47 protein-coding genes and 2 pseudogenes (2 of these 49 running past the window's edge) are annotated in these 57671 nt (G+C 67.3%); 18 read left to right on the top strand and 31 right to left on the bottom strand.

Annotation, left to right across the window (positions count from 1 at the left end; translation table 11 throughout):
• Window positions 1–374, bottom strand: partial view of an NADP-dependent succinic semialdehyde dehydrogenase gene (locus tag ACJH5R_RS15495; protein WP_406758954.1) — the 5' end (the start) only. Its footprint begins 1009 nt before the window's first position; only the first 374 of its 1383 coding nucleotides appear in the window; it begins with the start codon at window positions 372–374; the stop codon falls past the left edge of the window.
• A gap of 112 nt (window positions 375–486) precedes the next feature.
• Between ACJH5R_RS15495 and ACJH5R_RS15490 the strand changes: the two genes are divergently transcribed.
• On the top strand, window positions 487–1413 hold the full coding sequence (locus ACJH5R_RS15490) for a hypothetical protein (protein ID WP_406758955.1): 927 nt from the start codon (window positions 487–489) through the stop codon (window positions 1411–1413).
• 181 nt (window positions 1414–1594) lie between these two features.
• Here ACJH5R_RS15490 and ACJH5R_RS15485 read toward each other — a convergent pair whose 3' ends face one another.
• Together ACJH5R_RS15485 and ACJH5R_RS15480 are read right to left on the bottom strand one after the other, a co-directional pair.
• The gene (locus ACJH5R_RS15485) at window positions 1595–5845 is read right to left on the bottom strand and encodes an alpha-(1->3)-arabinofuranosyltransferase family protein (protein WP_406782316.1); all 4251 of its coding nucleotides are present in this window, start codon (window positions 5843–5845) and stop codon (window positions 1595–1597) included.
• A gap of 49 nt (window positions 5846–5894) precedes the next feature.
• On the bottom strand, window positions 5895–6068 hold the full coding sequence (locus ACJH5R_RS15480; RefSeq protein ID WP_013827163.1) for a DUF2613 domain-containing protein: 174 nt from the start codon (window positions 6066–6068) through the stop codon (window positions 5895–5897).
• 131 nt (window positions 6069–6199) lie between these two features.
• On the opposite strand from ACJH5R_RS15480, the gene ACJH5R_RS15475 reads away from it, so the two are divergent.
• Both ACJH5R_RS15475 and ACJH5R_RS15470 read left to right on the top strand, forming a co-directional pair.
• A complete protein-coding gene (locus ACJH5R_RS15475) occupies window positions 6200–7390 on the top strand; it encodes a glycoside hydrolase family 3 N-terminal domain-containing protein (protein ID WP_406758957.1) in 1191 nt (396 codons plus the stop codon).
• Window positions 7391–7469: 79 nt separating this feature from the next.
• A complete protein-coding gene (locus tag ACJH5R_RS15470) occupies window positions 7470–8096 on the top strand; it encodes a TetR/AcrR family transcriptional regulator (protein ID WP_406758958.1) in 627 nt (208 codons plus the stop codon).
• Window positions 8097–8108: 12 nt separating this feature from the next.
• On the opposite strand, the gene ACJH5R_RS15465 is transcribed toward ACJH5R_RS15470, so the two are convergent.
• Window positions 8109–9602, bottom strand: a complete 1494-nt coding sequence (locus ACJH5R_RS15465) for a PE-PPE domain-containing protein (RefSeq protein WP_406782315.1) — start codon at window positions 9600–9602, stop codon at window positions 8109–8111.
• Window positions 9603–9739: 137 nt separating this feature from the next.
• Here ACJH5R_RS15465 and ACJH5R_RS15460 point away from each other — a divergent pair, with 137 nt between their 5' ends.
• Window positions 9740–10342: a TetR/AcrR family transcriptional regulator gene (locus tag ACJH5R_RS15460; protein ID WP_406782314.1), complete on the top strand. Its 603-nt coding sequence runs from the start codon at window positions 9740–9742 to the stop codon at window positions 10340–10342.
• Between the two features lie 662 nt (window positions 10343–11004).
• Here the strand turns inward: ACJH5R_RS15460 and ACJH5R_RS15455 are convergent.
• The 4 genes and pseudogenes from ACJH5R_RS15455 to ACJH5R_RS15440 form a co-directional block, all read right to left on the bottom strand.
• Window positions 11005–11298: pseudogene (locus ACJH5R_RS15455) on the bottom strand (PE family protein); the annotation flags it as partial.
• 9 nt (window positions 11299–11307) lie between these two features.
• Window positions 11308–12399: a PPE family protein gene (locus ACJH5R_RS15450; protein ID WP_406782313.1), complete on the bottom strand. Its 1092-nt coding sequence runs from the start codon at window positions 12397–12399 to the stop codon at window positions 11308–11310.
• Between the two features lie 117 nt (window positions 12400–12516).
• Complete coding sequence (locus ACJH5R_RS15445) at window positions 12517–13359, bottom strand: MaoC/PaaZ C-terminal domain-containing protein (RefSeq protein WP_406758962.1); 843 nt, start codon at window positions 13357–13359, stop codon at window positions 12517–12519.
• Window positions 13360–13364: 5 nt separating this feature from the next.
• On the bottom strand, window positions 13365–14729 hold the full coding sequence (locus ACJH5R_RS15440; protein WP_406758963.1) for a 3-oxoacyl-ACP reductase: 1365 nt from the start codon (window positions 14727–14729) through the stop codon (window positions 13365–13367).
• A gap of 141 nt (window positions 14730–14870) precedes the next feature.
• Here ACJH5R_RS15440 and ACJH5R_RS15435 point away from each other — a divergent pair, with 141 nt between their 5' ends.
• On the top strand, window positions 14871–16217 hold the full coding sequence (locus ACJH5R_RS15435) for an acetyl-CoA C-acetyltransferase (protein ID WP_406782312.1): 1347 nt from the start codon (window positions 14871–14873) through the stop codon (window positions 16215–16217).
• Between the two features lie 138 nt (window positions 16218–16355).
• Here ACJH5R_RS15435 and ACJH5R_RS15430 read toward each other — a convergent pair whose 3' ends face one another.
• From ACJH5R_RS15430 to ACJH5R_RS15420, 3 genes are all read right to left on the bottom strand, one after another.
• Window positions 16356–17084, bottom strand: a complete 729-nt coding sequence (locus ACJH5R_RS15430; protein WP_406782311.1) for a DJ-1/PfpI family protein — start codon at window positions 17082–17084, stop codon at window positions 16356–16358.
• A gap of 12 nt (window positions 17085–17096) precedes the next feature.
• A complete protein-coding gene (locus ACJH5R_RS15425) occupies window positions 17097–18065 on the bottom strand; it encodes a GlxA family transcriptional regulator (RefSeq protein WP_406782310.1) in 969 nt (322 codons plus the stop codon).
• Between the two features lie 148 nt (window positions 18066–18213).
• Window positions 18214–20049: an acyl-CoA dehydrogenase gene (locus ACJH5R_RS15420; protein ID WP_406758967.1), complete on the bottom strand. Its 1836-nt coding sequence runs from the start codon at window positions 20047–20049 to the stop codon at window positions 18214–18216.
• 278 nt (window positions 20050–20327) lie between these two features.
• Here ACJH5R_RS15420 and ACJH5R_RS15415 point away from each other — a divergent pair, with 278 nt between their 5' ends.
• The 3 genes from ACJH5R_RS15415 (at window position 20328) to ACJH5R_RS15405 (ending at window position 22848) form a co-directional block, all read left to right on the top strand.
• The gene (locus ACJH5R_RS15415) at window positions 20328–20804 is read left to right on the top strand and encodes a flavin reductase family protein (RefSeq protein ID WP_406759030.1); all 477 of its coding nucleotides are present in this window, start codon (window positions 20328–20330) and stop codon (window positions 20802–20804) included.
• A 64-nt stretch (window positions 20805–20868) separates the two neighbouring features.
• Window positions 20869–21738, top strand: a complete 870-nt coding sequence (locus tag ACJH5R_RS15410; protein ID WP_406758968.1) for an inositol monophosphatase family protein — start codon at window positions 20869–20871, stop codon at window positions 21736–21738.
• Window positions 21739–21978: 240 nt separating this feature from the next.
• The gene (locus ACJH5R_RS15405) at window positions 21979–22848 is read left to right on the top strand and encodes an aldo/keto reductase (RefSeq protein WP_406782309.1); all 870 of its coding nucleotides are present in this window, start codon (window positions 21979–21981) and stop codon (window positions 22846–22848) included.
• Between the two features lie 2 nt (window positions 22849–22850).
• Here ACJH5R_RS15405 and ACJH5R_RS15400 read toward each other — a convergent pair whose 3' ends face one another.
• The 5 genes from ACJH5R_RS15400 to ACJH5R_RS15380 form a co-directional block, all read right to left on the bottom strand.
• A complete protein-coding gene (locus tag ACJH5R_RS15400) occupies window positions 22851–23606 on the bottom strand; it encodes a succinate dehydrogenase/fumarate reductase iron-sulfur subunit (protein ID WP_406758970.1) in 756 nt (251 codons plus the stop codon).
• Window positions 23606–25525 carry a fumarate reductase/succinate dehydrogenase flavoprotein subunit gene (locus tag ACJH5R_RS15395; protein ID WP_406782308.1) on the bottom strand — a complete coding sequence of 640 codons (1920 nt, stop codon included), beginning with the start codon at window positions 25523–25525 and terminating at the stop codon, window positions 23606–23608. Before ACJH5R_RS15395 ends, ACJH5R_RS15400 begins: the two co-directional genes overlap by 1 nt.
• Before the next feature lie 34 nt (window positions 25526–25559).
• Entirely contained in the window at window positions 25560–26384 is an 825-nt protein-coding gene (locus ACJH5R_RS15390) for a hypothetical protein (protein WP_406758972.1), read from the bottom strand.
• 70 nt (window positions 26385–26454) lie between these two features.
• Complete coding sequence (locus ACJH5R_RS15385) at window positions 26455–26751, bottom strand: hypothetical protein (protein ID WP_046286628.1); 297 nt, start codon at window positions 26749–26751, stop codon at window positions 26455–26457.
• A gap of 165 nt (window positions 26752–26916) precedes the next feature.
• The gene (locus ACJH5R_RS15380) at window positions 26917–27354 is read right to left on the bottom strand and encodes an Hsp20/alpha crystallin family protein (RefSeq protein ID WP_406758973.1); all 438 of its coding nucleotides are present in this window, start codon (window positions 27352–27354) and stop codon (window positions 26917–26919) included.
• Window positions 27355–27572: 218 nt separating this feature from the next.
• On the opposite strand from ACJH5R_RS15380, the gene nirB reads away from it, so the two are divergent.
• Window positions 27573–30140, top strand: a complete 2568-nt coding sequence (nirB, locus tag ACJH5R_RS15375; RefSeq protein ID WP_406758974.1) for a nitrite reductase large subunit NirB — start codon at window positions 27573–27575, stop codon at window positions 30138–30140.
• Window positions 30137–30505: a nitrite reductase small subunit NirD gene (gene nirD / locus ACJH5R_RS15370; protein ID WP_406758975.1), complete on the top strand. Its 369-nt coding sequence runs from the start codon at window positions 30137–30139 to the stop codon at window positions 30503–30505. Before nirB ends, nirD begins: the two co-directional genes overlap by 4 nt.
• On the opposite strand, the gene ACJH5R_RS15365 is transcribed toward nirD, so the two are convergent.
• The 12 genes and pseudogenes from ACJH5R_RS15365 to ACJH5R_RS15310 all read right to left on the bottom strand — a co-directional run bounded on the left by ACJH5R_RS15365 (window position 30502) and on the right by ACJH5R_RS15310 (window position 45315).
• Window positions 30502–31635, bottom strand: coding sequence for a uroporphyrinogen-III synthase (locus tag ACJH5R_RS15365; RefSeq protein WP_406758976.1), 1134 nt, complete (start codon window positions 31633–31635; stop codon window positions 30502–30504). The genes nirD and ACJH5R_RS15365 overlap by 4 nt on opposite strands.
• 1 nt (window position 31636) lies before the next feature.
• Window positions 31637–33028: a nitrate/nitrite transporter gene (locus ACJH5R_RS15360; RefSeq protein WP_406758977.1), complete on the bottom strand. Its 1392-nt coding sequence runs from the start codon at window positions 33026–33028 to the stop codon at window positions 31637–31639.
• Between the two features lie 223 nt (window positions 33029–33251).
• Window positions 33252–33944: a sirohydrochlorin chelatase gene (locus tag ACJH5R_RS15355; protein ID WP_406758978.1), complete on the bottom strand. Its 693-nt coding sequence runs from the start codon at window positions 33942–33944 to the stop codon at window positions 33252–33254.
• A pseudogene (locus ACJH5R_RS15350) lies at window positions 33941–34231 on the bottom strand (winged helix-turn-helix domain-containing protein); the annotation flags it as partial. The pseudogene ACJH5R_RS15350 and the gene ACJH5R_RS15355, both read right to left, overlap by 4 nt.
• 95 nt (window positions 34232–34326) lie before the next feature.
• Window positions 34327–35730, bottom strand: a complete 1404-nt coding sequence (locus ACJH5R_RS15345) for a nitrate/nitrite transporter (protein WP_406758979.1) — start codon at window positions 35728–35730, stop codon at window positions 34327–34329.
• Window positions 35731–35956: 226 nt separating this feature from the next.
• Window positions 35957–37180, bottom strand: a complete 1224-nt coding sequence (locus tag ACJH5R_RS15340; protein ID WP_406758980.1) for a sodium-dependent bicarbonate transport family permease — start codon at window positions 37178–37180, stop codon at window positions 35957–35959.
• Window positions 37181–37625: 445 nt separating this feature from the next.
• Window positions 37626–38171: a GNAT family N-acetyltransferase gene (locus ACJH5R_RS15335; RefSeq protein WP_406758981.1), complete on the bottom strand. Its 546-nt coding sequence runs from the start codon at window positions 38169–38171 to the stop codon at window positions 37626–37628.
• 9 nt (window positions 38172–38180) lie between these two features.
• Entirely contained in the window at window positions 38181–39077 is an 897-nt protein-coding gene (locus ACJH5R_RS15330; RefSeq protein WP_406758982.1) for a 5-oxoprolinase/urea amidolyase family protein, read from the bottom strand.
• Between the two features lie 5 nt (window positions 39078–39082).
• Complete coding sequence (locus ACJH5R_RS15325) at window positions 39083–39739, bottom strand: allophanate hydrolase subunit 1 (protein WP_406758983.1); 657 nt, start codon at window positions 39737–39739, stop codon at window positions 39083–39085.
• A 96-nt stretch (window positions 39740–39835) separates the two neighbouring features.
• On the bottom strand, window positions 39836–40783 hold the full coding sequence (locus ACJH5R_RS15320; RefSeq protein ID WP_406758984.1) for an ABC transporter substrate-binding protein: 948 nt from the start codon (window positions 40781–40783) through the stop codon (window positions 39836–39838).
• Between the two features lie 20 nt (window positions 40784–40803).
• Window positions 40804–44403 (bottom strand): hydantoinase B/oxoprolinase family protein, encoded by a 3600-nt coding sequence (locus ACJH5R_RS15315; RefSeq protein WP_406758985.1) that lies wholly within the window; start codon window positions 44401–44403, stop codon window positions 40804–40806.
• 3 nt (window positions 44404–44406) lie between these two features.
• Complete coding sequence (locus tag ACJH5R_RS15310) at window positions 44407–45315, bottom strand: TetR family transcriptional regulator (RefSeq protein WP_406758986.1); 909 nt, start codon at window positions 45313–45315, stop codon at window positions 44407–44409.
• A gap of 158 nt (window positions 45316–45473) precedes the next feature.
• Between ACJH5R_RS15310 and ACJH5R_RS15305 the strand changes: the two genes are divergently transcribed.
• The 7 genes from ACJH5R_RS15305 to ACJH5R_RS15275 all read left to right on the top strand — a co-directional run bounded on the left by ACJH5R_RS15305 (window position 45474) and on the right by ACJH5R_RS15275 (window position 53060).
• On the top strand, window positions 45474–46685 hold the full coding sequence (locus ACJH5R_RS15305) for an acyl-CoA dehydrogenase family protein (protein WP_406758987.1): 1212 nt from the start codon (window positions 45474–45476) through the stop codon (window positions 46683–46685).
• Window positions 46682–47707 carry a phosphotransferase family protein gene (locus ACJH5R_RS15300; RefSeq protein ID WP_406758988.1) on the top strand — a complete coding sequence of 342 codons (1026 nt, stop codon included), beginning with the start codon at window positions 46682–46684 and terminating at the stop codon, window positions 47705–47707. Before ACJH5R_RS15305 ends, ACJH5R_RS15300 begins: the two co-directional genes overlap by 4 nt.
• 28 nt (window positions 47708–47735) lie before the next feature.
• Window positions 47736–48497 (top strand): SDR family NAD(P)-dependent oxidoreductase, encoded by a 762-nt coding sequence (locus ACJH5R_RS15295; protein WP_406758989.1) that lies wholly within the window; start codon window positions 47736–47738, stop codon window positions 48495–48497.
• A gap of 40 nt (window positions 48498–48537) precedes the next feature.
• On the top strand, window positions 48538–49623 hold the full coding sequence (locus tag ACJH5R_RS15290) for a PucR family transcriptional regulator (protein WP_406782307.1): 1086 nt from the start codon (window positions 48538–48540) through the stop codon (window positions 49621–49623).
• Window positions 49624–49703: 80 nt separating this feature from the next.
• Window positions 49704–50270 (top strand): nuclear transport factor 2 family protein, encoded by a 567-nt coding sequence (locus ACJH5R_RS15285; protein ID WP_406758991.1) that lies wholly within the window; start codon window positions 49704–49706, stop codon window positions 50268–50270.
• A complete protein-coding gene (locus ACJH5R_RS15280; RefSeq protein ID WP_406782306.1) occupies window positions 50260–51921 on the top strand; it encodes an AMP-binding protein in 1662 nt (553 codons plus the stop codon). Before ACJH5R_RS15285 ends, ACJH5R_RS15280 begins: the two co-directional genes overlap by 11 nt.
• A gap of 5 nt (window positions 51922–51926) precedes the next feature.
• Window positions 51927–53060 (top strand): Rieske 2Fe-2S domain-containing protein, encoded by a 1134-nt coding sequence (locus ACJH5R_RS15275; RefSeq protein WP_406782305.1) that lies wholly within the window; start codon window positions 51927–51929, stop codon window positions 53058–53060.
• 8 nt (window positions 53061–53068) lie between these two features.
• Here ACJH5R_RS15275 and ACJH5R_RS15270 read toward each other — a convergent pair whose 3' ends face one another.
• The gene (locus ACJH5R_RS15270) at window positions 53069–54304 is read right to left on the bottom strand and encodes a DNA polymerase domain-containing protein (protein ID WP_406782304.1); all 1236 of its coding nucleotides are present in this window, start codon (window positions 54302–54304) and stop codon (window positions 53069–53071) included.
• Window positions 54305–54371: 67 nt separating this feature from the next.
• Here ACJH5R_RS15270 and fadD2 point away from each other — a divergent pair, with 67 nt between their 5' ends.
• Window positions 54372–56042 (top strand): long-chain-fatty-acid--CoA ligase FadD2, encoded by a 1671-nt coding sequence (gene fadD2, locus ACJH5R_RS15265; protein WP_406758995.1) that lies wholly within the window; start codon window positions 54372–54374, stop codon window positions 56040–56042.
• 7 nt (window positions 56043–56049) lie between these two features.
• On the opposite strand, the gene ACJH5R_RS15260 is transcribed toward fadD2, so the two are convergent.
• A complete protein-coding gene (locus ACJH5R_RS15260; protein ID WP_406782303.1) occupies window positions 56050–57087 on the bottom strand; it encodes a TQO small subunit DoxD in 1038 nt (345 codons plus the stop codon).
• Window positions 57088–57279: 192 nt separating this feature from the next.
• Window positions 57280–57671: the final stretch of an acyl-CoA dehydrogenase gene (locus ACJH5R_RS15255; RefSeq protein WP_406782302.1), read on the bottom strand. Its footprint extends 1807 nt past the window's final position; the window shows 392 of its 2199 coding nt (coding positions 1808–2199); the start codon falls outside the window, past its right edge — the gene reads right to left on this strand; the stop codon is at window positions 57280–57282.

Here is a 57671-nt window from a genome sequence, read left to right as displayed (position 1 = left end):
TGATAGCGTGCGAACGCCTTGGACGCGTTGACCTTCGACGCGTCGGCGACCTCGTCGGCCAGCAACTCCGCGCTGTGGTCGGCGTAGTAGCGGAACCCCTTGACGCACTTGAGTGCTTCGGCCTTGGCCGAAGTCAAGGTCTTGCCCATCTCCAGGGTCATCATCGCGGCGACCTCGTCGGCTTCGCCCTCCAGCAGATCAGCGGCGGCGTGCATCCATCTGGCGCGTTGAGCGAAATCGGTGCGACGGTATTCGACGAAGCGATTCGCCGCGCGGGTGATCGCGGCATCGACTTCCGCGTCGCTGGCGGCGGTGAACGTCTTGACCGTTTCGCCGGTCGCCGGGTTGGTCGTGGCTATCGGTGTTGCGGGCACGCGGGCCTCCTTTGGAGCGCTGCGGTGTGAGAGTGCATGTCCAGCCTGCCACCATCGAACCGCGTAGGCTCGCCACGAGCCAGCGTCAGTACATCGATACGGGAGTTGCCCGATGCGTTTCAACCCACCGCCCACCTGGCCGCCTGCGCCGCCCGGCTGGGCACCGGACGCCAATTGGGCGCCTGATCCGACGTGGCCGCCGCTGCCTCCGGGCTGGCCGCTGTGGGTGGAGGACGACGCTGCCGGTGTGGCCCCCGGGGGCTACCCGCCCTATGGTGCGCCGTGGCCCGTGCCGGCGCCTGAGCCCAGGTCACGCAAGGTGTTGTGGCTGTCGCTGGCGGCGGCTGCAGTGGTGGTTGTGGTGGTCGCCGGTCTGGTTCTGAGCCTGGGCGGCCGACTCACGGCGGAGGACAAGCCGTCTGGCAAGCCGGACATCAAGGACCTCACGTCGGAGATGCTCGTGGAGCGGTCCTCCTTCCCGGACCCGTCCGGCGGGAAGTGGATCAGCGGGGTGAACAGCGCCGGCGACGCGCCCTCGGATATGCCGAATCTGACGGTCGACCCGCCCGAATGCGCCGACTTCTACTCCAGCCCCTCCTCGGCCACCCAGACGGCGACGGCGACGCTGGCGAAGCTGCAGCCCGGCGGCCTGCACACGATGCGGGTGCGACTGGCCCTGACGCCGGATCACCCGAACCTCAAGCGGTACGTGGAGAAGTGCCAGACGTTCAAGCAGACCTTCGAGCAGGGTGGGCGTTCGGTGACCACCGACATCCAGATGAATCCGCTGGACGCCGATGGGGTGCCACCGTGGGCGGTCGCGACCGTCATCACGAGCGCGAGCAAGGCCGCCATCCGGTTGCCGATCTCGATCACCGCCTCCACCATCTCCGGTTACTACCGCGGGGTGCTCGTGGTTGCGACCAGCAACGACATCGGTTTGCGTATGGAGAGCGACGGATCCGAGGACTCCTCGCACGCCGATGATCTGGTGAAGCTGTTCAACACGCAGATCGAGAAGCTCGAAGCCGCGCAGTAGTCCCGGGCGCCGCAGGGGACTCACCGGCCTCGTGATGGAACCACGTAGTGCTGTTCGGATCGGCTAGCGCATGCGCTATCGCCTGCCGGTTGTTTCGTCGGTGATAGCGCCGTCGATATCCGATTCGAACAACACACAATGGCGGGCCGACGGTACGCGCGGTGCGGATGTGGCGCGCGGTTTAGGGGCGCTGGTCTGCTTCGCCCGACTCCGTCGGCCTCGCAACCACCGCTGTGGCCGCGAGGACCGCCACCGAGACCAGGGCCGCCAATTGCACTCCCGCGGAATGGCCGGCATAGCCGTCCACCGACCGCCAGGGATGCCGGCACAGCATCGCACCCGCCGTGATCAGTCCGCCGGCGCTCAACCCGAGCCGGGCCACATCAAAGGCGCGCTGCCGATGCCGCAACGCGATCAGCAGCACCATCGCGGCCCCGAACACCGCCGCGCCGGTGATCCCGGCGATCAAGAATCCGACCGTCAGCGCACCGGTCGCCGCCACGCGGCGGCTCGGCCCCCAGGGCTGCACCGGCGGCCCGGGATCGCGGGTCCGCCGCGCCGGCCACCAGGCCAGCAACGCCAGCAGCGGTAGCAGAGCCAGTCCGCCGGCCATCCCGAGTCGGTACATCCGATTGGGCCCGAATGTCAGGGTGATCGCGCCGTCGGTGCCCCCGGGCAGCACAAAGCCCTGCTGCCATCCATTGACCGCCACCGGAGCCAAGCGGGCGCCGTCCGACGTGCGGGCCACCCACCCGCCGTTGATGCTCTCCGGAACGACCAGCACTCGAGCGGTCGCCGCGGCAGGCACCGTCACCTCACGCCGGTCCGAGCCCCACGTGCCGAGGACCGCGGGTGTCGTCGCGGACGCTCCGGTGGCTGCTGACGGTCCGGACAGCGTCGCGCCATCGACGACGAAAGCCGGACCCGGGCTGATCATCAATTCCTGCGCGCCGGGCGGCAACGCGATCGGACGCTGGTCGCACGCCTGCGCCGCCACCGGCTTGTCGTCGAGCAGCGCGCCGACCGTGGTGCTGATCGAGGTGTGCACGAACCGGCCGGCGATCGCGATGATCGGGCCGTGGTCGCAGTCGACGTGGACCGGACGCGAGCGGTTGCGGGCGGGATCGGCGGGAGCAACCGGGCGTCCGTCGGCGCCGAGCACACTGACCTCGGCCAGCCCCGGCGGCTTGAGCTGGTCGAAGCCGATCGCGGTGCGGTCGATCACGTCCTCCCAACCCAGCAGGCTGATCGTGACGGTGTCGGTGACCCGCGGCAGCAAGCGCACCCGCTCATCGTCGGATTCCGCCAGGTCCCGGACTTGGGGACCGGAGCCCAGGTCGATGGCCACCAGCGTGGGATGCGCCGGCAGCGGGGACTGACTGGGAGTGAACCGCACTCCGGTCACCTTGACCGGTCGCGGCAGGGTGATGGTCAGGGTCGGCGGTGATCGGTGCGCGACCACTCGCTGCGACGCGGTCCATGCCGTGCCCGGGTCACCGTCGGCGGCGGCATACGCCGACCCGAGCACGTCGAGCACGTCGGCGTCACCGCGGGCCCGCAGGGCGCCCGGCTCGGCGATCAGGTCGACCAGGTTCGGGCCCTGACGCGGCCGCACCCAAACGGTCGGGGTCACCGACATGGGCCGCGGCACGTTCAGGGTGCGGCTGAAGCTGGCGGGCTCCTCGGGCTCCAACATCATCGACGCCGCGCAGCGCACCGCGCCGTCGGCCGTTGCGCAACCGGTCCGGCCCGGCAAGCCCGCCCCCAAGTCCCACTGCGCCACCTGGGCGCCCGCCGGCGGCGCGGGCACCAGCGCCGTGTGGCGCAGGTCGACCGGATGCGCGAAGCCCGAGGCGTCGTACTGGGTGATCGCCAAATCGGTGATGCCGAACTGGACGCCCGGGGAGCCGTCGTCGGTGCCCGATGCGGTGATCCGCACCCAAGGTGTTTCGCCGTAGGGCAGCGCTGCGATCAGGGGCTCGCCGGCGCGGTCGAACCGCAGCGTGGTGGTGCCGTTGACCGTGGAGATCTGGATCCGGCGCACCTGCGCGCCGACGGCCGTGGCGCTGGGCGTCAAGGTGATGGTGCCGTTGGTCAGCGGGTGATCGAAGTCCACCTGCAGCCATTGCCCGACCGCCGACTGCAGGGCGTTGGACACCCAGGCGGTGCCCGAGTCGCTGTCGATGGCGGCCGCCGGTGAGGTCGACGGCGCGACGTCGGGCAGCGTGGTGGCGTCCGAAGACGAGCTGGAGGCGGTGAGCCGGCCTCCGAGCCAGCCGCCGAACACCGTGCTGGCGCCGGGCGTCGGATAGTCCGGCACCCGGCTCAGCGTGTGCCGGGCGTCGCCGGCCGCCCGGATCGTCGACGAGTGGTCATCGACCCGGCCGTAGTCGGTCTCGCGGGCCAGGGGTGTGTCGGTGACGGTGACTACCGGTGTGCCCAAGTCCGCGCGCCGCGCGTCAGCGGTCATCAGCACCGGACCCAACACCGGCTCACCGCGCAACCGTCGGTGTTCGTCGAGCCGCAGCAACACCTCGGGGCCCCCGTCGACCCGCGGCATCGCGTCAAGGTCAGCCAGGTACGGCGCGCCCGGGTTTGCGACGGCCCCCGGGTCACCGACCCGGTAGATCTCGATCGCCGGATAGGCCGGCCGCAGACCGCTGTCGGAGACGAATCCCGGGACCGTGCCCGACCCGACCGGATCGCCGAACTGGGCCACCCGCTGCAACCCCGGGGAGCCGTCGACAGCGCGATGCACCAGCAATGGCCGGGCCGACCGCGACGTGTCGGGGTCCAGATCGTTGCGCACCACCAGATAGGAGATGCCTTGTCTGATCAGGGTGTCGGCCAGCCCGGCCGACGGGCGGCCGGCGGCGAACAGGCGCTGCACCGAGTCGAGTGCCCGGATGGTCTGCGGCGGGGTCAGCGGGATCGAGTCGCGCACTCCCCACGGTCCGACGTCGAGGACCTGTAGGGGTTCGTCGTGGCTGGTTCCCCAGGTCTGGGTGGCGAACGGCGCACCCGGCGCCACCAGCACCCGGCCCGGCGTGGGGCCGCCACCGTTGTGTTCGGCGAGCCAGGTGGCGGCGTCGCGCCAGTACTGCGGCAGCGCGCTGAATGTCCCCGACGGCGCGAGCCGGCCGGTCCAGGCCAGAGACGTGGAGACCATCAGCGCCGTCAGGACCACCAGCCCGACCGCGGCCGACTTGTGGTGCTCGGGGTGGACGAACGCGCGCCGCCACACCAGCGCCGGCGCGCTGCCCGGCAGCGGGATGCGGCCCAGCAGATGGGTGAGCCCCAGGACCAGCGGGATCCGAATCACCGACTCGAGCTTGTGCAGATTGCGCAGCGGCGCTCCGGCTCCGTCCAGGAAGGCCTGCACCGAGTGGGCCAGCGGCGAGCCCAGCCCACCGGCATAGCCGATGGCCAGCAGCGTCACCCCGATCAGCAGCATGGTGACCAGCCGTCCGGCGCCGGGCGTCCGCCGAGCCAGCAGGCCGGTCAGTCCGGCCAGACCTGCGGCCGCGACCAGGCAGGTGCCCAGGATCAACACCGGGCGAGTGACCAGTGGCGCCCCGGCGGTGGCATTCGGCGCGACGAACGGGGTCCAGCTGTGGGTGCCGCGCAGCATCTCGGTCAGCGACGTCCAGCGGGTGGTGACGCCGGCCGATTCGATGAAGTCCAGGAACGGCGGGCTGACCCGGCCGAGCAGCAGCAGGGCCACCACCCACCAGGTCACCGCCAGTGCCAGCGCCAGCAGCCACCAGCCGGTGAACCGCCACCAGCGCCGGTTCGGGCGATGACACAGCCACCAGATCATCGCCGGCAGGCACCCCGCCAGCGTCGCGACCGCGTTCACGGCGCCCATCAAGGCCACCGCGACCCCAGCCTGGCCGGCCAGCACCCGAGCGGGCCGTTCCGGGGCGTCCTGGTTCGGATCACGCGGCGCGCCGAGCGCCCGGATGACCGGCAGCAGCACCCAGGGGGCCAGCATCATCGGCAGCGTCTCCGACGAGATCGACCCCAGGGTGGTGAGCACTCGCGGCGACAGGGCGAACGCGGCGGCGCCGATCACCCGCGCCGTGGGCGTCCCGATCCGCAACGTCTCGGCGACTCGCAGCAGGCCCCAGAACCCCACCGTGAGCAGCACCGCCCACCAGAGCCGCTGAACGATCCAGCTGGGGAGCCCCAGCAGGTCACCGGCCAGGAAGAAGGTGCCGTGCGGGAACAGGTAACCGTACGCCTGGTTCTGCACCTGACCGAACGGCAGTTCGCTGCTCCACAGATTGGCGGCACGAGCCAGGAAGCGCAGCGGAGCGATGGTCAGATCGAGCTTGGTGTCCGGAGAGATCCGGCCGGGAGCCTGCAGCAGGCTGAAAGTCAGAGAGACGGCGCCTACCAGCCACAACCAGCGCCGGGACAACGGTGTCACAGCCTGCGGCCTTTCCGGCGGACGCTCGGGCGTTGCCGGCGTCCGCAGGTCAGCCGCGGTTGCCGTATTCCACCCTGTTCAGCACCGAGGACTGCGGGTCGCCTCCGGCGATCTGCGGCTTGGTGTCTTGTTGCACCATCAGCGTGACCCCGAAGACGGCCGCCGCACCCAGCAACACCCCCACGACGATGCTTATTGCGGCCGGCACCACGAACCGAGGCATGGTCAGGCTCCTTCTGCACTCTCGTGACGTAGATCAGGGGCCGTCAATATCAGCCCCCGCTGGCCCCTGACCGCCAACGTAGCATGTGGGCCTTGCGCGCCCGGCTGTTCCGGCCGTGACAGCATGGTGCGATGCCTGGATCACTGACTCGACAACTGCCCGGTCTGCTACTCGCCGCCGCGCTGCTGCCAGCCCTCGTGACCTCGTGCTCCCACCGTGACGACGCGCCCTTGTCCGAGGCGTCCTCATCGACGCCGTCGGACACCGCGACGGCTGCGCCGCCGGTGGATCCGGTGTGTGAGCAGGTGTCGGCCCTGTCGGTCCGCGACAAGCTGGCACAGCTGGTGATGGTGGGGGTCCGCGATGCGGCCGACGCCCGCGCAGTGGTCACCGACCACCACGTCGGCGGCATCTTCATCGGCAGCTGGACCGAGCTGTCTATGCTCACCGACGGCTCATTGAAGGAGATCAAGGAAAGCCAGGCCCCCACCGGTCCGCTGCCGCTGGCGGTCAGCGTGGACGAGGAGGGCGGCCGGGTGTCTCGGCTGTCGTCGCTGATCGGGAAGTCACCGTCGGCGAAGGAGCTGGCGCAGACCAGCAGCGCCGCGCAGGTACGTGAGCTGGCCGCCGAACGGGGCCGCAAGATGGCGGAGCTGGGCATCACCGTCGACTTCGCGCCCGTCGTGGACGTGGTGGACTCCGACACCGACGACGACACCGTGATCGGTGACCGTTCGTTCGGCTCGGACCCCGCCAAGGTCACCGAGTACGCCGGCGCTTACGCGCAGGGTCTGCGGGACGCCGGGCTGCTGCCCGTGCTCAAGCACTTCCCCGGCCACGGTCACGGGTCCGGTGACTCCCACACCGCTGGCGCGGTCGTCACGCCGCCCCTGGCGCAGCTGCAGGACAACGACCTGGTGCCCTACCGCACGCTGGTCACCCAGGCACCGGTGGCAGTGATGATGGGCCACCTGGAGGTACCCGGACTCACCGAAGACCCCGCCAGCCTGAGCCCGGCGGCGGTCAATCTGCTGCGCACCGGCACCGACTACCGCGGGCCGGCATTCGACGGTCCGGTGTTCAGCGACGACCTGTCGTCGATGGCGGCCATCACCGAGCACTACGGGGTCGCCGAAGCGGTGCTGCGCAGCCTGCAGGCAGGAGTCGACATCGCACTGTGGGTCACCACCGACGAGGTGCCGGCGGTGCTGGACAGGCTGGAGCAGGCGGTGTCGGCCGGTGAGCTGAAGCAGGAGGCCGTCGAGGCCTCGCTGGCTCGGGTGGCTGCGGTCAAGAAGCCCGGTACGCACTGCCACGGGTAATTCCGGCGGCGCGGGCAAGCACACAAGTTACTCTTCGGTAAGATCGTGCCGAGGGGGAGCGCGGAAGGACCTCGAGGCGATGGCAGCTGGTAGCAAACGGTTACCGCGGGCCGTGCGCGAACAGCAGATGCTCGACGCCGCGGTGCAGATGTTCTCGATCAACGGTTACCACGAGACGTCGATGGATTCGATCGCCGCGGCCGCGCAGATCTCCAAGCCGATGCTCTATCTGTACTACGGCTCCAAGGAAGAATTGTTCGGGGCATGTCTGGACCGCGAACTGCGCCGCTTCGTCGAGACGGTGCGCACCGGAATCGACTTTCAGCAGCCCCCGAAAGACATGTTGCGCAATACCATTCGGGCATTCTTGCGCTACATCGACGCCAACCGGGCGTCGTGGATCGTGATGTACACCCAGGCCACCAGTTCGCAGGCGTTCGCCCATACCGTGCGCGAAGGCCGCGAGCGAATCATCGAGTTGGTCGGCCGCCTGCTGCGGGCCGGTACGCGTAAACCCGAACCGGGCGTCGACTTCGACTTGATGGCGGTCGCGCTGGTGGGCGCCGGCGAGGCGATCGCCAGCCGGGTCAGCACCGGTGACACCGGCGTCGACGAAGCCGGCGAGCTGATGATCGACCTGTTCTGGCGCGGCCTCAAAGAAGCCCCCGGCGGCCGCGACGGCGCCGACACCGTCGCGGCCGGGTAGCCCGGCGCGGCCTCAGGCCGTGAAGAGGCTCTGGAGGTCGGCGGTGATGTCCCGGATCGCGCCGTTGAGTGCGAGGAATTCGAAACCGGCGCCCAGCGTGCCCAACCCGATGATGCCGGCGATCGGCAGACCGACGGCGTTGAGGATGTCTCCTTCGGCGAGTTCCTGGGCGAACACGTCGAACGCGTACGCCGGTGCGGTGGTGAGTAGCGCGTTGAGGATGTCGGCGGTCGGAAGCAGCGCGGCGTACGCCGTCGAGGCGATACTGCTGAACGTGTTGACGATTTCGGTCAGGCTGGGCAGCGCGAACGAGGTGAGGTCGCCCGCCGAGCCGCCGAGGAAATCGGCTGCACTGGGGAAGGTCAGATTCGACAGATCGTCGACGAAGTTGGTCCAGCCCTCCTGCGCCCCGTTGGCCAGAGCCGTCAGAACCTCACCCCAGTCGAGGTCTGTCGGGAACAACTCGAACGTGGAGGCGACATCGGCCGGGCCGGAGGACCAGCCATCGGTGATGCTGCCGTAGCCAAGGTTCACCAGGACGCGCATGGCCGGTTCCAGTAGGTCGTAGAGCGGCATGCCGACGACCGGGATCGACTGCAGGGGCATCAACAGCGGCAGGATCTCGCTGGGAATCATGAAGTACTGGGTGTTTCCGTCGTAGCCCTCGCTCATCGGCAGTTCGATGGCCGTCCCCAGCTGCTCGGCGGTCAGGTTCGGGTAGATCGTGTGCTCGTAGATGATGCCCAGGACAGCGTTGAGGTCGGCGAGGAAATTGATCGGGTATTTCGGGAAGTCGGCGTAGCCGTCGTATTCCAGGGTGTAGACGCTGGTAGCCCACGGGGCGTCCTCCGGGATTGCACCGTTGAACGTGATGCCCAGGCTCGGGATGGTCGGGTAGCTGCCGTCGTCTAAGACGTTGAAACGTTCGAACAAGCCGCCGTTGGGATTGTTAGGGGCACCGAGCAGCACGAAGGACAGCTGGTCGGCGGTCGGCTGTTGGTCGGCGGGCAGCGCCAACAGATCGCGCATCACGACGGTGGAAATGGTGCTGCTCTGCGAGTAGCCCAATATGACGAGCTTGTTCCCTTCCGCGATCTGTTTGTTGATCGTGTCGTGCAGGATGGTGACGCCCTGGGCGAGCGACGGATCCAGTTCCAGGCTCTTGACGCCACTGTTGGGGTAGAGGCCTTCCGGTGTGACCAGGCCGTTCACCGCATCCACCGGGTAGCGGGGCTGGCCGTCGAAGAACGGCGTGGTGGGGTCGATGTAGCGGGCAAAGAGCGCGTCCATGTAGCTCTGCGGCGGGATCGGCAGGCCGCTGCCGCCCATGATCCACGCCTCGGTGTCCAACAGCTTCACTTGGGCCGCAACCGCTTTCGCCCCGGCCGTGACTGCGGGGTTCAGGGCGGGAATCGCACCCATGGCGACGGCGGAGGTGATGGCCAGCGGTACGGCGAGCGCATGGAGCGGCCGGCTGGTGTTGTCGAGACGAAACGCGAAGGTCATCGGAGTGTCCTTACAATTGCCTCATGGCAAGGTCTTCAGGCCTGAACAGCGGAAATGACGACCGAGCCCTAGTTGACTGTTCATCTGATCAGTCAGATTAGCTGTGACAGAGATGTCAACGCAATAGGGGAATCCCAATGAAAATTGGTACGCGGGCCGAGCAGCGTGCCGCGACGCGTCAGGCACTGGTGGGCGCCGCGGTCGAACTGCTGCGGGCCGAAGGGGTCGTCGCGGTGACCACGCGCCGGGTCGCCGGCGCCGCGAACGTCTCGCAAAGCACGGTGATGTATCACTTCCCGACCCGCGATGATCTGGTGACAGCGGCGGTCGCCCAGCTCGCTTTCGAGTTGGCGAATCAGGCCCGCATCCACTTCGAGGAGACGGCCGCGGCCGCCACTCTTGACGTGGAGGGCTACCTCGACCTGATCTGGCGCGAATTCACTACCCCGCACGCGCTTTCGGTGGCTCACCTGTGGGCTGCGTGTTGGACGGATTCACAGGTTGCCGAGACGGTGAAGTCGTTGGAGCAGCACATCTATGGCCTGGCGGTGGCGTCCGCCGAAGCGTTACCCGGTGCTGCCCCGGGCTTCTCCGCGCCGGCCTATATGGACACGGTGATGGTGGTGGTCCGCGGCCTGGTGATGTCGATCCCGGTCTGGGGTATCGAGGTGGTCAGTACTCGCTGGGAGGCCAGCAAGGCGAACTTATTGAGGGCGGCCGGCCTTCCGGTTGCTGACTGACGGCCCGATCAGACGTCGCCGGCGGACAGATGCACGGCGTGGACGCCCGGTGCTGTCGACAGCTCGTCCAACAGATTTTCCAGGTGCGCCTTGTCGGTGTGCCAGTGCTGCACCGATTCCGGCCTTTCGGCGGCCGCGCCCAGGGCCTGCCGGAGCGGGTCGGGCGCCTCGCGGTCGGTGGTGACGGCGGTGGCCGGGACCGTCGCTGAGCGGGGGACGCGACCGGCCCCGGCGGTGCCGGCCATGCCTCCCGCGGCGGCCTGCCCGACCAGGGATCCGGCTCCTGGCTCGACCGACGGCGCCGCGCTGGCGGCCGCCGTTACCGTTGCAGGTCCGGCGCCTGGTGCGGCGATTGCCCAGCCCGCCGACGCCGCTCGCACGGCGGTCAGCCGCGCGGGCGCGCCGGCGGCGGTCGTGTCGGTGCGGACCGGCCCCGAACCGGTGGCAGTCGATACCGGCGTCTGCGCCGACATCATTTCCGCCGCCGGACTCGATACCGCCGCCGCGTCAGCCGTCTTCAACACGCCGTCCAAATGCTGGGCGCCGGAGGACAGGCCGGAGATGACGCTGACCACGGCGCTGGCCTGGCCCGGTCCGGCGACGAAACCACCGATGGACTGCATCGCGCCGGCTACCGTCGTGAGGGTTGACGGGTCGAGCGCAGCCCCCGCGGCATTGGCGGCCTCGGCCGTGGCGTACGAGTCGGCGCTGCCTCGCAGCGTTTCGATGAACAGTTGCTGCAACGCGGCGGCCCGAGCGCTGATCGCCTGATACTGCTGGGCGTGCGCGGCGAAGCGCGCTGCGGTCATCGCCGAGACCTCATCGGCGGCCGGGGGCGGCGCCCCCAGGGTCGGGGCCGCCGCGACCGAGTTCTCCTCGCGCATCGCCGTGTCGAGGCCGGCCCACTGGGTGGCGGCCGTCGTCAGCAGGTCGGGTTGGGTGATCACAAAGGACATGTCCGCTCCTCAGGCTTTTCGTTCGTTGGGCCAGTCGGGGGCCTGGATGACGAAGATCGTGGAACCGGCCGCCGCCCCGGCCCGGCTGCCGCCGTGGGAAGCGACGACGCGGCTGGTGGCGCCGTTGGCGGCTAATGCACCGCCCGCCGCGCCGGCCAGGGCCATATCACCCGCCAGAACTCCGCGACCGGCGATCGGCGTCACTGCAGCGGGTTTCGCCACCGCCGCGGCGGGGCTCACCGCCGGGGCGGCGGCGATCCAGCTCGGCGGAACCGCCAGCCGCCCAACGGTTCCGGCGCGGCCGACGGAAGCCGCAGTCGATACGGTCACCGGCCGAATCTCCGATCGGACCGCGCCGTCAAACAACTCCGCGCCGGATGCGGGTGACGGCAGGGCCGCCACTTTCTGGGCCAACTCGGCGACGTTGGCCGAGACGGAGGGCAGGCCGTACATCTCGGTGCTGAAGAGGTAGCCGCCGAGGGCGGGGTTCAGCAACGACAGTGGCGAGAACGGTCCGGTGAGGCCGCCCAGGATGGACAGGCCCGGCATCGGGTCCGCCGCGGTGGAGGCCGGGCCGGCGGTGGTCTGCGGTGGGTCGCTGAACGGCGCCAGTTGCGAGGCGCTCGCCGCGGATGCGGCGTAGCTGAGCATTGCGGCGGCGTCCTGCTCCCACATCTGTAGGTACTCGGCCTCCAACGCCGCGATGGCAGCGCTGTTCTGGCCCAGGAAGTTGGTGGCGATCAGCGAAGCCTGCAGGCTGCGGTTGGTTGCGATCGCCGGTGGGGGCACCGTCGCGGCGAACGCGGTCTCGTACGCGACGGCGGCGGCTCGTTGCTGCGCGGCGGTCTGTTCGGCTTCGGTCGCGCTGAGGTGGATCCAGGCGAGGGTTCGTTGGGCGGCCGCCATCATCTGCGCCGACGACGGGCCGCTCCAGCCCGCGGCCAATGCTGCGACCACCGCGGCGCCCGAGGTCGCGGTGGCCGACATCTGCGAGGCAAGTCCGTCCCAGGCGGCCGCGGCCGCCAGCATTGGTCCGGCCCCCGGTCCGGCGTACATCCGCGCGGAGTTGACCTCCGGCGGCAGCAGCGCGAAGTCCGTCATCTCCAACAGCCTCCCCAGCTAGTTGACTCAGCAACTAACTCCAAGGATAGTGCCGATAGTTGCTTTGTCAACTAGTTGGGGGGCCGGGAATTGCCGGGTGCGTGCCCGGCGAATCGCTTACAGCGCCCGTACCGACCCGGTCAAGTAGGGATAGCCCTTGGCGACGTTGCGCAGTGCCAGGTCCCAGCCGCCATCGACCTTGTCGATGTAGAGGCCGGGGCTGGCCGGCAGCAACATCGGCTTGCCGAACCGCACCGTGTAGTCCACCGCGTCCGGAAGCGCGCCTTCGATGTTGGCCAGAACCGTTGCCGCGGAGAACATCCCGTGCGCGATCGCGGTGGGGAAGCCGAACAGCTTGGCGCCGATCGAGCTGGTGTGGATCGGGTTGTGATCGCCGCCGGCCGACGCGTAGCGCCGAATCTGTCCCGGGGTGACCCGCAGCACGGCACTGGGCGGGCCCAGTTTGGGTTGCTTGGCCGGCGGCGGCTTCGGCTCGTCGGACAGGCTGGTGCGCTGCTGATGAAGGAATGTCGTCACCTGATGCCAGGCAGGGTCGTTGCCCACATTGATGTCGGTGACGATGTCGACCAGCAGGCCCTTGCGGTGCTCCCGCAGGTTCTCGGCCCGCACCGTCACTGCGACGGTGTCGGTGACGGCGATCGGGCGGTGGCGGACGATTCGGTTCTCGGTGTGCACCGAGCCCATCGCGGCGAACGGGAAGTCGAACCCGGTCGCCAGCTCCATCACCGTCGGGAACGTCAGCGCGAAGGGATAGGTCAGCGGGACCTGATCGGCGAAGCGCAGCCCGGTGACGGCGGCGTATGCGGCGACGTGGCCGGGGTCGATGGTCAGCTCGTCGACCCGCAGCGTCCGGTTCGGCAGGGATTGGGTGCGCGGAACGAAGGGCAGCGCCCCGGCGACCGCGCGCAGCATGTTCCTCATGCCACTGGGTTGGGACATGGGTCTCACGCCCCCAACATGGCTTGGCCGCAGACCCGGATGGTGTTGCCGGTCACCGCATTCGAGGCCGGGCTGGCGAAGTAGCCGATCAACTCGGCGACATCGACGGGCTGACCACCCTGGAACAGCGAGTTGAGCCGCCGGCCGACCTCGCGGGTGGCCAGCGGGATCGCCGCCGTCATCTCGGTTTCGATGAACCCCGGGGCGACGGCATTGATCGTGATGCCCTTCTTGGCCAGCGTCGGAGCCAGCGCTTCGGTCAGGCCGATCATGCCGGCCTTGGTGGCCGCGTAGTTGGTCTGGCCGCGGTTGCCCGCGATCCCGGCCATCGACGATAGGCCGATCACCCGGCCCCCCTCACCGATGCTGCCTCCTGCGACCAATCCTTCGGTAAGACGCTGCGGCGCAAGCAGGTTGACCGCCAGAACCGCGTTCCATCGAGCGTCGTCCATGTTGGCCAGCAACTTGTCGCGGGTGATGCCGGCGTTGTTGACCAGCACGTCGGCCTTGCCTCCATGGTGCTCGGCCAGGTGCGCGGCGATCTGGTCCACCGCGTCGTCGGCGGTGACGTCCAGTGCCAGCGCTGTCCCGCCCACGCGGGAGGCCGTCTTCTCCAGTGCCTCGGCGGCCTGCGGCACGTCGATCGCCACCACCTTGGCGCCGTCACGGGCGAACACCTCGGCGATGGTGGCGCCGATGCCGCGCGCCGCGCCGGTGATGATCGCGACCTTGCCCTCCAGCGGCCGGTCCCAGTCGGCGGGCGCGGTCGCGTCGTCGGCGCCCACGTAGAACACCTGGCCGTCGACGTAGGCCGAGCGGGCCGAGAGGATGAATCGCAACGTCGATTCCAGGCCGGTGGCCCCGGGCTTGGCGTCCGGCGACAGGTACACCAGCTGCACGGTGGCGCCGCGCTGCAGTTCCTTGCCCAGGGAGCGGGTGAAGCCCTCCAGGGCGCGCTGGGCGATCTGCTCGTCGGCGCTGCCGGTTGCGGAGGGGGTGGTACCGACGACCACCAGGCGGCCACAGCGGCCCACGTTGCGCAGCAGCGGGGTGAAGAACTCATGCAGCTCGGTCAGCCCGGCGGGCGAGGTGATGCCGGTGGCGTCGAAGACCAGTCCGCCGAACGAGTCGGCCCAACGGCCGCCCAGGTTGTCGCCGACCAGCTCGTAGTCGTCGGCCAGTGCGGCCCGCAGCGGCTCGGCCACCCGGCCCGAACCGCCGATCAGCAGCGGGCCGGCCAGTGCCGGCTCGCCGACCCGGTAGCGGCGCAGGGTCTCGGCCTGCGGAACGCCCAGCTGCTTGGACAGGAACGATCCGGGTGCGGAGTTGAGGAGCTGGGACAACAGGTCCGAGGAGAGCTTGGGAGCCACTGAGCTGCCTTCCATGTGGGGACGTGCCTGGTGCGGGCTACGGTGTCGACAACGAACTTACTCCAGAGTAAGAATACTGGGTAGTATCAGCCCGACCGTCCCCGGCAATGCGGGGGGACCCACCATCAGAGACGAGAGATCGTGGCATCTACATCTGCTACTAAACCGGCCGAGGCAACCGCCGGCACACGACGCCGTGTCGCCGTCCTCGGGGGCAATCGCATTCCGTTCGCGCGCTCCGACGGCGCCTACGCGAACGCGTCCAACCAGGACATGTTCACCGCCGCCCTGGGCGGCCTCGTCGACCGATTCGGCCTGGCCGGCGAGAAGCTGGACGCGGTGATCGGCGGGGCGGTGCTCAAGCACAGCCGCGACTTCAACCTGATCCGCGAATCGGTGCTGGGATCGGCGCTGTCGCCCTACACGCAGGCATTCGACCTGCAGCAGGCCTGCGGCACCGGGCTGCAGGCGGCGATCTGCGCTGCCGACGGGATCGCCGCCGGCCGCTACGAGGTGGCTGCCGCGGGCGGGGTGGACACCACCTCGGATGCGCCCCTGGCCGTCGGCAACGAACTGCGCCGCACCCTGCTCGCGCTGCGCCGGTCGAAGTCGAACCTGCAGCGCCTCAAGCTGGCCGGCAAGCTGCCCGCCGCACTGGGGGTGGAAATCCCGGCCAACAAAGAGACCCGCACCGGCCTGTCGATGGGCGAGCACCAGGCCATCACCACCAAGCAGATGGGGATCAAGCGGGTCGACCAGGACGAACTGGCCGCAGCCAGCCACCGCAACATGGCCGCCGCCTACGACCGCGGCTTCTTCGACGACCTTGTCACGCCGTTTCAGGGGCTCTACCGCGACGACAACCTGCGGCCCCAGTCCAGCCCGGACAAGCTGGCCACGCTCAAGCCGGTGTTCGGCGCGAAGGCCGGTGACGCCACCATGACCGCGGGCAACTCCACCCCGCTGACCGACGGCGCGTCGGTGGCGCTGCTGGCCAGTGAGGAGTGGGCCGCCGCGCACAAGCTGACTCCGCTGGCGTACTTCGTCGACGCCGAGACGGCCGCGGTGGACTACGTCAACGGCGCCGACGGGCTGCTGATGGCCCCGACCTACGCGGTGCCGCGACTGCTGGCCCGCAACGGGCTGACCCTGCAGGACTTCGACTTCTACGAGATCCACGAGGCGTTCGCCTCGACGGTCCTGTGCCATCTGGCGGCGTGGGAGTCCGAGGAGTACTGCAAGGAGCGGCTGGGGCTGGACTCCGCGTTGGGCGCCATCGACCGGTCCAAGCTCAACGTCAACGGCTCGTCGCTGGCCTCGGGGCACCCCTTCGCGGCCACCGGCGGCCGGATCGTGGCGCAGGCGGCCAAGCAGATCGCCGAGGCCAAAGCGGCCAAAAAGGGTGCTGCGAAGAACAAGCCGGTGCGTGCGCTGATCTCGATCTGCGCCGCCGGAGGCCAGGGCGTGGCCGCCATCCTCGAGGGGTAGCCGAGGGCAGCGGCCTAGGAGTCGACGTTTGACAGTCGCCGTCGCCGGGTAGTCGAGACAACGGTTCGCTTCGCGGGCCGCTCGCCCCCGGTGGCACCGCGAAGCAACCTGCCCGGTCCGCCGCTGAACTGAGGGGATTCAGCGGCGGACCGTTTGGGTCCGCCGGTTGCGAACCGCGCCGATCGCCTGATCCCACAGCAGCAGCGCGCTGGCCTTCAGCTGGGCCGGCTTCGCCAGCTCCCGGGCCATCAGCGCGGTGGCCGCCGCCTTGGTCTGCACCGATGCCTTCGAGGTGTGGCCGGAGTCGAATGGCGGCTGCGGGTCGTACTCCATCGACAACTGAATCGCCTTGGCGCGGCCCTCCCCGCCGATCTGGCCGGCCAGCCACAAACCCAGGTCGATACCGGCTGACACCCCCGCACAGGTGACGATGTCCCCCTCGTGCACGATGCGCTCGTCGCCGACGGCGGTGGCGCCGAACGTTTTCAGCGCGGGCAGCGCCATCCAGTGTGAGGTGGCGCGCTTACCGGTGAGCAATCCGGCGGCGCCCAGGATGACCGAGCCCGAGCACACCGACGTCGTCCATGTCGCGGTCTGGTGGGCGGCGCGGACCCAGTCCAGCAGCTTCTCGTCGCGGGCGTGCTCCATGGTCGTCATCCCGCCGGGGACCAGAATCACGTCGGGGGAGGGCGTCTCGTCGAACGAGTGGGTTGCGCCGACCACCAGTACACCGGAGTCAGCGGTGATCGGCCCCGGCTCGTGCCACACGAAGCGCACCTGGGCATCCGGAAGCCAGCGCAACACCTCGTAGGGGCCGATGAAGTCCAGCGAGGTGAAGCCGGGGTAGAGCACGACTGCGATCTGCATGGGTATGTCCTTTCAGGCGAAGGTCTTGCGGTAGTGATCGGGTGAGATGCCGAGTCGGCGGATGAAGGTACGGCGCAGGGTTTCCGCGGTGCCGAATCCGCAGCGCCCGGCGATCGCGACGACGGTGTCGTCGGTCTCCTCGAGTTGGCGGCGTGCGGCCTCGGTGCGCACGCGCTCCACGTAGGCACCCGGTGCCATGCCCACCTCGTCGGTGAAGACCCGGGTGAAGTGCCGGGGACTCATCGAGGCCCGGGACGCCAGCTCGGTAATCCGATGTGGGCCACCGGGTTCGGATTCGATCAGCTCCTGCACATCACGGATGGGTGCGCGCCTGGATCGTGGCAGCCAAGCGGGGACCGCGAATTGGGACTGGCCGCCGGGGCGCCGCAGATACAGCACCAGCCAGCGGGCCGCGGTCTGCGCTACCTCGGTTCCGTAGTCTTCTTCCACCAACGCCAGGGCCAGGTCGATACCCGCGGTGACTCCGGCCGCGGTCCACAGCGCCGCCGAACTGCGCACGAAGATTGGCTCCGGGTCGACGGTGACGTTCGGGAACTCGCGGGCCAGCGCGTCGGCAAATGCCCAATGCGTGGTGGCCCGACACCCGTCGAGCAGGCCCGCCTGTGCGGCCAGAAACGCGCCGGTGCACACGCTGACCACCCGTCGGGTGTGCGCCGAGGCCCGGCGAACCCATTCGACGGTTTCGGGGTCGGCCTGCGCCGTGTGGACGCCGACGCCACCGGGCAGCACCAGGGTGTCGACGGGTTCGCTCGGCTCGGGCAGGGGACTGGGCGTGAGCGCCAGCCCGCTGCTGGTGGCGATCGATGCGCCGTCGACGCTCGCCACCGTCACCTGGTAGCCGGCGTCCCCGCGGCCCTGACCGAGCAGGACGAGCGTTGCGGTGGCGAACACCTCCGCCGGCCCGAAGACATCCAGCGCCTGGATGCCGGGATAGCCGAGAATGACGACCTTCCGAGTCATGCCATCAGTGTCGACTGCCCGGTCCCGTGGCGTCTACGACATATATCCCACCAATCAGGACAAGCCCGCGTCGTCCGGGCCAAGCCCCGACAATGCAGCAGGCCCCCAAGGGGTCTCCCCGGGGGCCTGCGCGGTCTGTGCTCAGCGCTTAGAACGCTGCTTCGTCGAGCTCCATGATCTCGTTGTCGATGGCCTCGATCACCGAGCGAGTGCTGGTCAGCAACGGCAGGAAGTTCTTGGTGAAGAACGACGCCACCGCGATCTTGCCCTCGTAGAAGGACCGGTCGGCACCCTCGGCACCGGCGTCGAGCTTCGCCACCGCCACCGCGGCCTGGCGGGCCAGCAGCCAGCCGATCATCAGGTCGCCGACGCTCATCAGGAAGCGCACCGAACCCAAGCCGACCTTGTAGATGCTGGAGATGTCCTCCTGCGCGGCCATCAGGTAGCCGGTCAGCGTGGCCGCCATGCCCTGCACGTCGGCGAGCGCGGTGGCCAGCAGCTCCCGCTCGGCCTTGAGTCGCCCGTTGCCGGTCTCGTTCTTGATGAACGCCTCGATCTCGCCCGCGACGTGGCCCAGCGCGGCGCCCTTGTCGCGGATGATCTTGCGGAAGAAGAAGTCCTGCGCCTGAATTGCCGTGGTGCCCTCGTAGAGCGAGTCGATCTTGGCGTCACGGATGTACTGCTCGATCGGGTAGTCCTGCAGGAAGCCCGAGCCACCCAGGGTCTGCAGGCTCTCGGTGAGCTTGGCGTAGGCCTGCTCGGAGCCGACGCCCTTGACGATCGGCAGCATCAGGTCGTTGATCTTGACCGCCAGGTCGGCGTCGACGCCGTGCAGTGCCTTGGCGACCGCTTCGTCCTGGAAGGTGGCGGTGAACATGTACAGCGCGCGCAGACCCTCGGCGTAGGCCTTCTGGGTCATCAGCGACCGGCGGACGTCCGGGTGGTGGGTGATGGTCACCCGCGGCGCGGCCTTGTCGGTCATCTGGGTCAGGTCAGCGCCCTGCACCCGCTCCTTGGCGTACTCGAGCGCATTGAGGTAGCCGGTGGACAGCGTCGCGATGGCCTTGGTACCCACCATCATCCGGGCCTGCTCGATGACGTCGAACATCTGCGCGATGCCGTTGTGCACCTCGCCGACCAGCCAGCCCTTGGCTGGTACGCCGTGCTGGCCGAAGGTCAGCTCACAGGTGGCCGAGACCTTCAGACCCATCTTGTGCTCGACGTTGGTCACGAAGGCGCCGTTGCGCTCGCCGAGCTCACCGGTTTCGAAGTCGAAGAGGAACTTCGGCACGAAGAACAGCGACAGACCCTTGGTGCCGGGCTTGGCGCCCTCGGGGCGGGCCAGCACCAGGTGGAAGATGTTCTCGAACAGGTCGTCGGAGTCAGCCGAGGTGATGAACCGCTTGACACCGTCGATGTGCCACGAGCCGTCCTCCTGCTGGACGGCCTTGGTGCGGCCGGCGCCCACGTCCGAGCCGGCGTCCGGCTCGGTCAGCACCATGGTCGAACCCCAGCCGCGCTCGGCGGCGAGGATGGCCCACTTCTTCTGCTCTTCGGTGGCGATGTTGTAGAAGATGTTGGCGAAGCCGGCGCCGCCGCCGTACATCCACACCGCCGGGTTGGCGCCCAGGATGTGCTCCTGCAGGGCCCACATCAGGACCTTGGGCATCGGGATGCCGCCGAGCTCCTCGATGACCCCGACCCGGTCCCAGCCGCCTTCCAGGTGAGCGCGCACCGACTTCTTGAAGGACTCGGGCAGCGTCACCGAGTGGGTGGCCGGGTCGAACACCGGCGGGTTGCGGTCGCCGTCGACGAAGGACTCGGCGATCGGACCCTCGGCCAGGCGGACCATCTCGCCGAGCATCTCTTGAGCGGTGTCGACGTCCAGGTCGGCGTAGTCGCCTTCGCCGAAGACCTGGTCCAAGCCCAGCACCTCGAACAGGTTGAACACCTGGTCACGGACATTGCTCTTGTAGTGGCTCACTACTTCCTCCTCATGGAATGCCACCTGTGGTTGGGTACTCAGGCTTAAGTTACCCACCAGTAACGTAACCTGAAATATACTCGCCAGTAGCCATAGTGCAAGCTGATGTGAGCTACGTCCTTTAATCGGGTAACCAACCGGTTGGTCTCTATCCGGGAAAGTGGCCGTCAGCTGGCCGATCTGCCGAGGCCACGGGGCGGCGAGTAGGGTTCTGGGCGACCAGATCAGACGAGGCGAATGGGTCCCCGGTGAATCCCCACGTGAGTTCCGCGAGCAACCTGACCCCACTGACCCCGTCGTCGCTACGGGAAGCCTTCGGGCATTTCCCGTCCGGTGTGGTGGCGGTGGCCGCCGAGATCGACGGCGTGCGGGTCGGCTTGGCGGCGAGCACGTTTGTGCCGGTTTCGCTGGAACCGCCGTTGGTGTCCTTCTGTGTGCAGAACACCTCGTCGACCTGGCCGAAACTCAAGGACTCGCCGCGGTTGGGCATCAGCGTGCTCGGTGAGGCGCACGACGTGGCGGCGCGCACCCTGGCCGCCAAGACCGGCGACCGGTTCGCCGGGCTGGAGACGGTCACCAACGACGGCGCGGTGTTCATCAAGGGCACCGGGGTGTGGCTGGGCAGCTCGATCGAACAGTTGGTTCCTGCCGGGGACCACACCATCGTGGTGCTGCGGGTCTGTGAATTGACCGTCGATCCAGAGGTCGCGCCGATCGTGTTCCACCGCAGCGGTTTTCGGCGTCTGGGCGGCTGATACCCGAGTCGCCGCGGGCCTGCCGGGGGTGCGATAACCACCGCGGATGTGTTGCTATGGGCAGATGGCGCCCCTGCGTAGCGACCCCGTGCAGTTGAGGACCACCGCCGAGACGCTGGTGGCCGAAGCCGCCGCCTTCGTCCGGCGCCGACGCGCCGAGGTGTTCGGCGCGGAGGGGGTCGAGACATCTTCGGCCCTGGTTCAGACGAAAAGCAGCCCGACCGATCCGGTGACCGTGGTCGACACCGAGACCGAGAACTTCATCCGGGATCGACTGGCCCGGCTGCGGCCCGGCGATGCGGTGCTGGGTGAGGAAGGCGGAGGCTCCGGCAACGTCTCCGGCCGTGAACCGGGTGTCGTCACCTGGGTGGTCGACCCGATAGACGGCACCGTCAACTTCATGTACGACGTCCCGGCGTACGCGGTGTCGGTGGCAGCGCAGATCGGCGGGGTGTCGGTGGCCGGCGCGGTCGCCGACGTGGTGGGTGGTCGGATCTATTCTGCCGGTGCCGGATTGGGTGCACGGGTCGCCGATGGCCAGGTCACCGCGGGGCTGCGCTGCACCGATGTCAGCGAGCTGTCGCTGGCGCTGCTGGGCACCGGCTTCGGTTATTCGCCCCGGCGCAGGGCCGCTCAGGCAGAGTTGCTTGCCCGGCTGTTGCCGGCGGTACGTGACGTACGTCGGATCGGATCGGCCGCGCTGGACCTGTGCATGGTGGCTGCCGGGCGGCTGGACGCGTACTACGAGCACGGGATCAAGCCGTGGGACTACGCCGCCGGAGCACTGATCGCGGTCGAGGCCGGTGCCCGGGTGGTGCTGCCGGGCCCGGAAATCGACAGCGGCGACGTGTGCGTCGCCGCCGCGCCGGGCGTTGCCGACGCCTTGATCGCAATGCTGCAGCGTGAAGGCGGCTGGGCCGCTATTGGCCAATAGCCCGATCGCGCGGGGAACATTGTGAGCGGGTTCACTTTTGGGCCGGTTTATTGCCTATCACTTGTTGACCGCCACTCGGCCGTGTCGGTAGAAACGGACATGCGGAAGCGCTGAGGCTTCGGTGGCCGCATCGACGCGGAAATAGCCAGAGTGGTGAAAGCTGGCTAGTAGCAGCTGGTTTCCCGGCTGATCGACACGTAACTAGTGATAGCAACGTAACGGAATGCGTAGGTCGAAGAGATGACGGTTTCTTTCGAGTTGGAATCCCTTGCGGAGACTTCGAAGTCGATTCCCCAGGTGTCCCTCAATGACGAGGTGGCCATGCCCGTGCTGGGGCTGGGGGTCGCCAAATTGTCCGACGAGCAGACGCAGGCATCGGTACTGGCGGCCCTGGAAAGTGGCTGCCGGCTCATCGACACCGCCGCTTCCTACGGCAACGAAGCCGTTGTGGGACGGGCGATAGAAGCGTCCGGCGTTCCGCGTTCCGAGTTGTTCGTCAGCACCAAGTTGGGCACGTCCAATCAGGGCTACGCCGCTGCCAAGCAGGCCTGCCAACGCAGCCTGGAGCAGCTTGGTCTGGACTACATCGACATGTATCTCATCCACTGGCCGGCTCCGCAGCTGGGCAAGTACGTGGAGAGCTTCGAAGCGATGATCGAGGCCCGTGACGCCGGCCTGGTGCAGTCGGTCGGGGTATGCAACTTCACCGAGGAACACCTGACCGAGGTGATCGACGAGACCGGTGTAACCCCGGCGATCAACCAGATCGAACTGCATCCGAGGCTCAGCCAAGCAGAACTGCGCGGCGCCAACGCCAATCGCGACATCGTCACCCAGTCCTACAGTCCGCTGGGGGTGGGTCGGCTGCTCGACGACCCCGCGGTCACGGCGCTGGCGACCGCCCACGGGCGAACACCGGCACAGATCTTAATCCGGTGGAATCTGCAGAGCGGCAACGCGGTGATCTCACGGTCTGGGAATCCCGAGCGGGTTGCGGCGAACCTGGACGTGTTCGCGTTCGAGCTGTCGGAGTCCGACATGGCCACCCTGGACGGCCTGCACGACGGCACCCGGGTGTTACACGACCCGATGACGTTTCTGGGAACCTAGTCTCAGTCGGCCTTGCGGCGGAAGATCTTTCGCCCGAGCCAGACGACGGGGTCGTAGCGGTTCCCGGCCACTCGTTCCTTCATGGGGATGATGGCGTTGTCGGTGATCGTGATGTGCTCCGGGCAGACTTCGGTGCAGCACTTGGTGATGTTGCACAACCCCAGGCCGGCGTCGTCCTGGGCGAAGTCACGCCGGTCGGCGGCGTCCAGCGGGTGCATGTCCAACTCCGCGAGCCGGATGAACATCCGCGGCCCGGAGAACCGTGGCTTGTTCTCCTCATGGTCCCGGATGACGTGGCAGACGTTTTGGCACAGAAAGCATTCGATGCATTTGCGGAACTCCTGCGAGCGCTCCACATCAACCTGCTGCATTCGGTATTCGCCGGGTTTGAGATCTGCCGGGGGCTTGAACGCCGGCATCTCGCGGGCCTTCTCGTAATTGAACGAGACGTCGGTGACCAGGTCGCGCACCACGGGGAAGGTCCGCACCGGTGTCACCGTGATGGTCTCATCCGGGTCGAACGTCGACATCCGCGTCATGCACATCAGCCGCGGGAATCCATTGATCTCCGCCGAACACGACCCGCACTTGCCGGCCTTGCAGTTCCAGCGCACCGCCAGGTCCGGGGTCTGGGTCGCCTGCAGGCGGTGGATGACGTCGAGCACCACCTCGCCCTCGTTGACCTCGACCTCGAAGTCCTGTAGTCCACCGCCGTCGACGTCACCGCGCCAGACTCGCAGGTGGGCGTTGTGTGTCATTACGCTCTCCGTCCCGGATGTTGCGCCAGTTCTTGGTCGGTGTAGTACTTCTCCAGTTCGGAGATCTCGAACAGCTCCAGCAAGTCCTCGCGCATCCCGGTCTGGGGCTCCGGCGTGATCGTGATGTCGGGAACCGCGCTGTGGTCCGCAACGCGGCAGACCAGCAGGGTCTTGCGCCAGTTGGAGTCCATCCCGGGGTGGTCGTCGCGAGTGTGCCCGCCGCGACTCTCGGTGCGTTGCAGTGCGGCTTTGGCCACGCATTCACTGACCAGCAGCATGTTGCGCAAGTCGACGGCCAGGTGCCATCCCGGGTTGTAGTGCCGTCCGCCCTCGACGGTGACAGCCGCGAACCGGGCCTTGAACTCCTCGAGGCGGACCAGGGCCTGCTCCAGCTCGCCGGCGTTGCGGATGATGCCGACCAGGTCGTTCATCGACTGTTGCAGCTCGGAGTGCAGGGTGTATGGGTTCTCCGGCGTGCGGCCGCCGGTTGGCCCGTTGAAGGGCGCCAGTGCCAGCGCCGCGGCGGCCTCCAGCGCCGCGGGCGTCACCGCCGGCCGAGTGGCCAGACCCTGGACGTATTGCGCGGCACCTAAACCGGCGCGGCGTCCGAACACCAGCAGGTCCGACAGGGAGTTGCCGCCGAGCCGGTTGGAGCCGTGCATCCCGCCGGAGCACTCACCGGCGGCGAACAGCCCGGGAACTACCGCGGCGCCGGTGTCGGGGTCGACTTCGATGCCACCCATCACGTAGTGGCAGGTAGGGCCGACTTCCATTGCATCCTTGGTGATGTCGACCTCAGCGAGCTGCATGAACTGGTGGTACATCGAGGGCAGCCGGCGCTTGATCTCCTCCGGCGTGAGACGGGAGGCGATGTCGAGGAACACCCCGCCGTGCGGCGACCCGCGTCCGGCCTTGACTTCGGAGTTGATGGCCCGGGCCACCTCGTCACGGGGCAGCAGATCGGGGGTGCGGCGGGCCGAGTCGTTGTCCTTGAGCCACTGATCGGCCTCTTGCTCGGTCTCGGCGTACTGGCCTTTGAACACCGGCGGGATGTAGTCGAACATGAAGCGCGTTCCGTCGGAGTTCTTGAGCACTCCGCCGTCGCCGCGCACGCCCTCGGTGACCAGAATCCCCTTCACGCTGGGCGGCCACACCATCCCGGTCGGGTGGAACTGGACGAACTCCATGTTGATCAGCGTCGCGCCTGCTCGCAGCGCCAGCGCGTGTCCGTCGCCGGTGTACTCCCACGAGTTCGAGGTCACCTTGAACGACTTACCGATGCCGCCGGTGGCCAGCACTATCGCCGGTGCTTCGAACAGTACGAAGTCGCCGCCTTCACGCCAGTAGCCGAATGCACCCGAAATGGCACCGGTGGATTCGTCTTTGAGTAGCTCGGTGATCGTGCACTCGTGGAAGATCTTGATCCGGGCCTCGTAGTCGCCGAACTCGGCGAAGTCGTCCTGCTGCAGCGAAACCACTTTCTGCTGCATGGTGCGAATCAGCTCGAGGCCGGTGCGGTCTCCGACGTGGGCCAGCCGCGGGTAGGTATGCCCACCGAAGTTGCGCTGGTTGATCTTTCCGTCGGGGGTGCGATCGAACAGTGCACCGTAGGTCTCCAGTTCCCAGACCCGCTCCGGTGCCTCCCGGGCGTGCAGTTCGGCCATCCGCCAGTTGTTGAGGAACTTCCCGCCGCGCATGGTGTCGCGGAAGTGCACCTGCCAGTTGTCCTTGGAGTTGACGTTGCCCATCGACGCCGCGCAACCGCCCTCGGCCATCACGGTGTGTGCCTTGCCGAACAGCGACTTGCACACCACCGCAACGCTCAGGCCCTGTTCACGGGCTTCGATCACCGCGCGCAGGCCAGCGCCGCCGGCACCGATCACGACCACGTCGTAGGAGTGCCGCTGCACTTCAACCATGAATTCTCGCTTACCCTTCGTGTGATCGCGGCAATTAGCCGACGAACCGGAAATCGGTGATGACGCCGCTGGACACCAGTGCGACGTAGAGGTCGGTGAAGGCCAGCGTGCCCAGGGTGATCCAGGCGAACTGCTGGTGGCGGCCGTTGAACCAGCTGATCTTCGTCCAGAACCAATAGCGGACTGGGTGTTTGGAGAAGTGGTTGAGGCGGCCGCCGAATACGTGCCGGCAGGAATGGCAGCCGCCGGTGTATGCCCAGAGCATCGCCACGTTCGTGAACAACACGATGTTGCCCACTCCGAACCCGAATCCACCCGGGCCGTCGTCGGAGTGCAGCGCGGCGAACGCGTCGTAGGTATTGAGCGCGGCCAGCGCGAACGCGGCGTAGAAGAAGTAGCGGTGGCTGTTCTGCAGGATCAGTGGGAAGCGGGTCTCCCCGGTGTAGTGGGCTCGGGGTTCTGGTACCGCGCATGCCGTCGGCGACTGCCAGAAGGCGCGGTAGTAGGCCTTGCGGTAGTAGTAACAGGTGAGCCGGAAACAGAGCAGGAAGGGCAATACCAACGCCCCCAGGGGAATCCATCGCGGAAACTCCGGCAGCCAGACGCCCAGGTGGCTTGAGCCGGGCACGCACGAGGCGCTGATGCACGGCGAGTAGAACGGCGTCAGGTAGTGGTACTTGTCAACCCAGTAGGCGCTGCCCCAGAACGACCGGACGGTCGCGTAGATGATGAACGCGTCCAGTCCGAGGTTCACCCGCAGCGGCGAGAGCCACCAGCGGTCGGTACGCAGCGTGCGATTCGCGATCCGTGCGCGAGTCGCCGAGAAGACGCCGGGACGATTCACGGCGGGTGCGCTCATTCTGGTGGGGTTCCCTTCGGCTCAGTTCGTCGGAGGGCGCCCCTTGGCCGCAAGCAGCACCCGGTGTGGGTCAGTACCTGCCTTGGCCGCCGACGCCTTCGTCGTCGACGTCACGCCAGAATTCGCTGTCGTATTCGGTGTCGGGGATGGTGATCTTCTCGTGCGACCGCTCGGCCGCCCAGCGCTCCAAGTCCATCTCTCCGGCGTCGGATTCGAGGAGCTGAACATCGGTGAGGATGCGCTCCGCATCCAGTTCGATGCGGCGCATTCCGGGAATGTCGCCGAACCGGGTCTTCAGCCCCAGCACGCAACGCCGCAGGTCACCAATCAGGGTGTGCAATTCGGCGAGTTCGGTAGTGCTCGACACCAGACCTCCTCGGGTGGTACGGATCACAGTACGTACACCCGATGCTAATCACATGAGGAACGGAACGTGAGACAGATCACGTTGTGCGCATGACGTGTTCGACGCCGAAAACCCCCACACACGGGCGTGTGCAGGGGTTTTCGGGCCTCTCGGGTCCTGGCCGGCCTACTTGGTGATGGCGATGGTCTGCGGCGAGGTGCCCGCGTACACCCCGGCTACCCGGACCGTCAGTACGCCGGCGTCATACGACGCGGTCACGGCGTCGCCGGTGACGTGCGCCGGAACCGCGAACGAGCGGCGGAACGCGCCATAGCGCACCTCGCGCAGGGTGCGGTCGGTGTCGGTGTGCTCGTCGCGCCGCTCGCCTCGCACCACCAGCCGGCCCTTGTCGAGTTCGACCGTCACGTCCTTGTCGACATCGATGCCGGGCAGTTCCAGGCGGACCACGGCGTCGTCGCCGTCCTTGGTGATCTCCGCGGCCGGGCTGAACCCGTCCGGCGTGGGCGTCCGCCAGTCGCTGGCCGTGGCCGGGCTGAAGAAGTCGCGGACCCAACGGTCGGTGTCGAAGGGGGGCTTGCGCTGCCACAGGGTCAGGGTGCTCATGGGTGTCTCCTTGCGGTGATTACTGCGTGCCGGTCGGGTGCCGGTCCGTCACCGGATAGAACTTGAGTCGACCCCGCTAAAGTTCCGTGTTCGCCGAGGGTGAACGACCACGTCAGATCGGCTTCTCGTGAGCGGCCTCACAGCCGCGTGAGCACACCGTCACACGCTTGTAACGTATGGCGATATTCCGGCAATATCGGCTTCCTAACCTCTTTTCCATGACCACGATCGAAACCCCGCGCGCCGTCAAAGACCTTGTCGTGGTCGGACACGGCATGGTGGGGCACCGCTTCGTGGAGGCGCTGCGTAGCCGGTCCGGCGGCGGAAACTGGCGGGTCACGGTGCTCGCAGAGGAGTCCGATCCCGCGTACGACCGGGTCGGGCTGACTTCCTACACCGATGGATGGGACCGATCCCGGCTGGCGCTGCCGGGCAATGACTACGCCGACGACGAGCAGGTGCGCCTGATGCTGAGCACCCGGGTCGAGAAACTCGACCTGGCCGACAAGTCGGTGCTCGCGGCGGATGGACAGCGGTACGGCTACGACTCGCTGGTGCTGGCGACCGGATCGCGCGCGTTCGTCCCCCCGGTCCCGGGCCACGATCTGCCCGGATGCCACGTCTACCGGACCCTTGACGATCTGGACGGAATCCGGGCCGACATCGAGTGCATGCTGGAAGCCGGGAACACCCGCGCCGGAGTGGTGATCGGGGGCGGGTTGCTGGGGTTGGAAGCCGCGAACGCGCTGCGCGCCTCGGGGATCGAACCGCACATCGTCGAGATGGCGCCGCGGTTGATGCCGCAGCAACTCGATGACGCCGGCGGTGTGCTGCTGAGCCGGATGATCTCGGAATTGGGTATCGCGGTGCATGTCGGCGTGGGTACCGAGTCCATCGAGCAGCTGACCCACCAATACGGTTCGCCCACCCTGCGGGTGAAGCTGTCCAACGGCGACGCGATCGAGGCCGGACTGGTGATCTTCGCCGCCGGGGTGCGTCCGCGCGATGAGCTGGCTCGTGAGGCCGGCCTGGCGATCGCCGAGCGTGGCGGCGTGTTGACCGATCTGTCCTGTCGGACCAGCGATTCCGATGTGTACGCGATCGGCGAGGTGGCTGCCATCGAAGGTGTCTGCTACGGATTGGTCGGGCCCGGCTACACCAGTGCCGAGGTAGTCGCCGACCGACTGCTGGAGGGCGTTGCCGAATTCGGTGAGGCCGACATGTCGACCAAGCTCAAGCTGCTCGGCGTCGACGTGGCCAGCTTCGGCGACGCGATGGGAGCGACCGAGAACTCGCTGTCGGTCGTGGTCAACGATCCGGTGAAGCGGACCTACGCCAAGCTGGTGCTCTCCGATAACGCCAAGACCCTGCTCGGCGGGATCCTGGTCGGCGACGCCTCCTCCTACGGTGTGCTGCGTCCGATGGTCGGCGCCGAGCTGCCCGGCGATCCGCTGGACCTGATCGCCCCGGCCGGCTCTGGCGACAGCAAGAGCGCGCTGGGGATCAGCGCGTTGCCCGGGGCGGCACAGATCTGCTCGTGCAACAACGTCAGCAAGGATCAGCTGTGCGACGCGATCGCCGGCGGTTGCCACGATGTACAGAGCCTGAAGGACTGCACCAAAGCGGGAACCTCGTGCGGCTCCTGCATTCCGCTGCTCAAGGAGTTGCTGATCGCCGAGGGCGTCGAGCAGTCCAAGTCGCTGTGCGAACATTTCGCCCAGTCGCGCGCGGAGCTCTTCGAGATCGTCCAGGTCACCGGAATCCGCACCTTCTCTGAACTATTGGAACGGTTCGGCACCGGCTACGGCTGCGACATCTGCAAGCCCACCGTCGCCTCCATCCTGGCGTCCACCGGATCCGACCACATCCTCTCCGGCGAACAGGCCGCTCTTCAGGACACCAACGACCACTTCCTGGCCAACATTCAGCGCAACGGCAGCTACTCGGTGGTCCCGCGCGTTCCCGGCGGTGAGATCAAGCCCGAGCACCTGATCCTGATCGGCCAGATCGCCCAGGAATTCGGCCTCTACACCAAGATCACCGGCGGACAGCGCATCGACATGTTCGGTGCCCGGGTGGATCAGCTGCCCGCCATCTGGCGCAAGTTGGTCGACGCCGGCATGGAATCCGGTCAGGCGTACGGCAAATCGCTGCGGACCGTGAAGAGCTGCGTGGGCAGCGACTGGTGCCGCTACGGACAGCAGGACTCCGTGAAGATGGCCATCGACTTGGAGCTGCGTTACCGCGGGCTTCGCGCGCCGCACAAGATCAAGATGGGTGTGTCGGGCTGTGCACGGGAGTGCGCCGAGGCACGCGGCAAAGACGTCGGTGTGATCGCCACCGAGATCGGCTGGAACCTCTACGTCGGCGGCAACGGCGGTATGTCGCCCAAGCACGCCCAGTTGCTCGCCAGTGATCTCGACACCGAGACCGTGTTCCGCTACGTCGACCGGTTCCTGATGTTCTACATCCGCACCGCCGACCGCCTGCAGCGCACCGCACCTTGGATCGAGTCGATGGAAGGCGGTCTCGACCACGTCCGCGAGGTCGTCTGCGACGACTCCCTGGGGCTGGCGGAGGAGTTCGAGGCAGAGATGGCCCGCCACGTCGACAACTACACCGACGAGTGGAAGGGCGTGCTCGACGACCCGGAGAAGCTTTCGCGCTTCGTGTCGTTCGTCAACGCCCCCGACGCCGAAGACCCGACCGTCGCGTTCACCGTGCGTGATGGCCGCAAGATCCCGTTACCCGTCCCGGTAGTGCGCTCATCTGAGGAGGAATTATGAGCACCAACAACATTGACACTTGGATCACCGCCTGCCGCTACGACAGTCTGATCCCCGGACTCGGCGTCGGTGTCTTGCTCGCCGACGGTAAGCAGGCGGCGCTGTTCCGGCTTGACGACGGCTCGGTTCGTGCGGTGTGCAACATCGACCCGTTCTTCCGGGCTGCGGTGCTGTCTCGCGGGATCGTCGGTGACCGCGGCGGCCGTCTGTCGGTCATCTCGCCGCTGAAGAAGCAGGCCTTCGCGCTCGACGACGGCAGCTGCCTGGACGACCCGAGCGTCTCGGTGCGGGTCTACCCGACTCGGACCACCGCCGAGGGCTATGTGCAGATCGGCCAGACCGTCCCGGAGAGGGCGGTCGCTTAGCCCGCCTCCTGGTCCACCTGGTCCACGGCCAGGCGGTACCCCCGTTTGACAACGGTGGCGACAATATTCTTGTCGCCCAAGGTTGTCCGCAGCCTCAGTACGGCGGTCTCCACCGCATGAGTGCTGGCGCCGTTGCCGGGCAGCGCCTCGAGCAGAGTCTGTCGTGAGACGACTCTGCCGGGCCGGTGCGCCAGCGCTCGTAACGTAGCCATACTCGACGGTGACATCGGCTTGGGCTCCCCGTCGACTATCACGCAACTGCCGCGGACCTCGATGCGATGGCCGGCGGCGTGAACCGTGTGGGTGCGCAGCCGAGGCAGCTCGTCGACGATATGGCGTGCCAACGCGCCCAGTCGCATTCGTCGCGGCGAAGAGGTCGGGACCTCCAAGAGGGCCAGGGGCCGCGCGGTCAACGGTCCTACGCACATCGCGTGCACGTCGGACCGCAGCGCGCCAAGCAGGGCGTCGGAGATGCCGAGATCGGCGGCACGTGTCAGTGTCGCCATCACGGCGGCTGCCGAGGTGAAGCTGACCGCGTCGAACTGGCGTTGGGCGATCTGCGAGGTGAGCTGATCGAACTCTCCGCCGGGATGCGCCGGCCGCCAACGGTAAACCGGGATGGGTAGTACATCGGCCCCCGCCTTGCGGAATTGGTCGAGCAGCTCGGGGGCGGGATCCCAGTCGCCCGTGGTGCCGTGCAGCTGTACTGCCATGCGGGCGCCGGCAATGTTGGATTTCAGGTATTCGACCACCGCGGCTGATGACTCAGATTCGGGCGACCACTCCTCGGGCAAACCTACAGTGCGCAAGGCGCCCACGGCCTTGGGCCCACGGGCCACGATGCGGGCGGCGGTCAGGGCGGAGATCAGCTGATCGGCGATGCCCCATCCTTCGGCGGCGGCGATCCAACCGCGGAAGCCCATGGCGGTCGTAACAATCAAGACGTCAGGCGGTTCCTCGATCAATGATTCGGTGCGCCCGCGCAATACAACGTCGTCGGTCAGGTCGATCATGGTGATGGCCGGGGCGGCGCAGACCGAGGCGCCGTGGCGCCGCAGCATGGTGCAGAGCTCGTCAGCGCGCCGCGCTGACGTCACCGCGACCCGGTAGCCGCTCAGCGACGTGGACACCTTACGCCGGCGCCAGCGCGGCCCGAGCCGGTTGAGTGGCGAAGAACGGCCGACGTACGTACCTCAGCCAGGTCAGCGCCGCGGCCCCGACATAACCCACCAGGAAGATCCAAAACGCCGTCGTAGCCGAGCCGCTGGAGATATACGACTGGCGCAGAGCCAGATTGATTCCGACGCCGCCCAATGCACCGATTGCACCGGCAAATCCGATCAGCGCTCCCGACATGGCTCGCGCCCAATGCCGACGATCGCTCTCGTGCATACCCATTCGGTGGCTGTGGGCCTCGAAGACCGACGGAATCATCTTGTACACCGAGCCATTGCCGATTCCGGACACGATGAACAGCGCCACGAAGCCGATCACATAGCCCACCATCACGGCGCCGGACGTGGGACCGCTGCGATGGCTGTCCAGGGTGCTCACACTCACGAGCAACCCGGAGGCTGCGAACAAGCCGCCAAAGGCAGCCAGCGTGACTCGGCTGCCGCCGAGCCGATCGGCCAGTCGACCGCCGAAGATCCGCGAAATCGACCCCAAAAGCGGCCCCAAAAAGGCGATTTGAGCAGCATGCAAGGAGGCCTGCGCTGGGCTCTGGCCGCCGCCCACGAAGCTGATCTGCAGCACCTGGCCGAACGCGAAAGAGAATCCGATGAAGGAGCCGAACGTCCCGATGTAGAGCAGTGCGACGATCCAGGTGTCGAGCTCGGGAAGGATCGAGCGCATTGCGGTCAGGTCGGCCCTTTGGCCATCGAGATTGTCCATGAACAGCGCGGCACCGATAGCGGCCACCGTGAGGACGACCAGATAGATCGCACACACCCAATACGGCTGACGGTTACCCACGGTGGCCAACACTCCCAGTCCGACCAGCTGGATCAGCGGAACCCCCAGGTTGCCGCCACCGGCATTGACCGCCAGGGCCCACCCCTTGAGTCGGTGCGGATAGAACGCGTTCACATTGGTCATCGAAGCGGCAAAGTTGCCGCCGCCCAGACCTGTTAGGGCCGCACACACCAGGTAAGGCCACAGCGGCAGGCCTGGATGGGCCAGCAGGCCCATCATCCCGACGGTCGGGATCAGCAGCACCAGTGCGGAGAAGATCGTCCAGTTACGGCCGCCGAACGCCGCGGTGGCCAGCGAGTACGGTATGCGCAGTACGCCGCCGGCGAGCGTAGCCGTGGCTGCCAGCAGGAACTTGTCTCCCGCGGTGAAGCCGTACACCGACTCGGGCATGAACAACACCATCACCGACCAGATCGACCAGATGGAGAAGCCGGCGTGCTCAGCAACTGTCGACCAGATCAGATTGCGCCGCGCGATCTTGTCGTTGCCGGCCGTCCAGGCCACGGTGTCTTCGGGATCCCACTGGGTTATCAGGTGTGAACGAGCCATGTGGTCACGGTAGAAATCTTTCGTTACCGCAATGCTGCACGAGATGACTCGCCCGTGAACTTCTCCTCACGGTGCTGTCGACCGAGTGTGAGGCGGCGGAGTCGGTCCGCCGAACGCGAAGGAATGCCGGTGACACCTGTCAACGTGGCGGGGCCAGAAAGGAATTCAGGAAGTCCGCTTCAGCGCGAACGCCGCGCGGACGAGGACCGTTGCTGAAAACGGTTTAGCGCACTGGAATCCGCGTGTGGGCGGTGATGAACCGGTCGGCGACGACCTGGGCGATACCGGGATGCGTGCCCAGCGGCTCGGTCACCAGATCCGCGCCGGCGTCGCGCAGGCGGCGCTGGAAAAGGCCGTCGGCCAACAAGTACGACGCGATCACCACGCGTGAAGCGCCTTGGCTGCGTAGGTCGGCGACGGCTTCACCGACGCTGGGACCACCGGTAGCGGCGAACGCCACCGTGACCGGCGAACCGAGCAGCCCGGAAAGCATCTCCGCTGCGTGCTTCAAGTCGTTGTGCGCGAGGGGGTCTGATGAGCCGGCCGCGGCGAGAACCACCGAGTCTCCAGCGTGCCAGCCCGATTCGGTCAGCCGAGCGGCGACCACCGCGGCGACGCGATCGTCGGGGCCCAGCGCCGGAGTGATCGTGACATCGGGGTGACCGCTGGCCGCGACCTGGGTGGGTACGTCGACGCCCACATGGTAACCGCGGGCCAGAAAGGCGGGTACCAGGATCGCCGGGCGGCCGCTCTCGGCCTCAGCGGCAAGGATCTCCGCCGGGTTGGGTCCCAGCACGTCGACGAATGCCACGCGCACCGGTTGCCCCAACAAGCTACTGACCTGTTCGGCGAGTTCGCCGATCATGACGATCCCCTCGGGCTGACGGGTGCCATGCGCCACCAGGATGGGAATCATGCTGCCCCCTGCTCGCTGTCGACCGCCAGTCGGTACCCGCGCTTGACCACCGTGGCGACGATCTGGCTGTCGCCCAGCGCTGTTCGCAGCCGGAGCACGGCCGACTCGACGGCATGCGTGCTGTTACCGCGTCCCGGGAGGGCACGCAGCAACGTGTCCCGGGCAACCACGTTGCCCGGACGAAGCGCCAAGACGCGCAGGGCGGCCAGGCCGGCTGGAGAGACCGGTTTGACCATCCCGTCCACGAGAACCCGGCTTTCCTCGATCTCGATGCGGTGACCGGCGGCGTAAACGGCGGTACTCATGTATAAGATTTAGCCCCAGTCGATTTCATCTGTGTTACCGACCGATTTCGGATCCGTTGCCCGATTCGTGTTCCGGGTCACGCCGAGATCTTCTCGCCGTCTGCCGGAACCCGGGAGCTTTGGCCGCCCCGAACCCGCGGGGGCCGGCGAACGTACATCACCCAGGTCAGTGCCGCAACGGCGCAGTACGACGCCAGAAAGACCCAGAACGCGGGTGTCTCTGTTCCCGAGCTGGCGTAGGCCTGACGCAGGATCAAGTTGATGGCGACCCCGCCGAGCGCGCCGACCGCGGTGGCAAACCCGATCAAGGCGCCGGAATGTGAACGTGCCCAATGCCGGCGCTCGGCTTCGTCGGCATCCAGTGAGCGACTGCGCGCCTCGAAGATCGACGGGATCATCTTCAACACCGATCCGTTGCCCATTCCGGCGAGGATGAACAGCACCATGAATGCGGCGATGTAGATCACGATCGTCGATGTGGTTGCGCGGCTGTTGTGGTCGTCGATCGTGCTGGTCACAAGCAGTACGGCTGACGCCAGGATCATGCCGAGGAACACCACCAAGGTGACGCGGCCGCCGCCACGGCGGTCGGCCACCCGGCCGCCGTAAATGCGGGCCAAGGCGCCCAACAGTGGGCCTAGGAACGCGATTCGCGCAGCGTAGAGCGCCGCCTCGGCGGGGCTGTGGCCGGCCTTCTCGAAAGTGACGTGCAGCACTTGGGCGAATGCGAAAGCGAAGCCGATGAACGAGCCGAACGCGGCGCAGTACAGCGCCGAGACGATCCAGCTGTCCGGGACCGACAGGATCGACCGGATGCTGCCCACCTCTTCCATGCCGTGGTCGAGGTTGTCCATCCACAGGGCTGCGCAGGTTCCGACCACGGCAAGCAGCACCAGATACACCGAGCAGACCAGTTCGGGCTTGGTGTTGCCGACGGTAGCCAGTACCAACAGGCCGACCAGCTGGATGGCTGCTACCCCGAGGTTGCCGATGCCGCCGCACAGTCCGAGGGCGACGCCCTTGAGCCGCTGGGGGTAGAAGGCGTCGACGTTGGCCAGCGACGCGGCGTAGTTGCCGCCACCCAGGCCGGTCAGTGCGGCGCACACCAGGTACATCCACAGCGGCTGACCGGGGTTGACGAGGAGCAGCAGCGTCCCGACGGTCGGGACCAGCAGGATCAGCGAGGAGGCCACCGCCCAGTCCCGGCCGCCGAACTTCGCGGTGGCCCGGACGTAGGGCACGCGGACGCATCCACCGACCAGAGTGGCGACCGCGGCCAGCAGCAGTTTGTCGCCGGGTTTGATGCCGTAGACCGACTCGGGCATGAACAGCACCACCACAGACCACAGCGACCAGATGGAGAACGCGACGTGGGTACTGGCGGTGGACCAGATCAGGTTGCGTCGTGCGATGGCGGCATTGCCGGTCTCCCAGGCGGCGCAGTCCTCGGGATCGAAATTGCTGATGTGGCCGTTCGTCATGCGATCTCCTCAGGCTCTAGGCCATCGCCACGCGGACAATCTCGCATCACGATGGACGGTCTGCGAACCTACCGACCCGATCTGGCAAGTGGCAGAACAGAACCTGAAAATGCGGTGGGCACACGGCCTCTCAGTGGCCTACGTCACGTATTGGCCGCGCGCGCAGGATATTTCGCCTGGTTGACCGACAGAGTGGAGAAGCGTTGCGTTCGGTTGGAACCTTCTGTCAGCTGACTGGAAGCCAGGCGTTGACGGCCTTCGCGATCTGGAGATACAGCGGAATCCCAATGGTCACGTTGTAGGAGAACGTCAGGCCCAGCGATGCGGCCAGTGGAACCGTCGGACTGGCCTCGGGGATCGCCATGCGCTGCACCGCCGGAACGGCGATATAAGAAGCCGCGCCGCACAGTACAGCGAACAGCACGTAGCTGCCGGCTTCAAAATGGGTGCCGGTGATCTGCGAATAGGTGTGGATGATGAAAATTCCGGCTATCGCAAAGAGGTTGGGTGCCAACAACCCAAAGGCGATCAGACCGCGTCCCGCGGACCGCAGGTCCTTGAGCTTGCGTGAGGCAGTCATTCCCATTTCGAGCAGGAAGAGGCACAACATTCCCTGGAACGCGGTGACGAAGACGTGGTCACCGTCCTCGATGACCGAGGCGCCCTGCAAGCGGCCGACGAAGCCGATGAGGATCCCGCCGAACAGCAGGTACAGCCCCGGGTTGAGCAGCACCTCCCGCATCAGGGCTCCGCTGGACTGTGCCGAGACCGTGGTCGCCGTCACCGCGCCCGGCTGAGCGTGCTCCTGCCTTTCCAGCGCCAGGTCGATCTCGTCTTGAATGCCCTGGTCGTGCCGCGTGGTGGTGCGCGCTCCGTTCGCCTGGGCGGCGGCGGCGACCAGTTGCCGGCTGGCCTTCTTGTTGTAGCCGGGCTCGTCTGCCATGTTGCCGCGGGCGTCCATTCCGCGTGCACGCAACCGTGACACCAGGACCAGGGCCACAATGCAGCCCGGGATCTCCATGACAGCCAGCATCACCGGCATGTAGGCGTCGAACGCGATGTCCAGCGTGGCGAGCACGCCAAGGCAGGTGGCGAAAGTGCCGGCGGAGTCTGACCCGTAATACCCGGCGACGGTGGCACGGTCGATACGTCTCATTTTGGTCATTCGGGTCAGCAGCCAGTAGGCGACGAACCCGATGATCAAGTTGGTGGCAAAGCCGAGCACGATGAAGCCCAGGACGCCGCCGATGTTCGACGAGTCGACGGTTGCGAGCTCTTCGCCGCCACGCCAGCCGATGGCGAGCAGCAAATACAACGTCAAGCCCTGATACAGCACGTAGGGGAACTCGAACTGGATCTTCAGCAGGGGGATGAGGAACCCCATGTAGAAGAAAAGCAAGAGTGGCTTGAACAAGTTGTGGGTGAAGTTGTGCCAGAACTCGTACAGCATGAGGGTGCGTCTTTCGAGAGGGGGGCCGTGCAAGGCCGGGGCCAAGCCGTGACGGTCACACCATAAGGCCACTTTTGTTGGGCGTCGCCCTGAAGTCAGCCCCCTGCAACTATTGGCAGCAGAGTGGCAGGGAGCCGCAAAATCCGGCCTTGCGTTCGAGGTGTGTCCGCGCCGGGCGCGGGAAGCCGACGCGGTCGACGCGGCCAGTATGTGCAGGTCAAAGCCCTGAAAGCTTTCTTGACAATGGCGAACAGCCGTAATGCCGGTGTCGCCGCGCCCGTTCGCCTGTGAGACTGACGCAATATTAAGTTAACAATCAATCCTGCTGACGCTTGAATCGCACGGCTGATTCTTATGAACACTGCAGGGATTGTGAGCCACCTCACTGGAGTCCCGCTCGGTCACCGCGCATACACCGGTTGTCTACGGTCTGTTAACCGTGCGGCTACCACACTTGGCCGTCGCGCCAGTCGCAGCTCAGCTCGGCGGAGGTGTCCAGATCGGTGTCCACCGGCATGACAAACACAGTGCCGTCCGCCTCGGGGGTACGCACCGGCCCGGTGGGGGCCAGGACGGCAGTGGGTCCGCGCCACAGCAACCATCCTCGGGCGGTGTACAGCCGGCGGCTGATGCTGGGTGAACTGAGCGCGCCGAGTTCGAAGGCGCCGCGGATCACCTGCTCGCACGCCTGGAGTACGGCGGTGCCCAGGCCCCGCTCCCGGTGATCGGCCTGGACGGTGACGGCTTCTATATAGCCGCACCGCAGCGATCTGCCGCGATAGAGCAGTTGGCGCCTGATTACGCAGCCGTGAGCGATCAAGACGCCGTGGTGCCAGATCAAGGCGTGCATGCCACCGAGCGCATGCTGCCAGTCGGCGTCGGAGAGTGTGCCCCCGGAGGCCTCGGTGACCAGCCGACGTGCGCCGCGGCGGGTCTCATCGTCCAGATCGCTGGTGTGGATCAGGCGGGCGGTATGAACCTGGCCGGGCACCCGAAGGGCCTACCAAGCCGAGCGCGCGGCGGGATGTTGACGGGGCCGCGACCAGTGCATCCGCACCGTCTGCCCGGGCCGGACCTGGGCCAAGGTGTCGATGTCCTCATCGACCACAACCCCGACCACCGGATAGGCCCCGGTCACCGGATGGTCGGGGCCCAGGATTATCGGAAAGCCGTTCGGCAGGATCTGGATGGCGCCCCGATCGGCACCCTCGGCGGGCAATTGCCTTTCCGGCCAACGGTATTCCAGAGGCATCCCGACCAAGCGCATGCCGACCCGGTCGCTGCGGTTGCTCACCAGCCAGTTGGTGCGCACCATGATGTCGGGGTCAAGGAACCAGTCGTCGCGCGGCCCGGGCGTCACCCGCAACTCGACCACGTCGTCGGGGATGGTCGCCACCGGTGCCTGGTCGATCTCGGGGTAGTCGCCGGTCCGTTCGCCGATCTGCAGCACATCGCCGTCGCGCAACGGGGCCGGGCCGATCTCGCCCATCACGTCGTAACTGCGGGAACCCAGTACCGGGGTTACGTCGATGCCGCCCCGCACCGCCAGGTAGCTGCGCAGCCCCGACCGCGCCGTGCCCAGGGAGACCACCTGGCCGTCGCGGACGTGTTGAATGCTGTTGGTGCCGAAGCTGACTCCGTTGACATTCGGATCGGTGTCGGCGCCGGTGACCGCGATGTCGACGTCGCCGCCGTGGACCCGCACGGACAATCCGCCGAATGCCACCTCGATGGTGGCTCGATCATCGGGATTGGCCAACAGTCGGTTGGCCAACCTGTGCGAGCGACGGTCGGCGGCACCGGAACGGCTGACACCGAGATGCCCTAACCCGGCCCGGCCCAGATCCTCGACCAGGGCCAACGGGCCGGTGTGCAGAATTTCCAGAGTGGTTGTCATGGCGGTCACGCGGCCCGGAATTGCACCGACAGGCCCGGTGTCAGCAGTGCCGGGGCAGGACGGTTCAGATCCCACAACACGGCGTCGGTGTGGCCGATCACCTGCCAGCCGCCGGGCCACTGACGCGGATAGATGCCGCTGAACTGGCCGGCCAGCGCCACCGAACCGGCTGGAACCGGACGCAGCTCGGCGCGGCGGGGCACCTGCAGCCTGGGGTCGCCGCCCAGCAGGTAGGCGAAACCCGGTGTGGATCCGCCGAAGCCCACCAACCAGGGCGTGGTGGTATGGGCGTTGATCACCTGGGCCACGCTCAGGCCGGTGTGTTCGGCCACCTCGGTCAGGTCCGGCCCGTCGTAGATGACGTCGACAACCACGTCCGCGGGGCCTTCTGAGGCGCGAGTTCGGACCGCATCGGGGTCGGCGTCCAGGGTTGTCAGGCGGCGCCGGACACCTGACAGGTATCGGGGTGCGGCCACTTTCACCAACACCGTGTGCGACGCCGGGACGATGTCGACCACGCCGGGCAGCGCTGCCGAATGCAGCGCCGCGGTCCATGCCAGCACGTCGGTCGTTGAGTCGAACTGCAACAGCAAAGCGCTGTCGCCATAGTCGAGGACCATGTCGGTCTTGGTGAAATCCGTGAAATCCAATGCCACGCTCATGCCACGACCGTAGCCCCGAATGGCGGCAAATAGTGACGTAGAACACAATTCTGCGGGGTATGCCAGAGGGGTCTTACCGAACGCGCAGAGTCGGCCCTAGCCGGTGATCTTGGCGATCAGCGCCGGTAGCTGCCCGGCCACCAGCGGGTAGCTCAGCGGGGAGGCGAAGGCGATCGCGCCGGCCTGGTCTTTGGTGGTGAAAATGCTGCGCGACTCGAACCCGGCGATATCGGGATCGGCCAGCAGAGCCGTGCGCTCGTCGTCGCTCTCGGTGGTCCAGATCAGCACGTCCGCGCCGCCGAGTGCGGATGCGATCCGGTCGTGCTCGATCACCGAGGGTCCATCGGCGACGGTCAATCCCATCTGGGTGAGAAACGCAGTTCGCCACCCAGTGGCGGCGCTGACGTTGCCCTGGTCCAGTCGACCGGCCAGCAGCAGTACCTTCTTGCCTTTGAAGCCAGGGCGCGCGCTGGCGACGTCGGTGAACGCGGCGTCGACCCCGTCGACCAGCGACTGCATCTGCTGACCGCGGTGCACCGCTTTGCCGATGGCGGCGGCCTGAATCTTCCAGGGCTCGAAGAAGGCGTCGCCGCCCGACTGGGGCACGGTCGGCGCGATGGCCGACAGCTTCTGATAGGTATCAGCGTCCACGCCGGCATTCGTCGCGATGATCAGATCCGGTTTGAGGTCGGCGATCTGTGCGACCGCAATCCCGTTGTCCAAGTTCAGCACTACCGGCTTGGCGTCCCCGAGCTGCCGCTGCGCCCACGGCCACACTGCAAAAGGCTGGTCACCGAACCAGTTGGTCACCGCGATCGGAACGACGCCGAGCGCCAGCAGGTCGTCCTGCCCGGTGTAGCCGGCGCAAACCACTCGGGTGGGCGGCTCCGGGACGGTCGTCTCACCGAAGATGTGGGCGATGGTGGTCGGTCCGGGTGCGCCGTCATCGCCGTGCTCATCCGACGAGCAGGAGGCCAGCAACGCGGCGGCACCGGCCGCGCCACAGAGGCCGAAGAAACCACGCCGGCTCCACTGGTCCCGCATCCGGTGAGATTAACCCGCGATCAGCGGGACTCGCCATACCCGCCGCCGCCCGGAGTTTCGATCACCAGCACATCACCCGGGCCGACGTCGGTGGAATCGCAGCCGGCCAACTCGGTCACCGAGCCACTCGCGCGTTCCACCCGGTTGCGTCCCAGTTCGCCGGTCTGGCCGCCGGCCATACCGTAGGGCGCGACCCGCCGATGCCCCGTCAGCACGCTGACGGTCATCGGCTCGCGGAACTCGATCTTGCGCACGCCGCCATCACCGCCGCGCCAGCGTCCGGACCCGCCGCTGCCGTGCCGGATCGCGAACTCGCGCAACAGCACCGGGAAGCGCATCTCCAGAATTTCGGGGTCGGTGAGCCGCGAGTTGGTCATGTGGGTCTGCACCACCGAGGCGCCGTCGAAACCCTCGCCCGCGCCCGATCCGCAGCCCAGCGTCTCGTAGTACTGGTGGCCGGCGTTGCCGAACGTGACATTGTTCATGGTTCCGGAGCCTTCGGCCTGCACCCGCAGCGCAGCCAGCAGTGCCCCGGTGATGGCTTGGGAGGTCTCGACGTTGCCGGCGACCACCGCGGCCGGGTAGGCCGGCGACAGCAGGGTGCCGTCCGGGATCGTGATCTTTAGCGGGCGCAGGCAGCCATCATTGATCGGGATATCGTCGGCTACCAGAGTGCGGAACACGTAGAGCACCGCGGCGGTGGCCACCGAGGACGGCGCGTTGAAGTTTGTGGCCAACTGGGGCGATGTTCCATCGAAGTCGATGGTGGCACCCCGCGCCGCGCGGTCGACGGTAATCCGCACCGCGATCGTTGCGCCGGAGTCCATCTCATAGCGGTACTCGCCGTCATCGAGCGAATCGATGACCCGGCGCACCGCTTCCTCGGCGTTGTCCTGGACGTGGCGCATGTAGGCCTGTACGACGTCCAGCCCGAAATGCGAGATCATGGAGCGGATCTCGTCTATGCCCTTCTGATTCGCGGCGACCTGCGCTCGCAGATCGGCGAGGTTGGTATCGGGGCTGCGGGAGGCGAATGTGGCCCCCGTGAGATGGTCCCGGGTCGGTGTTTCGCGGAACTGGCCGCCGTCGACCAACAGCCAGTTGTCGAACAGCACGCCCTCCTCGACAACGGACTTGCTGTCGGCGGGCATGGAACCCGGTGTGGTCCCACCGATTTCGGCATGGTGACCGCGTGAGGCCACGAAGAACAACACGGGGTCGTCCGGGGTTGCGCCTTCGGCGTACACCGGAGTGACGACGGTGATGTCGGGCAGGTGGGTGCCGCCGTGGTACGGGTCGTTGACCGCATAGACCTGGCCGGGCTGCATCGTCGAAGCCCGGCGGGCGATCACTTCCTTGACGGTCGCACCCATCGATCCCAGGTGTACCGGGATATGCGGCGCGTTGGCCACCAGATTGCCTTCGGCGTCGAACAATGCGCAGGAGAAGTCCAGCCGCTCACGGATGTTCACCGACTGGGCGGTGGCCTCCAGCCGGGTGCCCATCTGTTCGGCGATGGACATGAACAGGTTGTTGAAGATCTCCAGCAGTACCGGATCCGCCGCGGTCCCGGCCGCGGCCGGTGCTGCGGTGGTCAGCCGTTTCAGCACCAGTTGCCCGTCGGCGGTCAGCTGGGCCTGCCAGCCGTCGTCGACGACGGTGGTGGCGTTGTCCTCGGCGATGATGGCCGGCCCGATCACCACGTCGGTGATCGATTCCCGCCGGTGCAGCGGCGCATCCCGCCAGGCGCCACCGGTGTAGAGGCGCACGATCTGGCCGGCGTGATGAGATGCGTCGGCAGCGCTTCGCTGCAACAGCTCGGGTTGCTCGGTGAGGCCGGTCGCCTCGACCGAGACCGTCTCGGCGATAAGCGGACGGTCCATCAGGAACGAGTACATGCCGCGGTGGATGTCTTCGAACGCCGCCGTCATCGCAGCGACGCCGTCGAACTCGACCGGGATCGAGGTGTCAGTTCCCTGGTAGCGCAGCTGAACTCGGTGGATCACCCGTGTCCGGTCGGGCGGAATGTCTTGGTCGGCGAGCTCCGCGCGAGCTGCCCGCTCCAGGCCGTCCGCTACCTCGCGCAACCCGGCGAGGGCGGTGGAATCCAGCTCGGTCTCGACGGCGCGCTCGCGGATCACGGTGGTGTCGGCCAACCCGATCCCGAGTGCGGAGAGCACGCCCGCCATCGGCGGTACCAACACCGTACGGATGCCGAGCTCGTCGGCGACCGCGCACGCGTGCTGTCCGCCGGCGCCACCGAAGGTGGTCAGGGCGTAGCGGGTGATGTCGTAGCCCTTGGCCACGGAGATCTTCTTGACCGCGTTGGCCATGTTCGCCACGGCGATGCGCAGGAACCCTTCGGCGACCTGCTCGGCGGTGCGGTCATCGCCGGTGGCGATGAGAATATCGTCGGCCAGGGCGGCGAAGGACTGTCCGACCGTTGCAGCATCGAGCGGTTCGTCGCCGGCCGGTCCGAACACTGCTGGGAAATGGTCCGGTTGGATGCGCCCGAGCATGACGTTGGCGTCGGTGACGGTCAACGGTCCCCCGCGCCGGTAGCAGGCCGGGCCCGGGTCGGCGCCCGCGGACTCCGGGCCCACCCGATACCGGCTGCCGTCGAAGTGCAGGATCGAGCCGCCGCCGGCCGCGACGGTGTGGATATGCAGCATCGGTGCTCGCAGCCGCACGCCGGCGACCTCGGTGGTGAACACCCGCTCGTATCCGCCGGTGGCGGTGTAGTGGGATACGTCGGTGGAGGTTCCGCCCATGTCGAAACCGATCACCGAGTCGAAGCCGGCCATCGCCGACATTCGAACCATGCCGACGATTCCGCCGGCTGGCCCGGACAGGATCGCGTCCTTGCCGCGGAAATGATCTGCCGCCGCCAGCCCCCCGTTGGACTGCATGAACATCAGTCGCACGCCGGTGAGCTGGTCGGCCACCTGTGCGACATAGCGACGCAAGACCGGTGACAGATAGGCGTCGACGACGGCGGTATCGCCGCGTGGGATCAGTTTCGGCAGCGGGCTGACCTCGCACGACAACGAGACCTGGGTGAAACCGATCTCGCGGGCCAGCTCTCCGATTGCCCTTTCATGCACCGGATTTCGGTAACTGTGCAGGCATACCACCGCGCACGCGCCGATCCCCTCGGCGTGGGCGGTGCGCAGCTGTGCGGCCAAGTCATCCAGATTCGGCGCCTGCAGCACCGTCCCGTCGGCGGCGATGCGTTCATCGACCTCGATGGTGCGTTCGTAGAGTTGCTCGGGCGTCACGATGTGCCGGTCGAAGATGCGTGGCCGATTCTGATAGGCGATGCGCAGTGCATCCCCGAAACCCCGCGTGATCACCAGCAGGGTGCGTTCACCGGCGCGCTCCAGCAGGGCGTTGGTGGCCACCGTCGTGCCCATCCGCACCGCATCGATCAGCCCGTCCGGAATGGGCGCCTCGCCGTCGAGCTGCAGTAGGGCGCGGATTCCGGCCACCGCCGCGTCTCGGTAGTGCTCCGGATTCTCCGAGAGGAGCTTGTGCGTGAGCAGACGCCCGTCGGGGTGGCGCGCCACGATGTCGGTGAACGTGCCGCCCCGGTCGATCCAGAACTGCCATGTAGCCGACACGGGTCACATTCTGCCGTCGGGGGACACCGGCGGGGAAGCCAGTCCGAGGCCGCGCGGTTTGGTGAGCAGCGAGACCGCGAAATCGGCGTAGGTGCGAGCCGTTTCCTCCGGAGTGGCGGGGCCGTCGGGGTTGAACCATTGTGGCAGCGAGGTGCACATCGTGGTGATGGCGCGTCCGGCGATCCGGCGGTCGAGAACATCGGCGATATCTACATCGCGCTCCCGCGCTGCGCGGTCGACGGCGGCGTCCAGGGTGTGCTGCAGTTGATTTCGTGAGTCGGCGATACGTTGTCGATTCGTCGCGGTAAGGCTGCGCATCTCGCTGGCTCCGATGAACGCCAGCTTCTGGCGGTGCGTGTGGAACAGGGCCAGCGCCTCGACGACCAGCCGCACCTCCTGCAGCCCTGTTGCGGCGTCGGCGCGGGCCGCGGTGACGCGCCAGTGCAGTTCTGACATGGTCAGATCGAGTATCGCGACCAGCAGCGCCTGCTTGTCGGGGTAGTGGTGGTAAATCCCGGGAACGCTCATGCCCGCGCGTGCGGAGACATCCCGCATGGAACTGCCGTGGTAACCGGTTTCGACGAACGCATCGATAGCCGCCGCCAAGACGCCGTCGAGGGCCAGCGGCGGAAACCTTCGCCAGTCGCGCTGCCCGGAATCGGCGGCGTCGGCGCGCGCGTGGTCCAAGTGCGTCGCCGCCACCGAGACGGTGCCCGCCAGGATCTGGGCCGGTGTGACGCCCAGCGCCCCGGCGCACTCCTGAAGCCTCGACACCGAGACCCCGGTCTTGCCGTTCTCGATGGCGCTGATCGTGGCGGGACTGACCCGCAGACACTGGGCAAGCTCGCGCACGGTCAGACCCCGGGCCCGACGGGCGGCGCGGATCGCCGTGCCGCACCCAGATGATCCCACCACGGCCACCTCCGGTTTGTTCAGTAATTCTGAACTATATCGCACGGATTGATGCCGGCTTACGGTCGATTTTGACGGGAAATGCCCTTCTGTGTCACAGTCCGTAGTGTTCGGGCCGAGCGAACGGTCGGTCATTGCGAGAGTGGTGATGGGGTGTCATGGCGATCGAGTTGAGCTACTCGCCGGAAGTGTCGGAGCTCGTCGAAAAGACGCGGGCGTTCATCGAGGACGTGGTCCTGCCGGTGGAGGATCGCTTCGGCGGGGACATCGCCGCCGCGGGCGGGGACGCCACGGTGCAGGAACTGCAGGCCGCGGCTCGAGAGGCGGGCGTGTTCGCGCCGCACGCGCCCGTCGAATACGGCGGTCTGGGCTTGAACATGTCCGACCGGGCGCCGGTGTTCGAGGCCGCCGGGTATTCACTGTTCGGCCCGGCGGCGGTGAACATCGCCGCCCCCGATGAGGGCAACGTGCATCTGCTGGCAGAGGTGGCCAGCCCCGAGCAGAAGGCGCGCTACCTCGCGCCGCTGGCGGCCGGTGACGTGCGGTCCGCGTTCGCGATGACCGAGCCGGGGCCGGGCGCTGGTTCGGACCCGGCCGCGCTGACGACCAAGGCGCAGCGCCGGTCGGGAGATTGGTACATCACCGGTCGCAAGTGGTACATCACCGGCGCCGACGGCGCGGGATTCTTCATCGTCATGGCCCGCACCTCCGGGGAGCCCGGCCAGCGCGGCGGCGCCACCATGTTCCTGGTCCCCGCCGACACCGCGGGTCTGACCGTCGGCCGACACATCCCGACACTGGACCGGTCCATGGTGGGCGGGCACTGTGAGGTGTTCTTCGATGACGTTCGGGTACCCGAGGAAGCGGTGCTCGGCGAGGTGGACCGCGGCTTCGAATACGCCCAGGTGCGTCTCGGGCCTGCGCGCATGACCCACGTCATGCGCTGGCTCGGCGCCGCCCGCCGTGGTCACGACACCGCGCTGTCGCATGTCGTGGAGCGTCAGGCATTCGGATCGGCGCTCGGCGATCTGGGCATGATCCAGAACATGGTGGCCGACAACGAAATCGACATCGCCGCCACCCGAGCGTTGCTGGTACGCGCATGCTGGGAACTCGACCAGGGCTCTGGTGCCGGCGACGCGACGTCGATCGCCAAGACGTTCGCCGCCGAGGCGATCTTCCGGATCGTCGACCGCAGCGTCCAGATGTGCGGCGCGCTCGGCGTCACCGAGGACCTGCCACCGGCGCGGCTTTCCCGCGAGGTGCGCCCGTTCCGGGTTTACGACGGCCCCTCCGAGGTGCACCGCTGGGCCATCGCCAAGCGGCGCGTCGGGGCGGCGCGGCGCGCTCGCAAGGACGCCGCACAGTGACGGTCGAAGCGCTGGATCCGGTTGCCCTGCGGCAATACCTCATCGCCAACAACGTTCCGGTTCGCGGTGAACTCACCGTCGAACTGATCGCGGGAGGCCGCTCCAACCTCACCTTCAAGGTCAGCGACGAATCGTCGGCGTGGGTCGTGCGCCGACCTCCACTCGGCGGCCTGACCCCGTCGGCTCACGATGTGGGCCGCGAATTCGTGGTCACCGACAAGCTCTACGGCACCGGTGTTCCGATCGCACGACCCGTGGCGCTCGACGCCGACGGCGCGGTCTGTGGTGCGCCCTTGACCGTCACGGAGTTCGTGACCGGCCGGGTCTACCGGCACAAGGACGATCTGGACACCCTCTCCGATGCGGAACTGGCGGCCAACGCCAAGGCGCTGGTGCAGGCTCTGGTGGATCTGCACGCGGTCGACTACCGTGCCGTCGGCCTCGAATCCTTCGGTAGGCCAGACGGATTCCTGGAACGCCAGGTGCGCCTGTGGGCTCGCCAATGGGAGCTGGTCAAGACGCCTGCCAACGATGAAGCGCTGTCCGACGATGTCTCGAAGCTGGCCGCGGCACTGGCCGACACCATCCCACAGACATCGCAACCCTCGGTAGTGCACGGCGACTTCCGCATCGACAACACCATCTGCGATCAGGAGCGGGCGGACGTCATCCGGGCAGTTGTGGACTGGGAGCTGTCCACCCTGGGCGATCCGCTCACCGACATCGCCCTGATGTGTGCCTACCGGTCACCGGCATTCGACCTGGTGTTCGGCCACCCGGCCGCGTGGACCAGTGCACGCCTGCCATCGGCCGACGCCCTCGCCGAGGAGTACGCACGGCTGTCCGGCCGGGACCTGGGCGACTGGAACTTCTACCTGGCGCTGGCGAACTTCAAGATCGGGGTGATCGCCGAAGGAATCACCCACCGAGCCCAGCACGGCGCGAAAGACGTGCAGAATGCCGGTGAAGCGGCACAGGCTGCGCCGGAGTTCATCGCTGCGGCGCGAAATGCGTTGAAATAACCGTAAAAAGTCGAGAAAGGTGAGTCGGGTGAGCGTACTGGACAAGTTCCGGATGGATGGCAAGGTCGCCGTAGTGACCGGGGCGTCCTCGGGCCTCGGCGTGCATTTCGCTCGGGCCTTCGCCGAGGCCGGCGCGGACGTGGTGCTAGCGGCGCGGCGGGTGGAGAAGCTCGCGGAGGCGGCCGAACTCGTCACCGCTGCCGGACGCGCAGCACTTCCGGTGGCGACCGATATCGCCGACCCGGAGGCGGCGACCAAAATGGTCGAGGCCGCCATCGAGCGATTCGGCCGGGTCGATGTGCTGATCAACAACGCCGGCATCGGAACGGCGCACCCGGCCACCCGGGAAACCCCCGAGCAGTTCCGCGAGGTCATCGACGTCAACCTCAATGGGGCCTACTGGGCGGCGCAGGCCTGCGGGCGGGTGATGGCGCCGGGTTCGTCGATCGTCAACATCTCCAGCGTCCTGGGGCTGACCACGGCTGGGTTGCCGCAGGCGGCCTATGCCGCCAGCAAGGCCGGACTGATCGGTCTGACGCGGGACTTGGCGCAGCAGTGGGGAAGCCGAAAAGGTATCCGGGTCAACGCGATTGCTCCCGGATTCTTTGCCTCGGAGATGACCGATCAGTACCGCCCGGGATACCTGGACAGCGTCGCTCACCGAATCGTGCTGGGCCGGATGGGCGACCCGGAAGATCTCGCAGCCTCGGTTCTGTGGCTTGCCTCGGATGCCGGTGGCTACGTCACCGGACAGACCATCGCGGTCGACGGCGGCTTCACGATCAACTGAAGCCGCCGATCCCGCGGCGGATCCGCGATAGCCTCGGCTGATGGATCCCGAGCCGATCCGGCTGTCCCAGCTGGATTCCGGTGCCGATGCGGTGCTGCGGCTCGTCGCGCATTTCGACGCACTCGTCGAGTCGAACGCCGATACCGAGACAGTGATCCGATCGGCCGAATCCGTCGCGCAATGCCCGGTGACCGTGCGATGGATATCGGAGACCGAGCCCGAGGTTCGGCTGGAGCGGGCCGGCACCTCGGCGCATCCAATCGACGGGGTGCTGGCCGACCGGGTACGTCACGCGCTGCGTATGGCGGCGTCGCGGGCGGGAGCGACCGTCCGGCTGGGTGACCCCGCGCTGCTGGAACTGGTGTTGTCCGACAACGAATTACCTGCGGAGCGGGCCCGGGCGATCCGGCTGTTGGGTCTCGATGAGTCCCGCGAGGTCCGCGTGCTGGCGGTCTCGGCGGGATCGCCCGCCGAGGCGCTGCGCGTCGTTGTGAGGGAACTGGGCGACCAACCGGTCCGCTCGGTCACGATCGGCGCCGACACGGCGCTGCTGTGTTACAGCTCCGAGGATGCCCGGACCCTGTCGGACCGGCTCGATGCGGCGATCATCGCGGCCTTTCCGCCACCGTTACCGGCACAGCTGGGACGCGGGCCGTGGGTGGGGATCGGAGCCAAGTCCACGGTGTTCGGTGCGGCGACATCGTGGCAGCAGGCGCAGCGGGGGCTGCGATTCGCTTCGTCCACGCACTATGGGCGCCGGGCGGTCGCCTACGAACGCCTCAGTGTCCTGGAGCTGCTCGCCGACCTTCCGCTGGAGCGGGTGCTGCGGCACCACGATGTGGCGCGGATCAACGCCATCGCGGCCAAACCGGCCGGTGCGCACGACGTCGATACCACCGAGGCGTTCTGCGTGCTCGGCTCGCTGCGCCGCACCGCCACCCAGTTGCACCTGCACCACAGCACGGTGGCGTCCCGTATTGCCCACGTCGAGTCGGCGATGGGCTGGGATCTGGCCGACCCGATCGATCGGTTCACGGCCACCCTGGTGCTCTTCGTGCGCCGGATTGCGCTGTCGGCGGCTGAGCTCTCCGTCACGGAACCGACAGACGTCGGGCAGAATCCGTAAACCAGCAGACGTATGGCGGATGACCGGCATCGGCGATTGCAGTGATGATGATCACCACCTGAATAGAAGGAGCGAGAATCGTGGCCGTGATCGACCCCAGCCGGACCTGGGCCCCCTTGGAGAAGCGGTTGGCCGAAACCACCAATGAGCGGCACCGGGCCGCGCTCCAAGTGGTGATCGAGCACATGAAGGGCGAGGCTTCGCCCGACCTCGACCAGGTGATGGGCACGCTGAGCGCCGAGCCGGACTACCACTTCTGGATGGGCGGTCAGGATGTCGGTCCCAAAACCACCGAGGGAGTGCACACCTACTACACGAACTTCATGGCGACCCGTACCAACGTGCTGGAGTTCGCCATCGACCGGCTGGTGGTCGACGACGACTGCGTGGTCACCGAAGGGGACATGAAGCAGCTCTACCCGGGCGCCTTGGCGACCGCCATTCTCGGGGTGGAAGTCGAAGATCCCGACGCCGACTACTTAGTGGTGTACCGACAGGTCCTGCTGTGGCCACTCGATGCCAGCGGCAAGATCGTCGGAGAGGACTCCTACTTCGCCGGCGTGCGCAGCGTGACTCCGGTGGCCCGCGAAGACCTCCCGCAGTCCTACATCGATCTCGTTCACGCACCCGCGGCGAATGCCCACTGATATCGCGGGGATGCTGCTCGACCGCCTCGGCGACCGGCATCTGGGGTTGCGCACCCGGCAACGAGATTGGACCTGGGACGAGGTGGTGCGCGAGTCCGCCGCGCGCGCCGCGTTGGCGACGGATCTGCGCCGGGACGGACCGTTTCACATCGGCGTGCTGCTGGACAACGTCGAAGACTTCGTGTTCTGGCTCGGTGCCGGCGCGCTGGCGGGCGGGGTCATCGTCGGCATCAATCCCACCCGCGGCGATGCCGAAATGGCCGCGGAGATCCGCCACGCGGATTGTCAGCTGATCGTCACCGACACCGCCGGATCAGACCGGCTAAGCGGCCTGAACCACGGCCTGGAGGCGGAGCGCTTCCTGGTGATCGACGACCCCGGCTACGACGCCCTGGTCGGTGAACATCGGGTGGAGCCGGCCGCCGCCGCGGGCGTGGGGCCGGGATCGCTACTGCTGCTGTTGTTCACCTCCGGCACCACCGGTGCCTCCAAGGCGGTCAAATGCAGTCAGGGCCGGCTGGTCCGGATCGCCGACATGGCCACCGCCAAGTTCGGCCACGTGCGCTCCGACGTCGACTACTGCTGCATGCCGCTGTTTCACGGCAACGCGATCATGGCGCTGTGGGCGCCCGCGCTGGCCAACGGAGCCACGATCTGTCTGACACCCAAGTTCTCGGCTACGCAGTTCCTGCCCGACGTGCGCTACTTCGGCGCGACCTTTTTCACCTACGTGGGCAAGGCGCTGGGTTACCTGCTGGCCACCGCCGAACAGCCCGACGATGCCGACAACGCGCTGGTCCGCGGCTTCGGAACCGAGGCGTCGCCGCAGGATCAGGCGGAGTTTCTCCGCCGGTTCGGCGCTGTGCTGCACGAGGGGTACGGCTCCAGCGAGGGCGGCAACGCCGCGATACCCGACCCGGCCGCACCGCCCGGCGCGCTGGGTCGTCCGGCGCACGCGGGCATCGCCATCGTCGACCCGCAGACCCGTGCCGAGTGCGCCACCGCGGTCCTCGACGAGCACGGCAGGGTGTCCAACGCCGACGAGGCGGTCGGCGAGATCGTCGACAGAACCGGGGCCCGCGACTTCGAGGGCTACTACAAGAACGACACCGCAGACTCGGAAAAGATCCGCGACGGCTGGTACTGGACCGGTGACCTCGGCTACCGCGACGCGGCCGGCTTCCTGTACTTCGCCGGCCGCCGCGGCGACTGGATCCGGGTCGACGGGGAGAACACCTCCGCGCTGACCATCGAACAGGTACTGCGCCGGCATCCGCTGATCATCAGCGCCGGCGTCTATGCGGTACCCGACCCGCGCTCCGGTGACCAGGTGATGGGTGCCGTCGAGGTCGCCGATCCCGACAGCTTCGACGCGGCGGCATTCGCCGAGTATCTGGCCGCCCAACCCGACCTGGGCCGCAAGGGCTTCCCGCGGTTCCTGCGGATCTCGGCCGGTCTACCGGTCACCGGCTCGAACAAGGTGCTCAAACGCGAACTGCAGGCGCAGCGCTGGCACACCGACGAACCGGTATACCGCTGGGCCGGGCGGGGTACTCCCGAGTACACCCGCATGACCGAGAACGACAAGGGTTCGTTGGACGCCGAATTCACGTCCTACGGTCGGCAAAGCTACCTGCGAGGCGAAGGGTAGAGACGATGAGTGATTGCGCGATCCGGGCGCTGGACCACGGCACCCCCAAGAACCGGTATGCCCGGGGATGGCATTGCCTGGGCCTGGCGGAGACCTTCCGCGATGGTAAACCGCACGGCATCAACGCCTTTGGCATGAAGCTGGTGGTGTTCGCCGACTCTCACGGCGACGTGCATGTGCTGGACGCCTATTGCCGGCACATGGGCGGCGACCTGTCCCGGGGCACGGTCAAGGGTGACGCCGTGGCGTGTCCGTTCCACGACTGGCGTTGGCAGGGCTCGACCGGTCGGTGCGCCATGGTGCCCTACGCCAAACGGGCGCCGCGGACGGCGCGCACCCGACGCTGGCCCACCTGCGAGGTCAACGGCCAACTGTTGATGTGGCACGACCCGGAGGGCTCGACACCACCCGCGGAACTGACCCCACCTCAGATCGAGGGAATGGACGCCGGCAAATGGTCGCCGTGGCAATGGGATTCGGTCTTGATCGAGGGCGCCAACTGCCGAGAGATCATCGACAACGTCGTCGACATGGCGCACTTCTTCTACATCCACCACTCATATCCGACCTACTTCAAGAACGTGATCGAAGGTTCTCACGCCAGCCAGTACATGGAGAGCAAGGTCCGGCCGGACTCTCCGGGCGCCGATAAGCTGTGGGAGGGCACCTACCTGCGCTCCGAGGCGACCTACTTCGGGCCGGCTTACATGATCAACTGGCTGCACAACGATCTCGCACCGGATTTCACCGCCGAGATCGCACTGATCAACTGCCACTACCCGGTCACGCAGGACTCCTTCATGCTGCAGTGGGGAGTCGCCGTCCAGCAGATGCCGAACCTGCCGGCGGAGAAGGCCACCAAACTCGCCGCGGCCATGAGCCGCTCGTTCGGAGCGGGATTCCTCGAGGACGTCGAGATCTGGAAGCACAAGGCGCCCGTCGAGAACCCGTTGCTCACCGAAGAGGATGGCCCGGTGTATCAGCTGCGCCGGTGGTACGAGCAGTTTTACGTCGACGCCGCGGCCGTCACCCCGGACATGACCGACCGGTTCGAGGTCGAGGTCGACACCGCCCATGCATTCGGCCACTGGGAGGCCGAAGTCGCCGCGAACCTGGCCGCCGGTATCACCGTGCCCTGACGCGCGGATCAGCCTTTCGCGCCCTTCTTGCCCCAAGGGCTGTAGTCGGCGATCAACTCTTCCTGGGGTGGGCGCTGTGCCTCTTCCACGTGCTGCAGGTTGATCCGGACTCGATACCAGATCGAACTCGGGCCCCGCATACCGTCGAGCAGAACATCTTCGGGCGCCAGCTGTTTCGTCGCTGCGGGGTGCCGACCCCGCCAGACGTCGAGGGCGGCCATCGCCTCGTCGCGAGTCTTGGTACGGGCGATCTCGATCAACGGCAGCGGTGACGTGCGACGACCGTCGACGCTCTTGCGTGCACCGCGTGGCGCCTTCTCCGCCGGACCCTGCGCTTCGGCCAGCTCCAACAGCGACTCCAAGGAGCCGACGGTGTCGTTCATGCCCGCCCACGGGTCGCCGACCTGCTCGAAGCGGTCCGGCACGGTATCCACGGTGAACGACGCAGGGTCGACGTCGGCGACCTCGTCCCAATGCAGCGGCGTCGACACCCGGGCGTCAGGGGTGGCCCGCACCGAGTACGCCGAGGCGACGGTCCGGTCCTTGGCGTTCTGATTGAAGTCCACGAAGACGCCGTGCCGCTCCTCTTTCCACCACCGGCTGGTGGCCAACTGCGGTGCGCGCCGTTCGATCTCGCGGGCCACCGCCTGTGCCGCCAGCCGCACCTGGCCGAACTCCCATTGCGGTGCGATCCGTGCGTAGATGTGCATGCCCCGTGAGCCGGACGTCTTCGACCACGCCGTCAGCCCGTGGTCGGCCAGTACTTCACGGGCCAGCAGCGTCACCTCGACGATCTCCGACCAGCCGACTCCCGGCATCGGATCGAGGTCCACCCGCAGCTCGTCGGGATGGTCGAGGTCGCCGGCGAGCACCGGGTGCGGATTGAGGTCCACACAGCCCAGATTGATCACCCAGGCCAGGCCGGCCGCGTCGTCGACGACGACCTCCTGCGCCGACCGGCCCGAGGCGTAGTGCAGCTCCGCGACCGACACCCAATCCGGGCGGTTGGCCGGTGCCCGCTTCTGGAAGATGGCCTCGGCGTCGATGCCGTCGACGAAGCGTTTGAGGATCATCGGCCGCCCGGCCACCCCGCGCAGCGCACCGTCGGCCACCGACAGGTAGTAGCGAATCAGCTCGATCTTGGTGCGCGGGGTGGAGCCTGGTCCACCGGGGAACACCAACTTATCCGGGTGGGTGACCACCACCCGGTGTCCCGCAACCTCCAGCGACATCCCGCCGGCCATGACGTCATGTTAATGAGAGGCCGCAATCCGCCGCCCGACGGCGATCTGCGTCACATAAGGTTGTCCCATGGCTAAGCTCACTGACCTGCCCAGCCAGGCTGCAAACAAGCTCGGTCGCTATCTCGAACGCGGTGGCGCCGAGTTGCATTATCTGCGCAAGATCCTGCAGTCCGGCGCGCTGAAGCTGGAGTCCCCGCGGGTGATCGCCAGTGCACTCGCCGATGGAGCGCGCTGGGGCGAGCTGGGGATGATTCCCGCGCTCAATGCCCGTCGTAACCCGAACGGCGTCGCCGTGATCGACGACGACGGCAGCATCACGTTCAAGGAACTGGACGACGCCGTCAACGCGGTGGCCAACGGCCTGCTGGCGATGGGGGTGCGCGGCGGTGACGGCGTGGCGATCCTGGCCCGTAACCACCGCTGGTTCCTGATCGCCAACTACGGCTGCGCCCGGGTCGGTGCCCGGCTGATCCTGCTGAACAGTGAATTCTCCGGTCCGCAGATCAAAGACGTCTCCGAACGCGAAGGCGCCAAGCTGATCATCTACGACGACGAGTACACCGCCGCCGTGACGCAGGCCGAACCGACGCTGGGCAAGTTGCGGGCCCTGGGCGTCAACCCGGACACCGATGAACCGTCGGGCAGCACCGACGAGACACTGGCGCAGCTGATTGCGCGCAGCAGCAAGGCGCCGGCGCCCAAGATCACCAAGCACGCCTCGATCATCATCCTGACGTCCGGCACCACCGGTACCCCCAAGGGCGCCAACCGCAGCACCCCGCCCACGCTGGCGCCGATCGGCGGCATCCTGTCGCACGTCCCGTTCCGGGCCGGTGAAGTGACGTCCTTGCCGTCGCCGATGTTCCACGCGCTGGGCTACCTGCACGGCACGCTGGCCATGTTCTTCGGCTCGACGCTGGTGCTGCGGCGCCGCTTCAAGCCGGCCACGGTGCTGGAGGATCTGGAAAAGCACAAGGTGACCGGCATGGTCGTCGTCCCGGTCATGTTGTCGCGGATCCTCGACCAGCTGGAGAAGACCAGTCCCAAGCCGGACCTGTCGAACCTGCGGATCGTGTTCGTCTCGGGGTCGCAGCTCGGCGCCGAATTGGCGACGCGGGCCCTGAAGGACCTGGGGCCGGTCATCTACAACATGTACGGCTCGACCGAGGTCGCGTTTGCCACCATCGCCGGCCCCGCCGACCTGCAGTACAACGCCGCGACGGTCGGACCGGTGGTCAAGGGCGTCAAGGTCCGCATCCTCGACGACAACGGCAACGAACTGCCGCAGGGCCAGGTCGGGCGGATCTTCGTCGGCAACTTCTTCCCGTTCGAGGGCTACACCGGTGGCGGCGGCAAGCAGATCATCGATGGGCTGCTGTCGTCGGGCGACGTCGGCTACTTCGACGAGCGCGGGCTGCTCTATGTCAGCGGACGCGACGACGAGATGATCGTCTCCGGCGGTGAGAACGTCTTCCCGGCCGAAGTCGAGGACCTGATCAGCGGACACCCCGACGTGATCGAGGCGACCGCATTGGGCGTCGACGACAAGGAGTGGGGTGCACGGCTGCGGGCCTTCGTGGTGAAGAAAGAAGGCTCCACCGTCGACGAGGACACCATCAAGGTCTACGTCAAGGAGCACCTGGCCCGCTACAAGGTGCCACGCGAGGTGGTCTTCCTCGACGAACTGCCGCGTAACCCCACCGGCAAGATCCTCAAGCGCGAGCTCCGCGACCTGTAGGGCACGCTCAGGAGACGGTTTCGATCGCCCGTTTCCAGGTGGCGCCGCTGATGTCGGTGAGCACCAGCGTGTAGGAATGTGCGGCGTTCCACCGGGCGGGCCCGGTGTCGATGGTCAGCTGTGCTTTGGCGCCCAACGGGACGATCAGGCTGTGCGCGCCGGGTTTGACCTTGGCCACGTAGCGGTTGGCGATCGCCGCCTCGGGCAGCCGGCTGAGCTGCGCGCCGTCCAGTTGTACGACGGTATCGCCGGTGGTGTCGTCGACGACGCTGACACCGATCAGGAAGGAGCCGTACACATCCGCACCTTCGGTGCGGAACAGCTGAAATTGCAGGCCGTCGCCGGAGATATGGGCATTGGCGATCTCGACGTTTGGCGCCACTGATTTGTTGTGCAGCGGGCCGTACACCCCGCCGTGGAAATGCTGGTTGGTGAACAATGCCAACGCCAGGATGGCCAGCGAGCCGGTGAGCACCGCTGGCGCCTTGATGGTGACCTCGCCGGAGGTCAGCCAGCTGAGCCGTCGCTGGGTGAGCCGCGGATACCTCGCGGAAAGGACGCGGTCCACCGAATAGTGTCCGCCACCGCTCAGAAACAGCATGAACCCGCTGGCCACGCCCAGGATGCCGATCTGCCACTCGTCGAGGCAGGTGGTGCCCAGCCAACCGGCGCTGAGCAAGATGCCGAAGGCCAAACCCAGCACGGCCAGACTCGTGACCCTGGTGAACAAGCCGACGATCACGCAGATCCCGACGATGCCTTCCACGATGGTGAACACCGTCATCGCCACGGCGAGCAGACCGGGGTGGGTCAGGAGATGCTCGATGATCGGGCCGATGCCCAGCGCGTTCGGGAGGAAGTGATTGAACTTCTCGCCGACGTAGCCAGGCAGGTCCGGATTCAATTTGTCGTCGAGGCCGACTCGTCTCCAAAAGGCCGAGAAGTAGGTCCATCCGATGACGAGGCGGACGGGCAGTGCGAAAAGTGCGGCGGTAGCGAAAGGGCGTTCGGTGATCTTCGTTTCGTCAGCAGCGTCAGTGGTCACGTAGGCAGTCCTGAGGCAGTCGTTCCTGGCGATCTCGCCCGCCATGCTAGCAGCGCGGTCGGAGTCGTATCCGAAACCGGTTGCGCCGTCAAGCTGTTCGCGCCTGGCCGCCCGTCCCCGAGTGTGCGCTTTCGTTGGGCAAGGGACCTTTTCGCCTATGAAAGCGCACACTCGGCGCCTACCACGACCCCGTTAGGGATCGCGGGGGAGGCCCAGCAGGCGCTCGGCGATGATGTTGAGCTGGACCTCCGAGGTGCCGCCGTAGATGGTGGTGGCGCGGCTCATCAGCAGGTACTCGGCCCACTTACCGGGCAGCTGCTCACGGTCGCCGATCGCGGCATCACCGGCGAACGTACCCACCGCGAACTCGGCATAGCCCTGCCCGGTGCGCATCGACAGCAGCTTGGACACCGCCGCCGCCGGCATCGGGTCCTTGCCCGCCAGGGTCAACAGGGTCGAGCGCAGGTTGAGCAGCTTGGCGGCATGCCCTTCGGCGATCAACTGGCCGGCCCGGCGCTGTTCGCCTCCATCGAACTGGCCGTCCCGCATGAACTCCACGAAGCCGTCCAGGCTGGCCAGGAACG

Origin of the sequence: Mycobacterium sp. SMC-19 (assembly GCF_045310815.1) — a bacterium.
Taxonomy (GTDB): domain Bacteria; phylum Actinomycetota; class Actinomycetes; order Mycobacteriales; family Mycobacteriaceae; genus Mycobacterium.
Note: the sequence above shows the minus strand (reverse complement) of the source record. Positions and strands in the feature narration are given on the sequence as shown.

Excerpts from the sequence above, each read along its gene's own strand:
- ACJH5R_RS15490 (WP_406758955.1), top strand. The coding sequence starts at position 487 with ATGCGTTTCAACCCACCGCCCACCTGGCCGCCTGCGCCGCCCGGCTGG.
- ACJH5R_RS15480 (WP_013827163.1), bottom strand. The coding sequence starts at position 6,068 with ATGCCTCGGTTCGTGGTGCCGGCCGCAATAAGCATCGTCGTGGGGGTG.
- ACJH5R_RS15475 (WP_406758957.1), top strand. The coding sequence starts at position 6,200 with ATGCCTGGATCACTGACTCGACAACTGCCCGGTCTGCTACTCGCCGCC.
- ACJH5R_RS15470 (WP_406758958.1), top strand. The coding sequence starts at position 7,470 with ATGGCAGCTGGTAGCAAACGGTTACCGCGGGCCGTGCGCGAACAGCAG.
- ACJH5R_RS15465 (WP_406782315.1), bottom strand. The coding sequence starts at position 9,602 with ATGACCTTCGCGTTTCGTCTCGACAACACCAGCCGGCCGCTCCATGCG.
- ACJH5R_RS15460 (WP_406782314.1), top strand. The coding sequence starts at position 9,740 with ATGAAAATTGGTACGCGGGCCGAGCAGCGTGCCGCGACGCGTCAGGCA.
- ACJH5R_RS15450 (WP_406782313.1), bottom strand. The coding sequence starts at position 12,399 with ATGACGGACTTCGCGCTGCTGCCGCCGGAGGTCAACTCCGCGCGGATG.
- ACJH5R_RS15445 (WP_406758962.1), bottom strand. The coding sequence starts at position 13,359 with ATGTCCCAACCCAGTGGCATGAGGAACATGCTGCGCGCGGTCGCCGGG.
- ACJH5R_RS15430 (WP_406782311.1), bottom strand. The coding sequence starts at position 17,084 with ATGCAGATCGCAGTCGTGCTCTACCCCGGCTTCACCTCGCTGGACTTC.
- ACJH5R_RS15425 (WP_406782310.1), bottom strand. The coding sequence starts at position 18,065 with ATGACTCGGAAGGTCGTCATTCTCGGCTATCCCGGCATCCAGGCGCTG.
- ACJH5R_RS15410 (WP_406758968.1), top strand. The coding sequence starts at position 20,869 with ATGGCGCCCCTGCGTAGCGACCCCGTGCAGTTGAGGACCACCGCCGAG.
- ACJH5R_RS15405 (WP_406782309.1), top strand. The coding sequence starts at position 21,979 with ATGACGGTTTCTTTCGAGTTGGAATCCCTTGCGGAGACTTCGAAGTCG.
- ACJH5R_RS15400 (WP_406758970.1), bottom strand. The coding sequence starts at position 23,606 with ATGACACACAACGCCCACCTGCGAGTCTGGCGCGGTGACGTCGACGGC.
- ACJH5R_RS15395 (WP_406782308.1), bottom strand. The coding sequence starts at position 25,525 with ATGGTTGAAGTGCAGCGGCACTCCTACGACGTGGTCGTGATCGGTGCC.
- ACJH5R_RS15390 (WP_406758972.1), bottom strand. The coding sequence starts at position 26,384 with ATGAGCGCACCCGCCGTGAATCGTCCCGGCGTCTTCTCGGCGACTCGC.
- ACJH5R_RS15380 (WP_406758973.1), bottom strand. The coding sequence starts at position 27,354 with ATGAGCACCCTGACCCTGTGGCAGCGCAAGCCCCCCTTCGACACCGAC.
- nirB (WP_406758974.1), top strand. The coding sequence starts at position 27,573 with ATGACCACGATCGAAACCCCGCGCGCCGTCAAAGACCTTGTCGTGGTC.
- nirD (WP_406758975.1), top strand. The coding sequence starts at position 30,137 with ATGAGCACCAACAACATTGACACTTGGATCACCGCCTGCCGCTACGAC.
- ACJH5R_RS15360 (WP_406758977.1), bottom strand. The coding sequence starts at position 33,028 with ATGGCTCGTTCACACCTGATAACCCAGTGGGATCCCGAAGACACCGTG.
- ACJH5R_RS15355 (WP_406758978.1), bottom strand. The coding sequence starts at position 33,944 with ATGATTCCCATCCTGGTGGCGCATGGCACCCGTCAGCCCGAGGGGATC.
- ACJH5R_RS15345 (WP_406758979.1), bottom strand. The coding sequence starts at position 35,730 with ATGACGAACGGCCACATCAGCAATTTCGATCCCGAGGACTGCGCCGCC.
- ACJH5R_RS15340 (WP_406758980.1), bottom strand. The coding sequence starts at position 37,180 with ATGCTGTACGAGTTCTGGCACAACTTCACCCACAACTTGTTCAAGCCA.
- ACJH5R_RS15330 (WP_406758982.1), bottom strand. The coding sequence starts at position 39,077 with ATGACAACCACTCTGGAAATTCTGCACACCGGCCCGTTGGCCCTGGTC.
- ACJH5R_RS15325 (WP_406758983.1), bottom strand. The coding sequence starts at position 39,739 with ATGAGCGTGGCATTGGATTTCACGGATTTCACCAAGACCGACATGGTC.
- ACJH5R_RS15320 (WP_406758984.1), bottom strand. The coding sequence starts at position 40,783 with ATGCGGGACCAGTGGAGCCGGCGTGGTTTCTTCGGCCTCTGTGGCGCG.
- ACJH5R_RS15305 (WP_406758987.1), top strand. The coding sequence starts at position 45,474 with ATGGCGATCGAGTTGAGCTACTCGCCGGAAGTGTCGGAGCTCGTCGAA.
- ACJH5R_RS15290 (WP_406782307.1), top strand. The coding sequence starts at position 48,538 with ATGGATCCCGAGCCGATCCGGCTGTCCCAGCTGGATTCCGGTGCCGAT.
- ACJH5R_RS15280 (WP_406782306.1), top strand. The coding sequence starts at position 50,260 with ATGCCCACTGATATCGCGGGGATGCTGCTCGACCGCCTCGGCGACCGG.
- ACJH5R_RS15275 (WP_406782305.1), top strand. The coding sequence starts at position 51,927 with ATGAGTGATTGCGCGATCCGGGCGCTGGACCACGGCACCCCCAAGAAC.
- ACJH5R_RS15270 (WP_406782304.1), bottom strand. The coding sequence starts at position 54,304 with ATGGCCGGCGGGATGTCGCTGGAGGTTGCGGGACACCGGGTGGTGGTC.
- fadD2 (WP_406758995.1), top strand. The coding sequence starts at position 54,372 with ATGGCTAAGCTCACTGACCTGCCCAGCCAGGCTGCAAACAAGCTCGGT.